The sequence below is a fragment of the Ruegeria sp. G2 genome (genome assembly GCF_056533505.1).
Window position 1 is genome coordinate 114,037 of the sequence record NZ_JBQFON010000004.1, and the last position, 57,671, is coordinate 171,707.

Annotated in this window: 50 protein-coding genes (2 of these 50 only partly in view); 19 read left to right on the forward strand and 31 right to left on the reverse strand. The window is 54.7% G+C overall.

The window, feature by feature from the left end; all coding sequences use genetic code 11:
- Positions 1–473, forward strand: partial view of a taurine ABC transporter ATP-binding protein gene (locus ACR0DU_RS09495; RefSeq protein ID WP_010441534.1) — the 3' portion only. 334 nt of this gene lie to the left of the window's left edge; only the last 473 of its 807 coding nucleotides appear in the window; its start codon lies off the left edge, out of view; the stop codon is at positions 471–473.
- Complete coding sequence (locus tag ACR0DU_RS09500; RefSeq protein WP_480873968.1) at positions 470–1,735, forward strand: ABC transporter permease; 1,266 nt, start codon at positions 470–472, stop codon at positions 1,733–1,735. The genes ACR0DU_RS09495 and ACR0DU_RS09500 overlap by 4 nt, the downstream gene beginning before the upstream one ends.
- A 616-nt stretch (positions 1,736–2,351) precedes the next feature.
- Here the strand turns inward: ACR0DU_RS09500 and ACR0DU_RS09505 are convergent.
- From ACR0DU_RS09505 to ACR0DU_RS09560, 12 genes are all read right to left on the reverse strand, one after another.
- The gene (locus ACR0DU_RS09505) at positions 2,352–3,278 is read right to left on the reverse strand and encodes a carbohydrate kinase family protein (protein WP_480873971.1); all 927 of its coding nucleotides are present in this window, start codon (positions 3,276–3,278) and stop codon (positions 2,352–2,354) included.
- A gap of 38 nt (positions 3,279–3,316) precedes the next feature.
- A complete protein-coding gene (locus tag ACR0DU_RS09510) occupies positions 3,317–5,173 on the reverse strand; it encodes a family 1 glycosylhydrolase (protein WP_480873973.1) in 1,857 nt (618 codons plus the stop codon).
- 67 nt (positions 5,174–5,240) lie between these two features.
- On the reverse strand, positions 5,241–7,154 hold the full coding sequence (locus ACR0DU_RS09515; RefSeq protein WP_480873975.1) for a beta-galactosidase: 1,914 nt from the start codon (positions 7,152–7,154) through the stop codon (positions 5,241–5,243).
- Complete coding sequence (locus tag ACR0DU_RS09520; protein ID WP_480873978.1) at positions 7,151–8,011, reverse strand: SMP-30/gluconolactonase/LRE family protein; 861 nt, start codon at positions 8,009–8,011, stop codon at positions 7,151–7,153. Before ACR0DU_RS09520 ends, ACR0DU_RS09515 begins: the two co-directional genes overlap by 4 nt.
- Positions 8,008–8,613, reverse strand: coding sequence for a 2-dehydro-3-deoxy-6-phosphogalactonate aldolase (locus ACR0DU_RS09525; RefSeq protein ID WP_480873981.1), 606 nt, complete (start codon positions 8,611–8,613; stop codon positions 8,008–8,010). Before ACR0DU_RS09525 ends, ACR0DU_RS09520 begins: the two co-directional genes overlap by 4 nt.
- Positions 8,610–9,503 carry a 2-dehydro-3-deoxygalactonokinase gene (locus ACR0DU_RS09530; RefSeq protein WP_010441526.1) on the reverse strand — a complete coding sequence of 298 codons (894 nt, stop codon included), beginning with the start codon at positions 9,501–9,503 and terminating at the stop codon, positions 8,610–8,612. Before ACR0DU_RS09530 ends, ACR0DU_RS09525 begins: the two co-directional genes overlap by 4 nt.
- A 4-nt stretch (positions 9,504–9,507) precedes the next feature.
- Positions 9,508–10,275, reverse strand: coding sequence for an SDR family NAD(P)-dependent oxidoreductase (locus tag ACR0DU_RS09535; protein WP_480873983.1), 768 nt, complete (start codon positions 10,273–10,275; stop codon positions 9,508–9,510).
- A complete protein-coding gene (locus ACR0DU_RS09540; RefSeq protein ID WP_480873986.1) occupies positions 10,275–11,984 on the reverse strand; it encodes an IlvD/Edd family dehydratase in 1,710 nt (569 codons plus the stop codon). Before ACR0DU_RS09540 ends, ACR0DU_RS09535 begins: the two co-directional genes overlap by 1 nt.
- Positions 11,985–12,042: 58 nt before the next feature.
- A complete protein-coding gene (gene melA, locus ACR0DU_RS09545; protein ID WP_480873989.1) occupies positions 12,043–13,383 on the reverse strand; it encodes an alpha-galactosidase in 1,341 nt (446 codons plus the stop codon).
- Positions 13,384–13,405: 22 nt separating this feature from the next.
- On the reverse strand, positions 13,406–14,254 hold the full coding sequence (locus ACR0DU_RS09550) for a carbohydrate ABC transporter permease (RefSeq protein WP_010441522.1): 849 nt from the start codon (positions 14,252–14,254) through the stop codon (positions 13,406–13,408).
- Between the two features lies 1 nt (position 14,255).
- Complete coding sequence (locus ACR0DU_RS09555) at positions 14,256–15,182, reverse strand: carbohydrate ABC transporter permease (protein ID WP_010441521.1); 927 nt, start codon at positions 15,180–15,182, stop codon at positions 14,256–14,258.
- 93 nt (positions 15,183–15,275) lie between these two features.
- On the reverse strand, positions 15,276–16,535 hold the full coding sequence (locus tag ACR0DU_RS09560; protein ID WP_170774315.1) for an ABC transporter substrate-binding protein: 1,260 nt from the start codon (positions 16,533–16,535) through the stop codon (positions 15,276–15,278).
- 140 nt (positions 16,536–16,675) lie between these two features.
- Between ACR0DU_RS09560 and ACR0DU_RS09565 the strand changes: the two genes are divergently transcribed.
- The 3 genes from ACR0DU_RS09565 to ACR0DU_RS09575 all read left to right on the forward strand — a co-directional run bounded on the left by ACR0DU_RS09565 (position 16,676) and on the right by ACR0DU_RS09575 (position 19,611).
- Positions 16,676–17,470, forward strand: coding sequence for an IclR family transcriptional regulator (locus ACR0DU_RS09565; protein WP_480873992.1), 795 nt, complete (start codon positions 16,676–16,678; stop codon positions 17,468–17,470).
- A complete protein-coding gene (locus ACR0DU_RS09570; RefSeq protein WP_480873995.1) occupies positions 17,467–18,525 on the forward strand; it encodes an ABC transporter ATP-binding protein in 1,059 nt (352 codons plus the stop codon). Before ACR0DU_RS09565 ends, ACR0DU_RS09570 begins: the two co-directional genes overlap by 4 nt.
- 63 nt (positions 18,526–18,588) lie before the next feature.
- A complete protein-coding gene (locus ACR0DU_RS09575; RefSeq protein WP_480873998.1) occupies positions 18,589–19,611 on the forward strand; it encodes a trans-3-hydroxy-L-proline dehydratase in 1,023 nt (340 codons plus the stop codon).
- Between the two features lie 37 nt (positions 19,612–19,648).
- On the opposite strand, the gene ACR0DU_RS09580 is transcribed toward ACR0DU_RS09575, so the two are convergent.
- Positions 19,649–20,230, reverse strand: coding sequence for a YceI family protein (locus tag ACR0DU_RS09580; RefSeq protein ID WP_480874000.1), 582 nt, complete (start codon positions 20,228–20,230; stop codon positions 19,649–19,651).
- 98 nt (positions 20,231–20,328) lie between these two features.
- On the opposite strand from ACR0DU_RS09580, the gene ACR0DU_RS09585 reads away from it, so the two are divergent.
- The 5 genes from ACR0DU_RS09585 (at position 20,329) to fcl (ending at position 24,936) form a co-directional block, all read left to right on the forward strand.
- A complete protein-coding gene (locus ACR0DU_RS09585; RefSeq protein ID WP_480874003.1) occupies positions 20,329–20,853 on the forward strand; it encodes an RNA polymerase sigma factor in 525 nt (174 codons plus the stop codon).
- Positions 20,850–21,587, forward strand: a complete 738-nt coding sequence (locus ACR0DU_RS09590) for a hypothetical protein (RefSeq protein ID WP_480715778.1) — start codon at positions 20,850–20,852, stop codon at positions 21,585–21,587. Before ACR0DU_RS09585 ends, ACR0DU_RS09590 begins: the two co-directional genes overlap by 4 nt.
- A gap of 59 nt (positions 21,588–21,646) precedes the next feature.
- A complete protein-coding gene (locus ACR0DU_RS09595) occupies positions 21,647–22,729 on the forward strand; it encodes a helix-turn-helix domain-containing protein (protein ID WP_480874006.1) in 1,083 nt (360 codons plus the stop codon).
- 94 nt (positions 22,730–22,823) lie between these two features.
- Entirely contained in the window at positions 22,824–23,948 is a 1,125-nt protein-coding gene (gene gmd, locus ACR0DU_RS09600; RefSeq protein ID WP_480874009.1) for a GDP-mannose 4,6-dehydratase, read from the forward strand.
- Position 23,949: 1 nt separating this feature from the next.
- Positions 23,950–24,936, forward strand: coding sequence for a GDP-L-fucose synthase (gene fcl / locus ACR0DU_RS09605; protein WP_480455398.1), 987 nt, complete (start codon positions 23,950–23,952; stop codon positions 24,934–24,936).
- A gap of 33 nt (positions 24,937–24,969) precedes the next feature.
- Here the strand turns inward: fcl and ACR0DU_RS09610 are convergent, their stop codons facing one another.
- The 8 genes from ACR0DU_RS09610 to ACR0DU_RS09645 all read right to left on the reverse strand — a co-directional run bounded on the left by ACR0DU_RS09610 (position 24,970) and on the right by ACR0DU_RS09645 (position 35,885).
- A complete protein-coding gene (locus ACR0DU_RS09610; protein ID WP_480874012.1) occupies positions 24,970–26,046 on the reverse strand; it encodes a DUF2793 domain-containing protein in 1,077 nt (358 codons plus the stop codon).
- A 193-nt stretch (positions 26,047–26,239) separates the two neighbouring features.
- The gene (locus ACR0DU_RS09615) at positions 26,240–27,676 is read right to left on the reverse strand and encodes a mannose-1-phosphate guanylyltransferase/mannose-6-phosphate isomerase (protein ID WP_480874015.1); all 1,437 of its coding nucleotides are present in this window, start codon (positions 27,674–27,676) and stop codon (positions 26,240–26,242) included.
- 70 nt (positions 27,677–27,746) lie between these two features.
- Complete coding sequence (gene galU, locus ACR0DU_RS09620; protein WP_480874017.1) at positions 27,747–28,640, reverse strand: UTP--glucose-1-phosphate uridylyltransferase GalU; 894 nt, start codon at positions 28,638–28,640, stop codon at positions 27,747–27,749.
- 253 nt (positions 28,641–28,893) lie between these two features.
- Complete coding sequence (locus ACR0DU_RS09625; protein ID WP_480874019.1) at positions 28,894–30,699, reverse strand: ABC transporter ATP-binding protein; 1,806 nt, start codon at positions 30,697–30,699, stop codon at positions 28,894–28,896.
- Position 30,700: 1 nt separating this feature from the next.
- Complete coding sequence (locus ACR0DU_RS09630) at positions 30,701–31,630, reverse strand: ABC transporter permease subunit (RefSeq protein WP_170475103.1); 930 nt, start codon at positions 31,628–31,630, stop codon at positions 30,701–30,703.
- Positions 31,631–31,641: 11 nt separating this feature from the next.
- Entirely contained in the window at positions 31,642–32,565 is a 924-nt protein-coding gene (gene oppB, locus ACR0DU_RS09635) for an oligopeptide ABC transporter permease OppB (protein ID WP_010441494.1), read from the reverse strand.
- A gap of 66 nt (positions 32,566–32,631) precedes the next feature.
- Complete coding sequence (locus ACR0DU_RS09640) at positions 32,632–34,260, reverse strand: peptide ABC transporter substrate-binding protein (RefSeq protein WP_480874023.1); 1,629 nt, start codon at positions 34,258–34,260, stop codon at positions 32,632–32,634.
- A gap of 389 nt (positions 34,261–34,649) precedes the next feature.
- Complete coding sequence (locus tag ACR0DU_RS09645) at positions 34,650–35,885, reverse strand: lytic murein transglycosylase (RefSeq protein WP_480874025.1); 1,236 nt, start codon at positions 35,883–35,885, stop codon at positions 34,650–34,652.
- 132 nt (positions 35,886–36,017) lie between these two features.
- Here ACR0DU_RS09645 and ACR0DU_RS09650 point away from each other — a divergent pair, with 132 nt between their 5' ends.
- From ACR0DU_RS09650 to ACR0DU_RS09665, 4 genes are read left to right on the forward strand one after another with little or no spacing between them, the layout of a single operon-like run.
- The gene (locus ACR0DU_RS09650; protein WP_480874028.1) at positions 36,018–36,980 is read left to right on the forward strand and encodes a cytochrome ubiquinol oxidase subunit II family protein; all 963 of its coding nucleotides are present in this window, start codon (positions 36,018–36,020) and stop codon (positions 36,978–36,980) included.
- Entirely contained in the window at positions 36,977–39,067 is a 2,091-nt protein-coding gene (locus tag ACR0DU_RS09655) for a cbb3-type cytochrome c oxidase subunit I (RefSeq protein WP_480874031.1), read from the forward strand. The genes ACR0DU_RS09650 and ACR0DU_RS09655 overlap by 4 nt, the downstream gene beginning before the upstream one ends.
- Entirely contained in the window at positions 39,064–39,696 is a 633-nt protein-coding gene (locus ACR0DU_RS09660; protein ID WP_480874034.1) for a cytochrome c oxidase subunit 3, read from the forward strand. The genes ACR0DU_RS09655 and ACR0DU_RS09660 overlap by 4 nt, the downstream gene beginning before the upstream one ends.
- Positions 39,689–40,015, forward strand: coding sequence for a cytochrome o ubiquinol oxidase subunit IV (locus tag ACR0DU_RS09665; protein ID WP_480874037.1), 327 nt, complete (start codon positions 39,689–39,691; stop codon positions 40,013–40,015). Before ACR0DU_RS09660 ends, ACR0DU_RS09665 begins: the two co-directional genes overlap by 8 nt.
- Before the next feature lie 87 nt (positions 40,016–40,102).
- On the opposite strand, the gene crcB is transcribed toward ACR0DU_RS09665, so the two are convergent.
- Positions 40,103–40,465 (reverse strand): fluoride efflux transporter CrcB, encoded by a 363-nt coding sequence (gene crcB / locus ACR0DU_RS09670; protein WP_010441479.1) that lies wholly within the window; start codon positions 40,463–40,465, stop codon positions 40,103–40,105.
- On the reverse strand, positions 40,462–40,830 hold the full coding sequence (locus tag ACR0DU_RS09675) for a FluC/FEX family fluoride channel (RefSeq protein WP_170780437.1): 369 nt from the start codon (positions 40,828–40,830) through the stop codon (positions 40,462–40,464). Before ACR0DU_RS09675 ends, crcB begins: the two co-directional genes overlap by 4 nt.
- A 256-nt stretch (positions 40,831–41,086) precedes the next feature.
- Between ACR0DU_RS09675 and ACR0DU_RS09680 the strand changes: the two genes are divergently transcribed.
- On the forward strand, positions 41,087–42,667 hold the full coding sequence (locus ACR0DU_RS09680) for an FMN-binding glutamate synthase family protein (RefSeq protein WP_480874040.1): 1,581 nt from the start codon (positions 41,087–41,089) through the stop codon (positions 42,665–42,667).
- Positions 42,668–42,672: 5 nt separating this feature from the next.
- Here ACR0DU_RS09680 and ACR0DU_RS09685 read toward each other — a convergent pair whose 3' ends face one another.
- From ACR0DU_RS09685 to ACR0DU_RS09700, 4 genes are read right to left on the reverse strand one after another with little or no spacing between them, the layout of a single operon-like run.
- Positions 42,673–43,329 carry an ABC-type transport auxiliary lipoprotein family protein gene (locus ACR0DU_RS09685; protein ID WP_480874042.1) on the reverse strand — a complete coding sequence of 219 codons (657 nt, stop codon included), beginning with the start codon at positions 43,327–43,329 and terminating at the stop codon, positions 42,673–42,675.
- Positions 43,326–44,642: an MlaD family protein gene (locus ACR0DU_RS09690; protein WP_480874045.1), complete on the reverse strand. Its 1,317-nt coding sequence runs from the start codon at positions 44,640–44,642 to the stop codon at positions 43,326–43,328. Before ACR0DU_RS09690 ends, ACR0DU_RS09685 begins: the two co-directional genes overlap by 4 nt.
- Positions 44,643–44,647: 5 nt before the next feature.
- Positions 44,648–45,463, reverse strand: coding sequence for an ABC transporter ATP-binding protein (locus ACR0DU_RS09695; protein WP_480874048.1), 816 nt, complete (start codon positions 45,461–45,463; stop codon positions 44,648–44,650).
- A 1-nt stretch (position 45,464) separates the two neighbouring features.
- A complete protein-coding gene (locus ACR0DU_RS09700) occupies positions 45,465–46,589 on the reverse strand; it encodes an ABC transporter permease (RefSeq protein ID WP_319544592.1) in 1,125 nt (374 codons plus the stop codon).
- Positions 46,590–46,988: 399 nt separating this feature from the next.
- On the opposite strand from ACR0DU_RS09700, the gene aspT reads away from it, so the two are divergent.
- The 4 genes from aspT to ACR0DU_RS09720 are packed head-to-tail and all read left to right on the forward strand — an operon-like array spanning position 46,989 to position 52,968.
- Entirely contained in the window at positions 46,989–48,674 is a 1,686-nt protein-coding gene (gene aspT, locus ACR0DU_RS09705; RefSeq protein WP_480874052.1) for an aspartate-alanine antiporter, read from the forward strand.
- Between the two features lie 18 nt (positions 48,675–48,692).
- Complete coding sequence (locus tag ACR0DU_RS09710; protein ID WP_480874054.1) at positions 48,693–50,309, forward strand: bifunctional aspartate transaminase/aspartate 4-decarboxylase; 1,617 nt, start codon at positions 48,693–48,695, stop codon at positions 50,307–50,309.
- 55 nt (positions 50,310–50,364) lie between these two features.
- Entirely contained in the window at positions 50,365–52,266 is a 1,902-nt protein-coding gene (locus ACR0DU_RS09715) for a PAS-domain containing protein (protein ID WP_480874057.1), read from the forward strand.
- Entirely contained in the window at positions 52,267–52,968 is a 702-nt protein-coding gene (locus ACR0DU_RS09720; protein WP_170544146.1) for a response regulator transcription factor, read from the forward strand.
- 68 nt (positions 52,969–53,036) lie between these two features.
- Here the strand turns inward: ACR0DU_RS09720 and ACR0DU_RS09725 are convergent, their stop codons facing one another.
- The 4 genes from ACR0DU_RS09725 to ACR0DU_RS09740 all read right to left on the reverse strand — a co-directional run.
- Positions 53,037–54,347 carry an HlyD family type I secretion periplasmic adaptor subunit gene (locus ACR0DU_RS09725; RefSeq protein WP_480874060.1) on the reverse strand — a complete coding sequence of 437 codons (1,311 nt, stop codon included), beginning with the start codon at positions 54,345–54,347 and terminating at the stop codon, positions 53,037–53,039.
- Positions 54,331–56,463 (reverse strand): type I secretion system permease/ATPase, encoded by a 2,133-nt coding sequence (locus ACR0DU_RS09730; protein WP_480874063.1) that lies wholly within the window; start codon positions 56,461–56,463, stop codon positions 54,331–54,333. Before ACR0DU_RS09730 ends, ACR0DU_RS09725 begins: the two co-directional genes overlap by 17 nt.
- A gap of 156 nt (positions 56,464–56,619) precedes the next feature.
- Entirely contained in the window at positions 56,620–57,438 is an 819-nt protein-coding gene (locus tag ACR0DU_RS09735) for a SapC family protein (protein ID WP_480874066.1), read from the reverse strand.
- A 65-nt stretch (positions 57,439–57,503) separates the two neighbouring features.
- Positions 57,504–57,671 carry the end of an Ig-like domain-containing protein gene (locus tag ACR0DU_RS09740; protein ID WP_480874068.1) on the reverse strand. 3,684 nt of this gene lie beyond the right edge of the window, so 168 of the gene's 3,852 nt are visible here — the last part of the coding sequence; the start codon falls outside the window, past its right edge; it ends in the stop codon at positions 57,504–57,506.

Here is a 57,671-nt window from a genome sequence, read left to right on the forward strand (position 1 = left end):
GAGACAAGATCTCGGATCATTTGCTTGAGGTGGTCGGTTTACAGGATTTCAAGGAAAAGGCTGTTTACGAATTGTCTGGGGGTATGCAGCAGCGCGTCGCGCTGGCGCGATGCCTGGCAAACGAGCCCGATGTGATCCTGATGGATGAACCGCTTGGTGCTTTGGACGCGTTGACCCGTGAAAAAATGCAGGGCCTGGTTCTGAAGCTATGGAAAGAAACTGGTAAGACAATCATTCTGATCACCCACTCGGTGGAAGAAGCCCTGTTGCTAGGTGAGCGGCTGATAGTTATGGCCCCGCGCCCTGGACGAATTCACAAGGAATATAATCTGCCATTTGCCGAGCGTGGTGTGAACGCTGATCTTCGTGACGTGAAAAAATCCGAGGGCTTTGCGGAAACGCGCGACGAAATCCTTTCGATGATTTGGGAAATGGAAGAGGAAATCATGGGCCGGACGGAGCAAGCATCATGATGGTACTTCTTTTTTATGTCGGCCTGTTCGGCGGTGCCTTTCTGATCGTACATCTGCTACGCAAGGGTTTGCAAAGCCGTCAGGACTTTACGAGCCTCAAAACTGTGACGTTTGGCGACGAAAGTGCTGTACGCGCAGACCGGGCAGCATCGATTATATCGATCCTTGTGATCTTTGTGATTTGGGCCGCGTTTACCGGTTCAAAACTGCTGCCCATCCATGTCCCTGGCCCCTTTGTCGGGGATTTGCAGTTTACGTACACAGTCGAAGACGCAAACGGCAACACAGATGATGCCACGATCTATGTAAAGGTTCCCCCTTTTGGAGAGGAGGCGGAGAGCTTTGAGGTTGAGCCTGGTGACGGCTTTGCCAAGGATGTTGCCTTTGTCGCGCCCAGCGGTCGTTCCTCGACCATCTTGTTCGACAAAAATGATGAGGTGAAGCGCAAAGATGGCGCGAAGATCATCGCCATCAATGGCACAGCGATTGGTGAGGATGGTTCTGTTAGCGTGGGCGACGGCACAGTATCACTGACCGGAAAAGGCGCGATCAGCTTCACTCCGGCGCAGGGTATGCAGATGAACCCGATCTGGTTGCCGGCACCCGAGACCGTTGTCGCGCGCTTCTTCGAGATCGCCAGCGAAGGCTATCAGAACTTCTCGCTTTGGCAGCATCTTGGTTGGTCGTTGTTGCGGGTTATCGCGGGCTTTGTCGCCGGGGCGCTCATCGGCATTCCGCTCGGATACGCAATGGGATTGTCTGGCTGGTTCCGGGGCTGGTTTGACCCAATCGTAGAGTTCATGCGCCCTGTGCCGCCATTAGCGCTGATCCCATTGGTCATCATCTGGTTTGGCATCTGGGAGACCGGTAAGATCGTCCTGCTGTTCCTAGCGGCGCTTTGGATCATGACTATTGCTGCACGTGCAGGTGTGTCTGGTGTGAACATCTCAAAAATCCACGCGGCATACTCGCTGGGGGCGTCGAAGTGGCAGATCATGCGCCATGTGATTGTGCCCAACTCGTTGCCCGAGATTTTCACCGGCGCACGCGTCGCCATGGGTGTATGCTGGGGTACTGTTGTGGCGGCCGAACTTGTCGCGGCACAGAAAGGGGCTGGTATGATGATCATCGCGGCCTCTAAATTCCAGCTGACGGATATTGTCATCATGGGCATCGTGCTGATCGGCATCATCGGCTATGGCATCGATATCCTGATGCGCAAGGCTGAAAACTGGCTGGTTCCGTGGAAAGGCCGGAGCTGACCTTCATCACCGAAGTCAGCTTTTGCTGAATTCACAACTAAGCTGCCTCCGAATAAATTTGGGGGCAGCTCTTTATTTGAAGCTGGTCTCTTGCCTCGTGCTGGCTGGCAGTAAAGCACTGATTTGTTTCCATATCTAAAGAAAATCCGATGATAGATAGCGTGAGGATCTAGCTGCGCGCTCTCAGGGGAGCAAAATGTTGCAAGCACTTCATGGCGTATTGCGGTATCGGTGTCGGGATTTTGGCGGACGCCGATGCACGGTTTCTGGATGATCTGTTTTCAAGGCTGAAGAGAGGCTTGACCAATTGGTTAACAGGTGAGGTCGCACCAATCATACTTCGCTGGATCATGTTGCTGCTCTGTCGCGTCAGCCGATCGGGTTCTCAGCGTCGCCAGCGTGCCTGCAGGCCACAATCTGTCTCGTCTCTTGTACCTCAAACCTAGCGCCAAGATATTTGTAGAAGAACTAAGTTGATCCGTAGAAAGCTATCTGCTTGGGTAAGACCTGACCGTGTTGCAGCCAAACTGCCAAATTCACTACGTTTGAAGGGGCATAATATTCGCTGAAGGGTGACTTCAAGATGTTTTCCATCACTTCCGGCGTCTGTCCAAAATCAGAGGTCCTGCGCCCAGGGTGGGTTTGCCCCGGCGCGCGATACGGTCACCGCGGCAACTTTTGCCCCAAACTCCAGCGCGTCGCGTAAACTGTTTGACGGCAAGGTGCGCAGGGATGGCTTATCTAATTGATCCGCGTGATTTAGTGCGGCCAGCACGCCCGCATTGAATGTATCTCCGGCACCGACGGTATCGACGACTTTAACCTTCTGAACTGGTACCGAGACCTCAGTTCCATCCGCTAGATAGCCGGATGCACCGTCGCCCCCTTTGGTCACGATCACGACAGCAGGACCTGCTTGTAGCAGCAGTGGGACTTTCTCGGCATGGCTTTCGGGACCGGGGATAATCCAATCAAGATCCTCGTCTGATACCTTAATTATGTCAGTCTTGGCGATCATGTGGTTCAGCCGGGTCCGGTATCGGGTCTGATCCTTGATGAATCCCGGACGAATGTTCGGGTCCAGCATTACCGCACGCTCTGCGCCATGGCGTTCAAGCAAGGCAGCGTAGGCATCGGCGCAGGGTTCGCAGGCCAAGCTGATCCCACCAAAATACAATGCCGAGATGCCCGGTAGTTTATCGGGCATATCTTCTGGCCTCAGCATTCGCCCAGCAGAATTCTCATCAACAAAACTGTAGGTGGCATGCCCGTCTTTCAACTGCACAAAAGCCAGAGTCGTTGGACGATCCGAGCGAACAGCATGTGTGGTTGTGACGTGGCTGATCTGTAGGGCGGCTATTAGTTGTTCCCCGAACATATCCGTCGACAAACCTGTCAATAGCCCCGTCGGGACACCCAAGCGCCCCAACGCGACCGCAGTATTGAAGATGGCTCCGCCGGAGTGAGGAACAAAACCTTTTGCACCCGAAACCGTTGGTTCTGCGATCATGTCGATCAGAGCTTCTCCGCAGCACAGGATCATCCTGCAGTCCTTCGTTGTTCAGAAAAGGCGTGGTTAGTTTAACGTGCGAGCGCATTCTTACAGAAATTGTTAGCGCCAACAATGCCAAATTCATCCTGTTCCGAAACATACAAGTTCATCGCTTTACGCAAATCATCGAAACGTCCGCCAGCGTTGAATGCACGTAGAAAATCCTGGCCGAACAACCAACGGTTCTTTTCAGCCACCCCTCCAACTAGAAACACCCCACCTGTAGGCGTCAAGGCGACGGCAAGGTCTCCCATAAGTGCACCCAGATGTTCAGTAAACATACGAGCGGCTTTTACTGCGCAGGCATCAGAACCATCTTGCGCATCCTGAAGAATGTCTTTTGCCGAACGCATGGCGACATTGAGCTGACCTTCAGTCAACCCAATCGCCTGATAAAGCACCGGCAGCCCGGTGCCGCTTAGAAACATCTCGGCTTCGATGGCCAGCGTATCACTGAAGAAACACTCTGGTACGATCTGACGTGCGGCGTTAAAAACCTCGACCTCATCCAGATGGCGCGGCGATAGACCCATATGGCCCCCCTCGCCAGACACAGTGTGAAAATGACCCTCGGAGTAGAGCAGGGCGCCTACGCCCAATCCTGTCCCCGGCCCGACGACCAAGCGCGTCCCTAGAGGCGGTGATGCCTCACCCTGCAGAACTTCGACATCATTCTGGGTAATTTCGGCAACTGACCAAGCGGCTGCTGTGAAATCGTTTATGACATAGGTGTGGTGCGCGCCTGTAGCTTTGGCCAGAGCGTCCTCGGAGAGATCGAGATTGGCGTTGGTCAGACGAATTGTGCCATTCTTAACGGGTCCTGCACCTGCGGCGACAACCGCGCGCGGCTGGGTGCCAATTTCGTCACATAATTCATGAAGCGCCTCCTGCAGATCGCTGACGGTCCCTGTGGGGTGCTTGCGCAGATCAGTCAGTTCCCCCTCAGTCACGACGCCAAGTCTTGTATTGGTGCCACCGATATCGGCAACAAGGTTCCAATGCGCGTGCAGCCCTCCTTTGGGGCGAACCCATGGCGCAGGCTGGCTGCCAACATTCAGGAGTAGCTGAAGCGCATCGGCTGTGCTGCTACTCTCGCATTCAAAGAAAGCCCCTTGAATCAAGCTGCCCTGTTTCAGAGCGATGTGTATCGCATCCAATCCATAGGTCAGGTCTGAAGCATCATTCGAAGCCAGATTGATGAAAACCGGCAATGGCTTTTTGTGTTCAGGAATTATGTTCAGCACGGTGTCAACATCGACGTCCTGACTTACTGTCACGCTGAGCCAGTCAATCGGTTCTGCGATGGTCGCTAAATCATCTGACCAGTTGTCAGGAAAGTAGTCCTTCAATCGATCCAGCAGAACCTCGGCGTACTTCGCGTGCAGAATTGGTTCGAGCAAGACTGGTTCAAGCTCTGCGCCTAGGTTGGTCAAACCATAGCTGCGCATTTCTTGACGAGCAGCGCCTTGAGCAAGCAGTTGATGGTGCAGACTGCGGGCTTCGATGCGTGGGCTGCCTTGGTTTTTTGTCCTCAGGCACGAGGTTGAGACCTTGAATAGGCGATCGCCCATCCGCGCCACGATTGTTTCAGCGAAATCCGAGAAATATGCGGCTATTTCTCGATTGCACCAGCCGCCAATGTCTTCCAGTGCTGGGGGTAACTCTGAATGATCTAGCACCACACATGGCCGGAGGTTCAGAGACAGAATTTGATCGATCCGCTGTTCGCACTGATCCAACGCATCAGTATCAGGTGTGCGACCATCTGGCAGGATATCAATCCAACTGATTGGGATGCGGTACATATCTAACCCTGTGGCCATTTCAGCAGGGGCATTCGCCCCAAATAGGAAGCCATCGGGAAAGTCTGAACGGGTGTAATTCATTGTCGCAACCTGTTGGAGCCATGTCCTGCGTCATGCCCTCTATCAGGTTATGTTAGCGGTATCTATATTAACGTTGATATGAGCCGTGTTTCCTAAACAGGACATCACAACCTTCGATCTGAAGGCCGTTCCACGAAACCGGATGCGCATTGTAATTGATCAATACCTCATGCGACTGCGTCTCGCGCCGCCTTAGTCCCGGTGGCATTGGGTGGAGCACAAGATTGGTGCCCTGAGCAGCCATCGTAATCACCCGATCCCAAAGCGCCTCATCCGGGAATCCGGCCAGATACCAAAGCCCCGCTTCACCGTGCAGGGCAGGGGTGCCATCGGTGAATGTTAGCAGAGTCTTGGCTTCACCCGACAAACGTTCAACCCAATGTTCCGACTCGCCACCCCCGTCGACGGTGCGGACCACGCTGGGTGGTAGCGTTTCGATCAGGTTAACATGAGTATCAAGATAGTTGAGGCCGGGAGGCCCTTCGCGAGGGATTTGAAAGTCTTCCGTGATTGCTCCGCTACGCGGACCCAGAATGGCCAGATCACAACCCTGTATCAGCCGCTGTTCCAGATCGTCCAGCACAGCTACGCCCGGTGCGAGGATCAGGTTGTAGTGGTTTTCGCCGACCATAGACGGAGAAAGAAAGTCCACTGACAATCCGGCGCGTCGCAATGCGCGGTAGGCTGAGAACACCAACTTGAAATAGTCGAACCCGGCACCCTGAGGCTGCGTGGACCATGCCCAGTCCGACGCATAGTCGAACACGATCGCTACAGGCGCGCGTGCCGGATGAACCTCGCCCAGTGTAGCCAGATCAATGGCAGTTTGGCGCGCCTCAGCCAATCCGGGTGCGTCGTGGCCATTTGGGGTCATCAGGCCGGCATGCATCTGTTCCTGACCGAACGGTGCTTGTCGCCAGCGGAAATAGCTAACAACTTCGGCCCCGTGTGCGACAGCCTCAAGCGACCACAGGCGCACCATGCCGGGCAGGGGGGCTGGGTTGTATGGGGCCCAATTTACCGGACCCGGTTGTTGCTCCATCACCCACCAGCGGCCATGACCCACAGCGCGGTAGAGGTCGTGGTGAAAGGCTTGCATGTCGGGATCGCCCTGCTGCAGAAACGCGGTTTTGTGCGCGTCATCCGCTTCCAGACGATCCGAAAGGAAGCCAATCGGATAGCTGTCCCATGCGGCGATATCGAGATCATTCCCGACATCGAAATGATCAAATTCCAGCACGCGACCCATATAATTGTGCAACAATGGTGCATCCGTCAGCGGGCGCAGCGCGTCGACCTGGGCTTTGTTGAACACCACCACCTGATCCGAACTGAACCTGCGAAACGCCAAGACATGCGCTGGGTTCGGCTCGGTCACGGTTTGGTTCGGCAACTCGATCTGATCGAAGCTATTATACTCCATCGACCAGAACACATTGCCCCATGCTGTGTTCAGTGCCTCGATCGAGCTGTAGCGATCCGCGAGCCAGCGGCGAAACGCCTTCAAAGCGGCGTCGCTGTAGCTGATTGTCGTATCGTGACAGCCATATTCGTTGTCGATCTGCCACGCCGCGATATGCGGGTTACGGCCATAACGCTGACCTATAATCTGCGCGATCCGCGTGCATTCGCTGATATAGCCTGCGTGACTAAAACAATAGTGTCGGCGCGAGCCAAATTTGCGCGGATCGTCATTGGCGTCCATGGCCAGCATGTCGGGATACTTGTCCAGCATCCAACGTGGCGGAGTTGCCGTCGGTGTGCCCAGCACAATCTTTAAGCCCGCAGCGTCCAGGGTTTCAATCGCGCGATCCAACCAGCCAAACTGTAGATCGCCCGGAGTGGGCTCCATCCGGCTCCAAGCAAATTCTCCGATCCTGACCCAGGTCAGGCCGGTCTCGATCATGCGTGCCGCATCTTTGGCCCAATTCTCTTCGGGCCAGTGTTCGGGGTAATAGCAGACGCCAAGTTCTGGCTTCATATGATAACTCTGTGCTCCGCTTGACCTTCGCCAACATTTGCGGCGGCGAGGGTCATGCCGTTTGTTGGTGTTTTTGTCAGTGTGTCGGCTTCAAGCCCTTGTCGGGCGGAGGTGCAAAACAACGTTGTCAGATCGTTGCCACCAAAACTCGGGCACGACGTGTGTTTGGCGTTGAAATGGACTGATTTCAAGAATTGACCGGCTGGCGTATAGGCCGCGACCCGGCTTGCACCCCATTGAGCGATCCAGATATTGCCGGTGCTATCGACAACAGCCCCATCCGGGTTCAAGCCGTCGCTTTGCAGGTCAAGGAACACGGCGGCTTCGCCGATGGGCCAGCCACTCTCCGCATCCAGTTCCCAGCGCATGACCTGTTTGGTCAAAGTATCGCTGTAATAGGCACAGGCGCGGTCAGGCGCGAAGCAGATCGCGTTCGAAATCGTCACATCCCGAACCAACGGTCTTAGCTCACCTTTCCAATACCGGTAAATCGATCCGGCGCCCGTTTCAGCATTCTTGCCCATGGTGCCAATCCAGAACCCGCCCCAAGGATCGGCGCGGCCGTCATTAGATCGAGTCACCGGGTTGTCGGCCTCAATCGGAACAATCAAATCCTTGGCGTGGCTACCCAGCTCAAATCGCCACAGACCTGTCTCTGATGCGATCAGCAGGGTTTCGTTGTCGGCCCAACCAGCGGCGGAGACATGTTCTTCAAATTCCCAGACCCGAGCTTGGTTGCCTTCTCTGGACATCAGGCGATTGCTAAGAATGTCAAACCAGAAAAGCTGTTTTCGCTCCGGATGCCACAATGGTCCTTCACCCAATTCGCAGGGGCGATCATCATAAACGTGGCTCATTTTGTTGACTCGTCATAGGCTGCCACGATCTGCCGGGCGTGGTCTGATACTTCAGCAACAGACATGCCTGGCTTGTAAAGCGCTGAGCCAATCCCGAAGCCATCGGCACTGGCCTTGATCCATTGATCAAAATTCTCTGGGCCCGCGCCACCGACGGCATATACCTGCGTGCCAGGTGGTAGTATGGCCCGCATTGCGGCCAAGCCTGAGGGGCCGGCCATAGACCCGGGGAACAATTTCAACCCGGTTGCCCCAGCTTGTAGGGCGGCGAAAGCTTCGGTCGGGGTGAAAATGCCCGGCCAGCTTTGCAATTCAAGCGCAACAGCACGCTGGATCACTTTTACATCGCAATTCGGCGAGACGATAAGTTTGCCGCCAGCGTCCGCTACCGCATCAACCTGATCAGGGGTAAGCACAGTTCCTGCGCCAATAAGTGCGCGATCACCGATATCCGAGGCGAGGATACGGATGCTTTCCAGAGGAACAGGTGAATTCAGCGGTACTTCGATCCGGTCAATACCCGCTTGCACCAACGCTTTCCCGACAGGCCCCGCCTCATCAGGTGTCAGCCCACGTAGGATGGCGATTATGGGACGGCTCATGCGGTTTGCCTCGTGAGTGTGCGGGCCTGTGCCAGCCCCGCAAGTGTTGTCGCGGTTGCGTCAACGGTTTCGACCAATGCGCCTTGTTGCTGTAGGGCGGTGGCATACGCCTTGGTTAGACTTTCTGATCCGATGACTGCCAATTGCTGACCCAGCCAATAGGGCCGCGATGCGGCAAGCTCTGCACCTATCAGGAAGCCCGAAAGACTGGCGTGCGCGATGTTCTTATTCTGACCATGCAGCAAGTCAGCCGCCCGCAACCCAAAGAGTCGCGCAGCAAGCTGTTCAGGTTTCGATAGTATATCCGCGACTGCGTCAATGAAGCTTGCTTCGTCCCATCCATCATCAATCGAATGCCGAAGAACGGATTGCCCGCACAGCAGGTCAAACATTTCGCCCGTCATGAATGTACGGAAACTGACAACTTCACCAGCACTGATCTGCGCCCATTTCGTATGCGTGCCGGGCAGGCAAATAACACCGTCCCAATTCTGATGCGCGCTGAGGAACCCTGAGATCTGCGTCTCTTCCCCGCGCATCACATCGGGGGGGCTGTTCTGCTTTAGTCCCGGAACAACGAAGGCCCGAATACGCGGATCGGTGTTTGGAACGCGGAAGGGTACGACCGGGATTGGCTCGGACGGCACGGCGGAATAGGGCGCCTCGACCCAGCCCTGCCGCGCACCAACCATTCCGCAGGCGATCACGTCTACTGGCTTCCCAGGCAGCCAGTCTTCGATCAGAGCCAACAGGGCTGCCTGAAAATCTCCCCCAGCCGTGCGCGACATACCATCCTGCGAAGCCGCCTGAGCGATCACTCTTTCTCCCTGCATGGCCCAGGCGCGCAGATGAGATGTACCCCAGTCAACAGCGATCCACTCAACATTCATAGCGTTACCCCGTTACCACAACGCCGCCGTCGACAACCATGCATTGACCCGTCATGGCGTGGCTTGCGCTTGAGGCCAGAAACAGGGTTGGTGCGATCATGTCTTCGGGCGTCAGATGTTCTTTCAGGCATTGGCGATCCAAATGCGCGGCCAGATCTTCGGGCGTTGCCCACATGTCCAGCTGTTTCTGCGTCAGAACCCATCCCGGCGCCAGTGCATTGACCCGGATTTTCTGAGGCCCAAGCTCGCGCGCCAAAGAGCGAGTCATACCGGTGATTGCCGCGTTTGAGCTGGTGTAGATCGGATAGCCTGCGTTCCCCATCATGTAACTGATTGAACTGAAATTGATGATCGACCCGCCGTTGTCTTTCATCTGCCGCGCGGCTTCCTGACAGGCAAAGTAATAAGCTTTTAGGTTCACCTCGATCATCCAGTCCCAGAAATCGGGAGTGGTTTCCTCAAGCGAGTGACGCTTGTCATTGGCTGCATTGTTGACCAGCACTTTCAGCGGGCCGTGGGCCTCGGCAGCTTTGGCCATGGTGGCATGTAACAGCTCGGTATCGGTCATGTCACCCTGCAGGAACAGGGGTGCGCGGCCATGTTTGTCACGCATATCTTCGACGAAAGCACTCGCATCGGAACGACCTATGAAGGCAACATTTGCACCTTGGCCCATGAAGCCATCGGTTAGTGCCGCGCCAACACCCGATCCACCGCCGGTAATGTATACGGATGCACCCCGCAGGTCTTGAAATGTAGCTGGTTGATCCATCAGTGGCTCTCTCTCGTCACAAGGCGCGTGTCTTTGCCCACAAGAAAATCAAGGTCCGCCCCCTGATCGGCTTGCAGCACATGATCGATATAGAGTTTCGCGTACCCGCGCGTGTAATGCGGATCGTCCGGTTGCCACAGGGCGCGACGGGCGTCCAGTTCCTTTTCGTCGACCAGCAGTTCCAGTTCGCCTTTGCTGGCGGACACTCGGATGCGGTCACCAGTTTTGACCAAGGCGAGTGTACCACCGGCCTGCGCCTCAGGGCTCACATGCAGGATCACCGTGCCGAAGGCTGTACCCGACATGCGCGCGTCCGAGATGCGGATCATGTCGCGTACGCCTTCTTTGACCAGCTTCGCCGGGATAGGCATGTTCCCAACCTCCGGCATGCCCGGATAGCCCTTGGGGCCACAGCCTTTGAGCACCAGAATGGTCTCGGGTGTGACAGGCAGTTCGTCGCGGTCGATATTTGCTTTCAGGTCTTCGATGCTCTCGAAAACATATGCTTCTGCCTCGGTTTCCAACAGTGCGTTTGTGGCCGCCGAAGGTTTCACGATCGCCCCGTTGGGCGCAAGATTTCCGCGCAGAACCCGCAGGCCAGCGGCGGGCTTTACCGGATCGCCAAAGGGGCGGATAACATCTGTGTTGAAACACTCCGCCCCTTCATAGTGCGCTGAGATGTCCTTGTTCAGAACGGTCGTTGCCGGGCGCAGGAAAGGTTTGAGTTCGCTCAGAACCACTGGCACGCCGCCCGCATAACAGAAATCCTCCATCAGGTATTTGCCTGAGGGCATGCAGTTGACTAGCAGTGGGATTTCTGACCCGATTTCAAAGTCTTTCAACGTCAGATCGACGCCCACGCGCCCTGCCAGCGCCAGAAGGTGGACCACTGCGTTGGTTGATCCTCCGACAGCGGCATTAGCGAGGATGGCGTTTTCAAACGCCTCCTTTGTTAGGATGTCCGAGGGCTTGAGGTCTTCGTCCACCATCTCGACAATTCGTTTGCCGGTCAGATGCGCCAGTGCCATTCGGCGGGCGTCGACGGCGGGCAGGGCGGCGTTGGTGGGCAGAGACATGCCCATCGCCTCAACCAGCGAGGCCATGGTACTAGCGGTGCCCATGGTCATGCACACACCTGCGCTGCGCGACATGCCGGATTCCGCGTTCATGAAATCCTGCAGGGTCATTTCTCCGGCACGAACGGCCTCGGAGAACTTCCACACATCCGTGCCCGAGCCGATATCCTGACCCCGGTACTTACCGTTCAGCATTGGGCCTGAGCTGACCACGATGGATGGCAAATCGACCGAGGCTGCCCCCATCAGCTGCCCGGGTGTAGTCTTATCACATCCGCCCAGCAGGACAACGCCGTCGATACCATAGGCGCGGATGGATTCCTCAACATCCATCGCCAGCAGATTGCGAAATAGCATGGCGGTGGGCTTCATCTGAGTCTCGCCCAGCGACATTACCGGGAATTCGACAGGGAAGCCGCCCGCCTCCCACACACCCCGTTTGACACCCTCGGCCAGGTCACGCAGACCCGAGTTGCATGGGGTCAACTCCGACCATGTATTACAAATGCCAATGATGGGGCGTCCGTCGAACGCATGGTCCGGAAAGCCCTGGTTTTTCATCCAGGACCGGTGAATGAACCCGTCCTTGTCGAGTTTTCCATACCAATGCTGTGAACGGCGTTTCTTTGTCATTATTGGCGGTACTTTTCTTGATTGGGGTCGGATTTGAGTATTTTCGAAAAGATGAAGATCAGGCCGCGCGGGCAGGTTGGCACCAATCGGGTAGCCAATCGCCATGAGCGGAAAGCAGATCGGTGACGAGGCTGCGAATTTGGCGCAGGTCTAACTCAGCTGCGGTATGCGGGTCCATCATGGCGGCGTGGTAGATATGTTCGGGGTTCTGCTCTGTCAGCGCCCGAACTGTCAGTTCCTGCACGTTGATCTGTGTCCGCATCAGCGCGATCAGCTGGGGCGGGATGTCGGTGACGACAGATGGCTGCACACCGTTGCTGTCCACAAGGCAAGGTGTTTCCACCGCAACGCCCAAAGGCAATTGCGGGATCTGGCCTGTATTGGGCAGATTGCCATAGGCTGTATAGGGTGTGTTGGTGACGATTGCGTTCATTAAATCGGCGGCGAATTCGTGGCTTCGGGTGACCTCGATGTTCCGACCATCGGTCAGTGTCTTGGCTTGGTCCTTCCAATTGGCTACCTGTTCGACACATCGGGTTGGGTATTCGTCCAGCGGAATGCTGAATTGTTCAATCAGATCATTGCGCCCATCCTTGATGAACCATGGAACGTATTCTGCAAAATGCTCGGAACTTTCGGTGCAGAAGTAACCGAGATGATCCATCACTTCGTACCGGACTTTGTTCGGACAACGAGGCATGAGAAGCGGAGGCTTGGGCAGGTGCCCAGCGTGATAGCCCTGTCGCAAAGCAGGATAGATATCGCGGCCCTCATGCTCGAGTTTGAGAAAGAAGGCGACGTGGTTGATGCCTGCGACCTTGTAGCGAATATCTGCCTTGGGCAGATCCAGATCATGAGCCAGTTCCTCAACTGTGTTCTGGACAGAGTGACACAGACCCACATGCTTAAGCGCGGGGAAATGCTCGGCCAAAGCCCAGGTGTTGATGGCCATCGGATTCACATATTGCAGCAGCGTAGCATTGGGGCAGAGTTGCATCATGTCCTGCGCGACACCCCACAGAACGGGCACAGTACGTAGGCCGCGCATGATACCGCCTACACCCAGCGTATCAGCGATGGTTTGGCGCAGGCCGTATTGTTTTGGAATCTCAAAATCTGTCACGGTACACGGCTCGTAACCGCCGACCTGAAAGGCAGTAATCACGAAATCCGCGCCGTCCAGCGCCGCGCGGCGATCCGTGTGGGTCGAGACGGTCGCACCTGTGCCGACTGATCGGATCATAGCCTTGGCCACAGCCTCGCTCTCGGCCAAGCGCACCGGATCAATATCCATCAACGCAAAATGACTGTCGGCGAGGGCAGGGGTGAGCAGGGCGTCGCCCACGATATTCTGCATGAAGATCGTGGAACCCGCACCTACAAAGGTGATCTTGATCATGAGGTAAACCTCTGGTTTGACGTTATTTTACAGCACCGAGGGTCAGGCCCGCGATAAAGTGTTTCTGCATCAGGAAGAACATAGCAACAGGTGGTAGGGCTGCCACAATTGAACCGGCACTCATCAGCTGATAGGCGGCGCGGAATTGGGCGTTGAAGCTGGTGATCCCGGCGGTCACGGGCTGACTTTCGGCGCCTTGGGTCAGGACAACCGCCCAGAAATAATCGTTCCAGATGAAGGTGAAGATCAGCACGCTGAGCGCGGCAATTGCGGGCTTCATTAGCGGTAGCACCACATACCAGAAAATCCGCCATTCGCTGATACCTTCGACCCGCGCGGCCTCGATGAGTTCGAAGGGTAGGGCGCGGATGAAGTTGCGCATGAAGAGTGTGCAGAAGCCGGTCTGGAAGGCGATATGGAACAGAACGAGCCCGGTTTTGGTGTTGTAGAGGCCTAGTTCCAAAGTCAGATCGCGCACGGGAACCATCAAAATCTGGAAGGGGACAAAGTTGCCCGCCACGAACATGAAGAAGATCCAAAGGTTCGATTTGAACTTGTAGATTCCAAGCGCAAATCCGGTCATGCAGCTGAGCGCCACGGCTCCGATCACGGTTGGAACAGTGATCAGGAATGAGTTCAGCAGGTAACGCGGCATGTCCGAGTTGAAGAAAACCTGCCCATAGTTGAAAGCGCCTTCAAAGCTGGACGGCATGCCCCAGTAGTTGGCGTTGGTGAAGTCTGCTGCCGGTTTGACCGAGAAAAGCGCGACGGCCAACAAAGGCCCCAGCCAAAGCAAGAGGGCAATGGGCAGCAAAGCCTGATAGCTGATCTGAGCGGCGCGGGGTTGTTTTTCGATGGGTTTGGGAAACATCTCAGTGCCCCTTTTCTTCGCGATACATCGACCACAGGAAATAGGCGATGAAGCAGAGCATGATGAGGAACAGGATTACCGCGATGGCGGCTCCATATCCCATGCGGAAGCCATATTCGGACAGGGCGACTTCGAACATGTAATAAGCCAGCACACGTGACGATCCAAAAGGCCCCCCCTGTGTCATGATTGAGATCAAGTCAAAGCTGCGCAACGCACCGATAATGGTTACGACAAAAGCGATGAACGTCGCGGGTCGCAGTTGCGGCAGGATGATGTGCCACAGCATCCGCCCACCTTTTGCACCGTCAAGCCGTCCGGCCTCGATTTGCTCGGGGTCAACGGCGTTCAGGCCAGTGAGGTACAGGATCATGCAATAGGCGGTTTGCGGCCAGAGCCCTGCGAAGATGATGCCATAGGTAACGAACCGTTCGTCGCCCAACACATTCAGCGGGCCCATACCGAACAAACCTAGGAATTCGTTCAACAATCCGAATGTCGGGTCGTAGAACCATGTGAAAACAAGACCAACAACAACCTGAGAGATGACGAACGGAAAGAAGAACAAAGACTTATAGAGCCGAATGCCCCAGACCGTCTGATTCAGGAACAGTGCGATGAACAGGCCTGCGGGAATTGCAGCAAGATACAGGACCAACCAGATCAGGTTGTTCTTGAGCGAAATGTAAAATGCGTCCCGGTCGACCCATTCCCAATACAGATCTTCGTAGTTGCGCATGCCTACATATTCGGCGGCTCCCAGCCCATCCCACTCGTAAAGAGACAGATTGAAGGACTGAAACACCGGGATGATCACATAGACCATGAAGAACAGCAGGCCCGGAGCCAGAAACAGCCAAGGCGCGATGCGCTGCTGGTTTCTGTGGAACCAGCTTTCCTGTTCTGGGGTGTCAACTACAGCGGTCATGGAACATCTCTGGTTAGGGGGTGAAGGCGGGCTGAAGCCCGCCCTACGATTTTGAATGGATCAAGGCCGAACTGAGTTCGGCCCTAATTACACTTAGTTGTCGTAGATGCGCTCACGCGCGCGTTCCAGCTTGGCCAGAATCTTGTCCGCGTTGTCGGGCTTGACCATGAATTCCTGGAAACCTTCCATCGAGACCTTGGCCATTTCTGCTGGTGCGTCACGGTCCCAGAACTGGGCAACACCGCCAGGGCTGTTCGACGACAGCATCGTGAAACCTTGCTGCAGGAACTTGTCGTCATCTACCGCAGATTGCGCGTTCACAGGCAATTGGCCGAGGTTTGCACCGTTGTTGATTTCGGTCTGCTCGTCCGCGGAAACCGCAAAACGCAGGAACTCACGCGCGGCTTCCTTGTTTGAGGCATTGGCCGGAATGTGGAACGTGTCCGTCGGCGCATCTTCGGCCAGTTCGACATCCGGGTTGATGGCAACGAACTGGTAGAAATCCAGCTGATCGTCCGTCAGACCCGCCTCACGCAGGGGCGCCACGGCGAAGTTGCCCATCAGATAGGCCGCCGCCTCGCCGTTGACCATGAAGGGCAGGGCTTCCTGCCAGCTATAAGTCTGGTGATTGTCGATGAACGCGCCCATGTCGATCAGCTGTTTCCAGTTGGCGAAGGTCTGCTTGACCCGGTCGTCTTCCCAGCTGATTTCACCATTTGCGAGCTGGTTGTGGAAATCGAACCCGTTGGTGCGCATATTCAAGTAGTCAAACCAGCCACCGGCGGTCCACAAGAACTTGGTTCCGATGGTGTAGCAGGCGCGGCCTGAATCAACTATCTTCTGGCAATTGGCCAACTCTTCTTCCCAAGTGGTTGGCTCGGTCAAGCCAAGTTCATCAAAGATGTCTTTGCGATAGTAAACCCCCCACTGATAGTATGTGTACGGGACACCCCATTGCTTTCCATCAATGGTCATCGCGCCTTTGGTGGATGCCAGATTGTCGGCGATTTCAGGCTCGGCCCACAGATCCGAGACGTCCTCGAACAGGCCCGCCTCGACATATGGTTTCATCCGGTTGGCAGCGTACCATGTGGCAACGTCAGGCGTGTCTGCCGTCAGGAAGTTGCGGATCTGGGTCTTGTAAGCCTCACGGTCGATCACGGTGGTCTCGATTTCCAGACCAGGATGTTCAGCCGCGAATCGCTCGATCATCGCTTCCATCGTCGCGCGCGGCGCCGGGTTGGATGTATCGAGGAAGATTCGCAGTTCGCCGGTCAGCTCAGCTGCGGCAGGCGCAGCAAGTGCCACACTGGCAGCCAAAGCAGCTGCTGTGCGCTTGAACATGGAATGCATAGTTTCCTCCCTTAAGCTTCCATATTGGTTCCAAATATTGAAACCTTGTTTTATATATTGAAAACTACACATCGACTCGGCTAGTCTTGTCAAGACCCTCGTGCCCATAGCCGAGGGAAAGTGGAGGAGAACAGGCACCCGTGGCAGGTGACGGAACAATAGGAAAAGCGTGTGACGTACTGGAGCAAGTTGCGGCGTTCGAGCGCCCAGTGCGCTTCGGTGAGCTGTTAGAAAGCAGCGAATTCCCCAAGGCGACGCTGTATCGCTTTCTGCAATCGCTGACCAATCAGGGCATGCTGCATTACGAACCGGAACGGCAAACATATTCTCCGGGGATGCGGTTGGTGCGGTTGGCTCATTCGGCATGGACCCAAAGCTCGCTTGCGCCCATTGCGCGGCCTTTCTTGGACGCCCTCAGCGCCGAGACAGGGGAAACGGTGCACCTGGCGCAGCTTGATTCCGGTCAGGTGCTTTACGTGGATAAACGCAATGCTCAGCGACCGATCGAAATGTATTCCGAGGCAGGCAAGGTCGGCCCGGCTTATTGTACCGGCGTCGGTAAGGCGATGATGGCTTATCTGGACGAGACTCAGTTGGAGAAGACGATCTCGCAACAAAGCTTTCACCGGTTCACCGACAAGACACTGGCCTCGGAAATGGCATTGCGAGCTGATCTCGAACTGATTCGCAGCCGGGGTTACGCAGTTGATGATGAAGAGCATGAGCCCGGCATCATCTGTATTGCCTGCCCGATTCTGACAACCGGGGGCCGCATGTTGGGGGCCCTATCGGTGACGGGATCGACCGGGAGGATGGATTTCGAACAATTACAATCTTGGGTGCCGCGTGTCCGGCGTGTCGCTGAACAGATCGGCACAGAAGCACAGGCGTGGCGGTTCCCCGAGGGCCAAAAGAATAGGATGCAAGCAACATGACAGGTGTAACCCTGAAAGGCGCGATTAAACGGTATGGCCAGACTCAGGTCATTCACGGGATTGATCTGCAGATTGAAGATGGTGAGTTTTGCGTGTTCGTGGGCCCTTCGGGCTGCGGCAAGTCTACGTTGTTGCGGATGATCGCGGGGCTTGAGGAAACCTCGGATGGTGAAATCCATATCGGCGCACGTGAAGTCACGCACGTCGACCCGGCCAAGCGGGGGGTGGCGATGGTTTTCCAGACCTATGCGCTCTATCCGCATATGACTGTGGCCGAGAATATGGGCTTTGGCCTGCGGATGAACGGTGTCGCCAAAACCGAGATTGACCAGAAGGTTCAGGAAGCGTCGAATATCCTGAAACTCGATCAATATCTAAAACGCAAACCCAAAGCGTTGTCCGGCGGTCAGCGTCAGCGGGTTGCGATTGGGCGCGCCATTGTGCGCGGCCCCGAGGTGTTCCTGTTCGACGAGCCGCTTTCGAACCTTGACGCAGAGCTACGCGTGGAGATGCGGGTCGAGATTGCACGACTTCATCAGGAAATCGGCGCAACGATGATTTATGTTACGCATGATCAGGTCGAGGCGATGACCATGGCCGATAAGATCGTTGTATTGCGCGACGGCCGGATCGAGCAGGTGGGTGCCCCTATGGACCTGTATCGTGACCCCGATAACAGATTCGTGGCGGGTTTCATTGGCTCTCCGGCCATGAACTTCTTAGAGTGCGATGTCGTGGATGGCACGGTGCAGCACCCTGCGCTGACTGATGCGATCCCGGTTACTGAAAGTGTGCCGAGTGGAGCTACTAAAGTTACACTGGGCATTCGCCCCGAACATATTCAGGTGGATCGAAACGGTGACACCTGCACGGTCGATCTGACCGAAGCGCTGGGTGGTGTATCCTATTCCTATCTGCTTACGCCCAATGGCGATAAGCTGATTGTGGAAGAGCGGGACGACCAGCGCAGTACGACCGGTGACCGTATCGGGCTTTCGATCCGGCCCGAACGCGCGATGCTGTTCGATCCCGAGTCGGGTCAGCGGCTGCGATAGGGCTTGCCAGACCGAAGCTGTTTTGCATGACTGCGCATTAATCATCGGCTTTCAGGAGGCCATATGCGCAGTTCCAAAACCATCCATGTGATCTCAGCCCATGCCGAAGGCGAGGTGGGCGATGTAATCGTTGGAGGTGTTACCCCACCTCCCGGGGAAACGGTTTGGGATCAGAGAACCCATATCGCCGAAGATCAGACCCTAAGGGATTTCATGCTGAATGAACCCCGCGGCGGTGTCTTTCGCCATGTGAACCTGCTGGTTCCACCAAAAAACCCCGAGGCCGCTGCCGCTTTCATCATCATGGAGCCGGAAGACACGCCGCCGATGTCCGGTTCGAATTCCATCTGCGTTTCTACGGTTTTGCTGGATAGCGGCATCCTTCCAATGCATGAACCAGAAACTCGTTTGACGTTAGAAGCTCCCGGAGGGCTGGTCCGCGTCCGCGCCGAATGCCGCAATGGCAAGGCCGAACGCATCTATGTGCAGAACGTGCCAAGTTTCGTCGACAAGCTGGATGCCCGGATCGAGGTTGAGGGCATCGGAACGCTGCGCGCAGATACCGCGTTTGGTGGCGACAGTTTTGTAATTGTCGATGCAGCTGAACTGGGTTTTGACCTGACGCCTGATGAAGGCGCTGATCTTGCCAGAACCGGCGCGCGTATCACCGATGCCGCCAATGAGCAGCTTGGCTTCAATCATCCCACCAAAGACTGGAATCACATTTCATTCTGCCAGATCGCAGGCCCGCTGGATCGGCAGGGTGATATCCTCACCGGTCGCAATACTGTCGCCATCAAACCCGGCAAGCTGGATCGTTCACCCTGCGGCACCGGAGCTTCGGCCCGAATGGCTGTTTTGCTTGCCAAAGGGCAGATGTCGATGAATGACCGCTATCACGCGCGCTCGGTTATCGACAGCGAGTTTCGCTGCCGCATCGTGGATCAGCTCGATCTGAATGGGCGCGTGGCGATCACCCCGGAAATCTCAGGGCGGAGTTGGATTACGGGCACGCACCAGCACATGCTGGACCCGGAAGACCCTTGGCCCGGTGGCTACCGCTTGAGTGATACTTGGGGTGCATAAGTCGGGGCCAAAATTGACCCCGTACTTTGGTTGATCTTCAGCTATCGAGGTTGAACATCAGTCTTGCAGTCACTGGTACGGTACGGGTGATGCTGGGAAGTTGCGCCAGCTCCATTAGCTTGTCGACACCTGCTGAGACGCCCGCATCCTCGGTGCTGATGAAGACCATATCGTTGGTTGACACCATGACAGTGTCTTCGGCCACGCGCAAAATGAACATATCGGTGTAGAACTCAACCTCGGTCCCGGCCAGAGCCAGTTTGGCATCCACTTCAACCGTGTTGCTGGAACCCACATCCAACTTGGACACCACATCCAAATCAATCTCTGCGGTCAGCGTGGCTGTTGCCACCTTGCGGAACACATGTTCGATCATCCGCTCGTTGCGGATATCGATATTCGTTTCGACCGAGGACAAGTCGATATCAATCTCAACTTTGCCATCCTCGCTGACATGGCCCGATATATTGGTGAAGGAATTGACCTCGCCCACATCGTCGATCTTAACCGTGCCATAGGCCAGATGAGAGGCGCTGGGATTTAGTGTCCAATCAGCGGCCAGCGCGGGACCTGCAACAAAAGCCGACGCAATCGTGATTGTTTTGAACAGAAGTTTCATTTCATTCCTCCAGAGTCTATGACAGTTCAGACCAAGCGGGCCCGGTCCCGTGACAAAGCAAACACACACAGGTCGCGATTTATTCGATGAGTGTTGAGATGAGCACCGAGCAAGCCGTGCGCGGCGCGATCCAGACCCATTCAAAACGGGTCTGGAGGTTTGGATTGGCGCTGTCGGGGGCGTCGGATGTTGCGGACGATCTGCTGCAGGCAACAGCCTTGCGGGCGTTAGAAAAGCACCATCAGGTAACTTCATATGATCGGTTGGACAGCTGGCTGATGACGATCTGCCGCTCGATCTGGTTGAACGAGATACGGGCACGGTCTGTGCGCAAGGCGCAAGCATTGTCGGTTACACCTGAGGCGGAATTGGTTGCACACGGACCCGACTCAGAAACGAATATTTTCGCCGCTCAGGTGTTTACTCAAGTGATGCAACTGCCAGAGGCGCAGCGCGAAACGGTGGTGCTTGTATTTGTAGAAGGGTACAGTTACCGCGAAGCTGCGGCCATGCTGGATGTTCCCATCGGCACGATCATGAGCCGGTTGTCCAACGCCCGGCAGAAACTGAAAACCGTAATGCAGCACGAAGCGGGCGACGCGGTGCAACGGAGTGGCAAATGAAGTTTTCCGACGAAACACTTCTGGCCTATCTGGAAGGCAGCCTTGATGGGGCCGAAGTCCACGCCATCGAAGTGGCCGTGGCAGAGGATACGGGTCTTGAAGCCCGCTTGATGGCGTTGGATCCGTTTGCCCCTGTTGTACAGCAGGTTTTTGATGACGTCCCGGCTGAGGTTCCTGAAATTGATCTGCCTGCGCCCACTCCGCAGCAATACAAATCAGGACCTCTTCGATTGCTGGCGGTTGCGGCTTCGGTTGCCGTTATCGCAGTATCCGCAACCTTCTGGGTGACGCGTCCGAAGGCTTTGGGCTGGGCAGAGCAAGCCGCAATTTATCAATCACTCTATTCAGCCGAAACGATTGCTGATCTGGATAACTCTCCGCAAAAACTGGACGCGCAATTTGCTCAGGCTGAGGCTCAGCTCGGCCGACCCTTAAATCGGGAGGTGCTGGAAAATCTTCCCGGCCTCGACCTGAAACGCACACAGGTTTTATCATTCAAAGGTAAGCCATTGGTTCAGGTTGTCTTTGCTGATGCACAAGGAAATCCATTTGCGTTCTGCGTGATCCGGCAAGGTCCAAATGCCCCATCGAAGGCAGTTAATCTTGCAGTGCTGAGCGGCCTATCAACCGCGACATGGGCAAAAGATGGGTATGGTTATATGCTGTTGGGTGGCGATCGCGAGACAGATCTGAGTGGAGAGCTGCATGCTCTGACCGCAGCCTTTGCGGGTTGATTATCGGGATTTCGGGAAACCCCTTGTGAACTTCGGCAAATGCTCGAAGAATGCCAGATATGAAGCCGATCCCTCAAGAACCGGACCCAGACGATGATGAGGCCCTGGACGCAGGGCCGCGCAGCATCTATGACACCGATCCACCGGATGAAGAGGATCTATGGTTTCTCCCTCTAGCGGATGAAGAAGATCCTGAAGAATTTCTTCCGTCTGTCCCAAGGCCTGATCAAAGCCTCCTTTTTGATCCAAGGGATTGGCGCACGGCTCAATCTGAACTGTCCGCTGAACTTGCTGATCTGGCCGTGACTTTCGGAGCGCTGGATGAACGTTTGCGCGCAGGGCCGAAAGGATGGGGTCACCGTCTGGCCTTAATGGAAGTGTCGGATTTGGGCTGGTGGACCGGAGACCGGATCAGCGTCGATCGTCTTGCGCTATGGACCGGATTGCGGATCGGTGCGACGAGTGATGACGTTCAGGCGTTGTACCGGGCAGGCTGGGCGGTGCGGCGACTATCCTCGGGTGCTGGGCCATCAGAGGGCGGATGGGACGCTGGGCTGACCGCTTTTCTGGATCGTCAGGCCCAGGGCATCGAGGACGCCCCAGAGACCGTGATAGATCTGGCCGAAGTGATGCGGAATGTGGCTGCGTTGCACCCGGTGACTCAGGCTGCAATCGGGTTCCACGCGTGGCGCGCGCTCTCTCCGGGCATTGGACAGGATACCGAAGCTGCCGTTATTGCAGCCCGCCATGCGGCATCGATGGGGCGAGGAGGCGCATTGTTCATGCCGCTTTCCTTGTCGGGACCGGGTGCGTTGCGCGGTGCAGGCTCATTGGATGAAAAGCTATCCGCCTGGATAGGTGGGGCAGGTCAGGCCTCGCTTGCAGCTCTGCTGCATCTGGACCGGATCAGCGCTTGGGAAGAACGTGCCCGTGAGGCTGTATCAGATCTGAGTGGGCGAACTCCACCAGTGTTGATCGATGCGCTGACAGCTTGGCCGATGGTATCGGCACCATTGGCCGAAGAGCTGACCCAAGCCTCGCGCGCGGCCATACAGCGAAATCTGGACAAATTCAGCGACAGAGGATTGATCCGCGAGGTGACAGGGCAGGGCCGTTATCGAGTCTGGACCGCGGCATTATAACCGATCTTTCGAATTCCCCGTTTGCTTGCATTTGGCCGAGTCTTGCTGTTTCTGGAAGAACAAACAGGCGAAGTAGAACCATCGGGGCGCAATCATGAGCAAATCAGCACTGATAACCGGTATTACGGGTCAGGATGGCTCTTACCTGGCTGAGCTGTTGCTTGCCAAAGGCTATGACGTTCACGGTATCAAACGACGCGCATCGTCTTTCAATACGCAGCGGATTGATCATATCTATCAGGATCCGCATGAACCAGATCCCAGACTGCATCTGCATTATGGTGATCTAAGCGACACCTCGAACCTGACCCGGATCATTCAGGAAGTGCAGCCCGACGAGGTCTATAACCTTGGTGCGCAATCCCATGTCGCGGTGAGTTTTGAATCGCCTGAATACACGGCGGATGTGGATGGGTTGGGTACGCTACGCCTGCTCGAAGCGATCCGGTTTCTGGGACTGGAGGGCAAGACCCGGTTTTATCAGGCCTCTACCTCAGAGCTCTTTGGTTTGGTGCAGGAAACACCGCAACGCGAGACAACGCCTTTTCACCCGCGCTCACCCTATGGGGTCGCCAAGCTGTATTCCTATTGGATAACAGTAAATTATCGAGAGGCTTACGGGATGTACGCCTGCAACGGTATTTTGTTCAATCACGAAAGCCCCCGGCGTGGTGAGACCTTTGTGACTCGTAAGATCACTCGTGGCCTTGCAAACATCGCGCAAGGTTTGGATGACTGTTTGCATATGGGTAATATCGATAGTTTGCGCGATTGGGGGCACGCGCGGGACTATGTGAAGATGCAGTGGCTGATGCTGCAACAGGAGACGCCCGAGGACTTTGTAATCGCCACCGGCAAGCAGTATTCCGTGCGCCAGTTCATCGAATGGTCTGCCAGCGAGCTAGGATTGGTGCTGGAGTTTTCAGGGGAGGGTGTCGAGGAATTTGCGATTGTTCGCGAAGTAGTGGGTGATAAGGCGCCTGCCCTGAAAGCTGGCGATATCGTGATGCGGATCAACCCGCGTTACTTCCGACCGGCCGAGGTTGATACGCTGTTGGGAGACCCGTCCAAGGCCAAGCAAAAACTAGGTTGGGAACCCGAGACCTCTGTGCAAGATCTATGCGTCGAAATGGTTGCCGAAGATTTGGAAATCGCACGGCGCAATGCCCTGCTCAAAGAACACGGGATGGCTGCGCCAGTCACACGGGAAAACGGCTGAAATGGGCAGTTCGCGCAGAATATATGTAGCGGGTCATCGCGGCATGGTCGGAAGCGCGATTCTGCGAAGGCTGCAGCAGCGCCAACAGGCAGGTGAAAAACTCGAGCTAATCACGCGGACGCGGAGCGAATTGGATCTGACCGATCAGGTTCAGGTTCAGAATTTCATGCGCTCAGAACGTCCGGACATCGTGATTTTGGCCGCCGCCCGTGTTGGCGGTATCTATGCGAACAACACATATCCGGCGGATTTCATCTACGAGAACCTGATGATCGAATGCAATGTGATCCATCAGGCGTTTTCGGCAGGTATAAAACAGCTGCTGCAACTTGGAAGTTCCTGCATTTATCCGCGCTCAACACACCAGCCTATGCGCGAAGACGCGCTTTTGACCGGGCCGCTGGAGCCGACAAATGAACCTTACGCCATCGCCAAGATTGCCGGGATCAAGCTTTGTGAAAGCTATAACAGGCAGCACGGCGTAGACTACCGGTCCGTCATGCCGACGAACCTTTATGGCCCCGGAGACAACTTTCACCCTGAAAACAGTCACGTGCTCCCGGCACTGATCCGACGTTTTCACGAGGCACAGCGTGATGGGCTAGATGAAGTTGTCATATGGGGAACCGGAAATCCGCGACGCGAGTTCTTGCATGTTGATGATATGGCCGAGGCGTCGGTGTTTGTTTTGGACCTGCCGCGCGAAATATATGAGGCAAATACTGATCCAATGTTAAGCCACATTAATGTGGGTACGGGCAGCGATACATCGATCGCAGACCTCGCAACGATCATTGCGGGTGTCGTCGGTTTCACTGGCCGGATCACGTATGATCCAGACAAACCGGATGGCACGATGCAAAAACTGATGGATGTATCGCGCCTCGCAGGTATGGGCTGGAGTGCTGGCATCAGTCTTAGCGATGGAATTCGCCAGACCTATGCGTGGTTTCTAGATCAATCAGAAACCGATCTGCGCGAAAGGTGACCGCCCGCGCAATGGCCTGGACGGTCTGAGCTGTCAGAACCAGCGGCCGATGGCGATCATTGATGGTTCAATATTTGTGGCATCCGAAATTGCCGCCAGCACCTGGAATGTCGCTTGTGTTTCCGATGGCGTGTCAAATCCTATAAACCGACCGAGCCCGCCACCATTCCCGCTAAGGGCTGGTTTGCTGCCAGCGGCAAAAGCGATGGGAAAATCCCAGTTGGCGGAACCGCTGGTAAACAAGGCACCGGTTGCGGTCGTACACCCGACAGCATCAAGAGTTGTTGTACAAATTTGGCTGCCGTCAGCAAATCGCGTGTAGTCTCCATTTGTATTACTGCCATGCTCGATCACAGCCCCGGAAGGTACACCACTGTTTTGTGATACTGTGCCCAGTACGTTACCCGGTCCGTACCCATAATCCGCCCGCATCAGGCGACCAGGCGTGGTGTCGTTGGCGCTGCTCTGTATGGCCGCTCCACCCGCGATACCAGATGAGGCGTCAAACCGTAGTGCTTCAACCCAACTCCCGCCATCTGGCGAGACTTTGATCGAGAACTCCGTGTTGCCAGAAAGGCCCATCTCGGCGTGACCGGTCCAGTTGGATTGAAACAAAAGCGAGGCCGTGTCGCCGTCGCTGGCTTTGTTGACCTTCAACTGATGACCACCACCTTCATGGGTTAGCAACGTCGCAGGGCTACACACCGCCAGCCGGTTGGTGCTGTCGGATCCGGTTGCGACGCCAATTCCTGGCAGATTCTGCAAATCGACAGGCGGGTCGATCCAGGCGGATCCGTTCCAGATTTTCAACTGCTCCGAGCTTTGGTCCCAGGCCCGCCAGCCCAAATCCGGCGCAATGAAATGCCATCCGTTGTCCAGCCACGCCGCCAATTGGCCGTCGTGACCAGCCCATGCCCCCGTGGGCGCCGTGCCAAGCGCGTGCGTCTCCCCCTGATCGGGCGCAGCGGGCGGTATTGTCGCGTCGATGGAGACTACGCTCAGTTGGACCACAAGATCGAGTGTACGCAGCGCCTCGTTATGGGTCACGTGTTTCTGGGCCTGAGACGGTTGAATAAAGGGCAGGTTCAAACGGGGTGAGTTCTGTGGCACGGGCGTCCTCCTGAGATGTCGCTTTGACAATGATCGCGCGCCACCCTGCCGCAATATTAGTGAAACCCACCTGACGAACCCGAACGTTGGGTTTTTGATTTGTTAGGATTTGAGAAATGTCGAAAAGCCATCTGCATTGCAGATGGCGGGATTTAATCAGAGATGAACGGCTACTAGCGCCTACTGACCTAAGTCAATTACGCGCATAAACATCTTCATAGCGAATAATGTCGTCTTCACCCAGATAGGTCCCGGTTTGTACTTCGATCAGGACCATCGGGACTTTGCCGGGGTTCACCATCCGGTGAACCGCACCCAAAGGCACATAGACCGACTGGTTTTCTGACACCAGCTGAACATCGTCATTTATCGTCACTTCGGCGGTGCCCTCCACGACGATCCAGTGCTCGGACCGATGATGGTGAGATTGCAGACTCAGCGAAGCACCGGGATGGACATGGATACGCTTGACCTGGAACCGGTCTCCGATAACGAGGCTTTCGAACCACCCCCAGGGTCGGTGATCGACCGGCAGCGATTCCGCCTGCTTGGCACCCTTTGCTTTCAAGGCTGTGACGGCCTGTTTGACATCCTGCGCGCGGTCCATGCTGGCCACCAGAACCGCATCGGGCATCGCGACTGTAATCACGTTTTCCAGCCCCATCGCCACGACCTCCTGTGCAGGAGATTCTGAGCGCACCAGCACATTGTGGCAATCAATGGCAGTGACTTCACCGGCGGTAGCGACCCCATTTGCATCAGGGTTGCTGAGCTCCTGCACCGCCGACCAACTGCCTACATCTGACCACCCGGCTGCATAAGGAACAACGCTGAGGTTGCTGGCCTTTTCCATAACCGCATAGTCGATCGATATGTCCTGAACTGAGTTCCAAGCGATGGATTCAAGCCGCAGAAAGCCCAGGTCAGACTGCGCCTGATCAACAGCGTTCTGAACCGGAGCTACAAGATCCGGCGCATGTTGGTCATAGGCCGCAAGGATCTCGCGGACCGCAAACAGAAAGATGCCGGAATTCCAAAGGTAACTACCTTCGGACACCATCGTTTCGGCGCTCTTCAGGTCGGGCTTTTCAACAAATCGATCGAGAGGAATCGACGCACCCGACGCGTCGGGAATTTGCCGAAGTTTGAGATAACCATATCCAGTCTCTGGCCGGTCAGGCGTGATTCCGAATGTAACAAGGTCTCCGCGCTCATCAATCGTACGGATACCTTCCGCAACTGCCTCGTGAAAGGCCTGAGCATCCGGAATGACGTGATCGGACGCCGCCACCAGCATCAATGCATCGGGATCGCTGGACGAAAGGTGCAGAGCTGCCGCCAGGACAGCCGGAGCGGTGTTGCGCCCTTCAGGTTCAATAAGGATCGGGCCTGGGTCAATTCCAACGGCCATCAACTGCTCAGGTACAACGAAACGAAATGCTTCATTGGTTAACAGCAACGGCTTTGCGTAAGGCGCTTCGACGGGTCCTTTAAGACGCTTTGCACATTGCTGCAAAAGGCTGGTTTCACCAATCAGCGGCACGAATTGTTTTGGGTAGCTTTTGCGCGACAGGGGCCATAACCGTGTTCCGGAGCCACCACATAAAATTACCGGATAGACGGTCCTCATGCTGCCCTCGCTCTCTGCGTTCTTGGGGTCGAGCTATTGCAATGAATGCCAACTGGTTGAAGCATCTTACCTATTGCGCGGCCTGGTCCGACGAAACGATATCATGCAGATACTGACTTAAATCTTGACGCAGATCCTCGCGGGCCAGCGCAAACGATACCGTGGCCTGAAGGAAACCGGCCTTTGAGCCACAATCAAATCGTTGGCCTTCGAATTTGTAACCAAATACAGGAACGCCATTTCCGATATCCTCGGCGATCGCGTCAGTCAGCTGGATTTCGCCTCCGCTGCCTTTCTTCTTCTGGTTCAAATTGTACAGTACCGAGGGGCCCAAAATATAACGACCAATGACGGCGAGATTTGATGGTGCCTCCTCAGGTTTTGGCTTTTCTACCATACCTTTGACTCGGACAACCGTACCGACGTTTTGGCCTGTATCCAAAATACCGTAAGAGCTTGTCTTTTCGTTTGGAACTTCCATCGCAGCAACCATATTGCCGCCGGTTTCCTCATAGGCCTCAACCATTTGCTGCAAGCAGGGTTTGTCTGCAGCAATAACATCATCGGGCAGCATTACCGCAAAAGGCTCATCTCCGATCAGTCGCCGTGCACACCAAACTGCATGTCCAAGCCCCAGCGCCTTGTGCTGGCGAATATAGGCGATCGCGCCGCTTTCCATATTGGTCGCGTTCAATGTCTCAAGCAAATCGTCTTTGCCCTTGGATTTCAAGTCCTGCTCCAACACAAGGTTGTGGTCAAAGTAATCCTCAAGCGCTGACTTCCCGCGTGACGTCACGAAGATAAACTCGGTGATCCCGGCTGCCCGCGCTTCGTCAATTGCATATTGAACCAGCGGTCTATCGACCAAAGTCATGATCTCTTTTGGCACCGATTTGGTCGCCGGTAAAAAGCGCGTCCCCATACCCGCGACGGGGAAAATAGCCTTTGTGACTTTGCGTGCCATGTTACCTCATGATTTCCATAGTCTGCCCGTGCGCTTTGTAGGCGCTGGGGTCCTCACATATAACTTAAATTCGTATCAATCAATCTCACCCGACAGTAGTGCAGCGGGCACGATGGAATCTGCCATTATCCTGCACACAGAGTCAAAACGAAACATACCCAAACGTGGTTCTAGCCAAGGTACACAAAGCACTTGGTGCGCTGAAACATAGAATTCGCGCCCCTGAAACCTTCAAGCTTCGGGGCGCGAATAGTCAGGAGTTAGCCATAATCGCATCAAGCGGATCATGTTCGGCAACGAAATGGTCAGGAGCAATTTCGCTAAGCCGCGGAACATAGTCCGTCTCGCCCGAGGATAACTTGCTGGGCAAGAAACGCAATGTGGCCTTGGGATCCATCGGGGACGGTAATTCACCCGGTAATTTAAGCCTTTGACGGTTACGCTCAACATCCGGATCGGGAATCGGAACCGCCGATATCAGGGATTTGGTGTAGGGGTGTATTGGTTCAGAACATATCACTTCACCATCGCCCAATTCGACAATGCGACCCAAGTACAAAACCATAATTCGGTTAGACACTGCGCGTACAACTGACAGGTCATGACTAATGAAAATCATCGACAAACCGAATTCTTGTTGCAATTCTCGCAACAATTCCACGATCTGGGCCTGAATGGACACGTCCAGTGCCGAAACGGCTTCATCGCAAATGATCAACTTTGGCTTGTTGATCATTGCCCGAGCGATTCCGACGCGCTGATTTTGCCCACCTGACAGTTCATGTGGATAACGGTTGATCATATTGGTTGGCAGGCCAACACGTTCCATCATCTCGGCGACCAGGTCCTTGCGCTCGCGTTCCGTCAGGTCTGGGCGATAGGTTTTTAATGGTTCCGCGATTGAGGCCGAGATTGTCATCCGTGGATCAAGGCTGGCGAGTGGATCCTGGAATACAATCTGCAGATCCTTGCGGTATTTGTTCAACTCGGACCGTTTCAACCCGACGATCGGATGGCCCAGCCAGCTGACGTTGCCCGCACTGGGTTCGATCAATTGCAGAACCGCCCGCGCCAGCGTGGACTTGCCGCAACCTGATTCACCCACAACACCCAGCGTTTCGCCCTTGCGAATATCAAAGCTGACACCATCCACGGCCTTGAGAGGCACCTTGTGGCCGAATAATCCGCCCGGAACATGGATTGGGAAATGAACCTTGACGTCGTCAACGCGCAGCAGCGGCTCTTCGGTCTTGCCCAAGGCTTTGGGCGCGTCACCGGCGTCGATGCGAGGCATCGCCTCAAGCAGGGTGCGAGTGTACTCGTGTTGCGGTGCGCGAAAGACTTCACGGGTTTCCCCGGCCTCGACAAATTGACCAAGGCGCATGACCTGTATGCGGTCGCACATCCGCGCGACGACGCCCATGTCATGGGTGATCAAAGCAATGGCTGTGCCTTCGTCTTTTTGCAGTCGCACCATCAGGTCCAGAATGTCGGCCTGTACGGTGACGTCCAGCGCCGTTGTGGGTTCATCCGCGATCAGCAATTTCGGGCTGCACAGCATCGACATGGCAATCATGACTCGCTGACGCATCCCGCCCGACAGCTCGTGCGGGTACTGATCCAATCGCCGTTTCGCCTCGGGGATGCGGACGCGGTCCAGCCATTCAAGGCATCGCGCTTTGGCAGCCGAACCCTGCAAACCCTCATGAACCTGCAACACTTCGCGCATCTGTTGACCGACCCGCAAATGCGGGGTCAGGGCGGTGAGCGGGTCCTGAAAGATCATACCGACATCATCGCCGCGGATGCGGTTCAGCTTGTTCACTGGCAAGTTCAGTATTTCCTGACCGTTCAGCATGGCAGACCCCGTTGCGCGGCCAGCCGTAGGCAATAGCCCCATCGCTGCCATGAAGGTCTGGCTTTTGCCCGACCCGCTTTCGCCGACGATGCCCAGACACTCGCCTGGATTGATGTCGAAACTGATGCCCTTGACGGCTTCGACGATGCCATCCGGGGTGTCGAACTGCACGCTCAGGTCTTTGATGGAAAATAGACTCATATCAGCGATCCTTCGGGTCCAGCGCGTCACGCAAACCATCACCGATGAAAAACATGGTGATGATGATGGCGACGTAGAATGTCAGGGGATAAAGAAGCTGCCACAAAGTGCCATAGCCCATAGTCCCGGCACCTTCGGCAATAAGGCGGCCCAAAGAGGTGTAGGGTTCAGAGATCCCGAGACCTAAAAACGAAATGAAACTTTCAGTCAGGATCATTTCGGGGACCAACAGCGAGGCGTACACGATCACAACGCCCAACAGGTTGGGCAGAATGTGGCGATACATGATGGTAAACTCACTGACACCGGCGGCACGAGCGGCTTCGATGAATTCGCGGTTCTTCAGCGTCAGGGTTTGCCCCCGAACGATCCGCGCCATGGTCAACCAACCGACTGCACCCAACGCGATGAACAGCATGAAAAAGGACCGCCCCGCCACGACCAGCAGAAGGATGATGATCAGAGTTGCCGGGATCGCCAGAAGTATGTCGACAAAGCGCATCATGGCGCTGTCGGTACGCCCTCCGATATAACCAGCGGCAATGCCATAGCAAGTGCCAACGATCAACGCAGTTGCAGCCCCAATCAGACCAACCAGTAGCGATGTGGTGGTCGCCTGAATGACACGGCTGTAAAGGTCGCGCCCCAGATCATCGACACCGAAATAGTGACCAGTCTCGATCGAGGGCATTCCCATGCCGCGTACGTCACCCATTACGTTCCAGTCGATCTCTTCGTTGGACCAGGCTGCAAAATATGGTCCGATAATCGTGAACAGCACGATCAGACCCAAAACAAAAACACTGGCCATTGCGGCCTTGTTGCGGACAAAACGCATACGTGCGTCCTGCCAGAGCGAGCGCCCCTGAATGACCGTGTAATCTGTGATTTCTTCGGCCAGATGGGCGGCTTTTTGAGATTTTCCTAGCATGAGCCTGCCCCTCAGTAACGAATTTTCGGATCAAACCAGGCATAAGCCAGGTCGGTCAGAAGGTTCACGACAACGGTCAATGCGCCATAGAGAATGGTAACCCCCAGGAGCACCGCATAGTCACGAGACAGTGCAGAGCCAACGTAGGCCTGACCCAGACCACCGGTCGAGAAATAGATATCGACAAAGACTGAACCCGTAAGCACGTAGACGAACACCGGCCCGAGATATGAGACAACCGGCAACAACGTAGGTTTCAACGCATGACGCCAAATTACGGTTCTGGTCGGCAAGCCCTTGGCGCGCGCAGTACGGATGAAGTTCGAGTTCAGAACCTCGAGCATCGACGAACGCGTGATCCGTGCAATCGAACCCATATAGGATGTTGCCAGCGCAATCACCGGCATGACCAGATATTGCCATTGGCCTCCGTTCCAGCCGCCTCCCGGCAACCAGCCCAGCCACAGGGTGAAGGTAAGGATCAGGATCGGCCCCATGATGAAGTTTGGCAGAGCTTGCGCTGCGATACCAAGACCAACAGCAAAATAATCAATCCAGCTATTGTGTTTGATCGCGGCGGCGATCCCAAGGCTTACACCAACGGCTGTTGCGACAAGAAATGAAAGCGAGCCATAGGTCAGAGAAATCGGAAACCCTTGAGCGATAATGTCGTTGACGTCCCTGTCCTTGAACTTGAAGGACGGGCCGAAATCAAAATGCACGACGATGTTGTACAGGTAGTCCCAGAGCTGTTTCCACAACGGTTGGTCCAACCCATAGCGCGCCTCAATATTGGCCAGAACCTGCGGCGGCAGCGGCCGTTCTGAGGTAAATGGCCCACCGGGTGCTACGTGCATCAGGAAAAAACAGGCGACGATCAGCAACAAGATCGTCGGAATGGCGATCAGCAGTCGCCGCAGACTGTAGGCAAGCATTTCATGCCCCCATGTTTATTGGCCCTGCCCCGGAAACCTCCGGGACAGGGCGTGGTTCTATGACAATTATTCGGCGACCTTGTACAGGTTCTTCGAATACCAGTTCTGCTCGACGTTGTTGACGGGCCAGTTCCCTACATCGCTGTCCATCATGTAAACGCCTGCATAGTGATAGATCGGGATTACAGGAGTTTCCTGTGCAATAATCCGCTCTACTTCGGTATAAAGCGGTGCCGGATCGTCCGAAGTTTTGGCTTCGGCCAGCAGCTCATCAACGCGTGCGTTGTTGTACTTACCGTCGTTGTAACCGGAATCCGATTGCAGCAGATCAAGGAAGGTCGAGGCTTCGTTATAGTCGCCACACCATGCGCCGCGAGCCAGTTCGAAGTTCTGGTTACCGCGCTCTTCCAGGAATACTTTCCACTCCATGTTTGCCAGTTCGGCATTGACGCCCAGCTTCTGCTTCCACATCTGGCTGAGTGCCACGGCCACTTTCTTGTGCGCCTCTGAGGTGTTGTAAACCATCTCGAAGCTCAGCGGATTATCCGGACCATAGCCCGCTCCCGCTAGCAACTCTTTTGCAAGCTCATCGCGCTCAGCCTGGCTCATCGAAGCCATCTCCACGTCCGGAACCGTAAAGTTGGCAGTGGCGGCGGGTGCGAACGTGTAAGCCTGGGGCTGACCACCGGCCATCACTTTTTCAGTGATGATCGCGCGATCCACGGCCAGCGACAGGGCCTGACGGACGTTGGGGTCCTTGAACGCTTCGGGACCGCTGTCAGAGACATTGAAGGTATAGTAATAGTTGCACAAACGAGGGAAGCTGATGGCTTCATCCGGATGCTCCTGCTGCAGGCGCGGGAACTGACCAGCAGGAACTTCGGTGCGATCCAACTCGCCCGCAAGGTAGCGGGTCAGGGCGACATTCTCGTCATTGATGACCAATGCCACAACTTTTTCGATGATGGTGTTGTCATTGTCCCAGTACATCTCGTTGCGCTCACGCACCGAACGTTCCTGTGGCAGATGCTCGGTCAGGACATAGGCGCCGTTCGATACGATGTTTTCCGGCTTGGTCCATGCATCACCAAATTCTTCGATCACTTTCTGCGGCGCAGGGAAGGTTGTCGAATGCGTGGTCATCTGAGGGAAATAGGGGAGGGGCGTGCTCAGTGTGACTTCTAGAGTGTGGTCGTCAATGGCTTTGACACCCAGATCATCCACTGATTTTTCACCCGCAATGATCTCAGCCGCGTTTTCAATCGACATCAGTTCCATGAACCACGCGTAGGGCGATGACAGCTCAGGATCGACAGCACGTTTCCATGCAAAAACGAAGTCACCTGCGGTAACCGAATCTCCGTTTGACCATTTCGCGTTATCGCGGAGGGTAAACGTATACACATCCTTGGTGTCATTGACCGAGTATTCGGTGGCAACGCCGGGGACCAGATTACCATCTTCGTCCTGGTTCATGAGACCTTCGAACAAGTCGCGCACGATTTCGGCGCCCGACACATCTTCAACCACTTGCGGGTCGACCGAGCTGTGCTCATCCAGAATGCGATAGATAAACGTCTGATCATCCGCCAGCGCTTCGCCGGTTTCGGGGTGGGTTCCTGCGGCGATTGCTGCGCCAGTTATGATGGTCGAGGACAACAGCCCCGCCAATGAAGTACGGACAATTTTGTGCATGTGATTACTCCCATTATTATGTGGCGTTGGGCTATCCTGCTATTGCAGCGGATACCCATCTACCTGTGTGTCTCCGACAATTGCCGTGCGTTCACCTTGATCTAGATCGCGGCAGAGTCCAAATTTCAGACCATTTCCATTGGGCAGTGTCGGAAAGCCGATTGCGAAAGTTCTCTTTCACTGCTGCAAAATCTGCTGGTTTTTGGAGAAAGGTAAAGGGTTTTAAGTCGAATTGCAGGCTCAAAGATCGATTGAAACCGTAACGTAAGGGAGCATCGAAAGATTATTCTGAAACGCTTTGCTTTGGTGACATATTCGTGAAGTCATACAAATTGCAAAGGGCGAATGGGTTTTCGTCAACACGCGCAAATGGCGAATCAGGGCAAATTTCAGGGCTTCAGCGCTGCCTTCAAACGGTCATTTGGAAAACATGTCGGCGCACGGCCTGATGCGGCTTGCCAGCGACCGATCGAACGCCGGGTTTTATATCCAGGCAGACCATCGATGCCGCCTACATCATGACCCTGTTCAACAAGCACTTGCTGCATTGTTGCGATATCCGACCGATAGAGGTTGCCGACGTCACCCCAGCGCCCGCGAAAATCGCCAACACCGTATTGAATGCGATCGCCGACATGGCCCACAAACAAAGCATAGAGGTCACTGGTATTATAGTCTTTGAGGACATAGAAATTGGGCGTGACGATGAAAGCCGGACCGCTGCGACCTGCGGGCATCATCAGATAACCTTCGGCAGCCAGTTCGTGCGCTGGAAAAGGTTTGCCAGCAACACGGCTGACTCCCATTGCTGCCCAATCCCGGATAAGACGCCCTTGATCAGGTCCTTCTAACGCGCATGAAACGGTTTTTGGCAGATTAACCTCAAATCCCCAATCGCGATCCGCAATCCATCCGTGCTCTTCAAGATAGGCTCCAATCGACGCAATAGTATCTGCGGCTGAGCCCCAGATATCCGCCCTGCCATCGCCATCGCCATCGCGCGCATAGGTCAGAAAATTTGTAGGCATGAATTGTGGCTGACCCAATGCTCCTGCCCAACTGCTCTTTAGTTCTCTTCCTTGCGCATGACCCGCTTCGACAATTTGCAGCGCGGCGATCAGTTCTGCAGTGAAATAGTCAGCCCGCGTGCTCATGAACCCTTTCGTACCAAGAACCTGAAATGCATCGTGGCGGATTGGTACCTGACCATATCCACTCTCGCGCCCCCAAATGGCCAGAATGATGCGTGCAGGTACACCGGTTTCAGCTTCAACGCGTGCCAGGGTTTCTGCGTGACGCCTGGCCATTTTACGGCCGACCGACGTGGCGCCCTGTACGGATCCGGCATTAAAATACCGACCCGGCGAGCCAAACTCGGCTTGACGCTGCACCTTTGGTGTTTTTTGAGGGCTGCCCGGTGGCACCAGATCCGGCAGATCCCAATTTAGTTTCACCCCATCAAAAGCTTGACGAAAAGTTTGCTTGGAAACACCCTTTGCCTTTGCTTGTGGCCAGACGGTTTGTTGCAGCCAGCTCTGAAACTGACGTTCAACCAAAACACGATCCTGCGCCAACAAAGGAGCTGCCAGAACAACCAGGAAGAGAACAGTGAAAACGAAACGCATGGAACCGATCTTGCGCGCCCGTGACGTGGTGTCAACAATCGCCTTTAGGAGCAAAATCGCAAAAGCCCTTGAGAAAATCCGTGACTCTGCCAATAGTTGCCGGGAACCCCCGCCGCAAGAGGATCATCAGGCGTGACCTTTTCCCGGATGTCTTCAATCGCAGTGCCCGCTCTGGTGACGCTAGTTGCGCTGTTGCTGACAGTGCAGGCCGCTGGGGCAAGTGATAGCTTCATGGACCCACAGGGGCCAATCGCCGAAATCCAAAAAAAGCACCTTCTGCGAGCGACCGCTCTGATCCTGATTGCGGTGATCCCGGTTTTGGTCTTGGTGCCGCTGGTCGCTTATAGGTATCGCCGACGTAAAGGTGGAAACGCATATTACAAACCGCACTGGGATTTCTCGGCAAAGCTTGAGGTATTGATGTGGGGTGTACCGGTGCTGATTGTGGTGATCCTGTCATTCTACCTTTGGAAAACCACATACCGTCTTGATCCCTATGCAGCCCCGTTCGGGGAGGAGCCTGCCTTGCGGGTGCAGGTGGTTGGCCTCGATTGGAAATGGCTGTTCATCTACCCCGATCTTGGAATCGCCACAGTCGGAGAGTTTGGCATCCCGATCAAAAAGCAGGTCGCGATTACGCTGACGACCGACACAGTGATGCAATCGTTTATGATCCCTGCATTGGCTGGGCAAATCTACGCCATGCCTGGCATGACAACGCAACTGCATGTGGTGGCCGACACGCCCAATACGATGCAGGGTGAGAACACGCAGTATAATGGTCGCGGGTTCACCAAGCAGAAGTTTCTAACGCAGGCTATGCAACCCGTGGAATTCGAGGCCTGGGTAGCCAGCGTCCGGGCGCATGGTATTCCGTTGGCAAAAGACACGTATCAGACACTGGCCATGCGCACGGATCGGGACGAAGTTCAGGCGGCATTAGGAACCGAACTCATGCCGCTGAACGCGCTTTATTTTACACTGGAAGAAGGTGATTTGTTCCGCTCAATCCTGCATCGTTACCACAGCGGTGAGCCTCTTACCCTTGGCCGGCAACCCGGCACCACTGCGTTCGGGTCGGAGGCAAAACAATGACTTCAGTCGAGACTGGCATTTTGGGTCGCCTGAGTTGGGATGCGTTGCCGATCACCGGGCTCATCCGGACGCCCGATGCCAATGAAATCATCGCCAACGCTGCGGCTGGTATAGTGATAGTGGGCGCTTTGACGGTGCTGTTCCTGCTAACGTGGTTTCGTCTTTGGAGCCCTCTCTGGCGGGATTGGTTGACCAGCGCTGATCACAAGAAAATCGGCATCATGTATATCGTCTTTGCCATCGTCATGCTGGCACGGGGCGTGTTGGAAGGTGTTGTGATGCGGGCTCAACAGGCGGCAGGGCCGGGAGACGGATTTCTGGAGCCCGAACATTTCGCCGAGCTATTCAGTACCCACGGCACCATAATGATCTTCTTCGTTGCCGTCCCCTTTGTCTTTGGAGTGGCAAACTATCTGGTTCCGTTGATGATCGGCGCGCGGGACGTTGCATTTCCGGTTATGAACCAAATCAGCCTTGGCCTGACGGTGTCGTCCGGCATGATGTTGATGGTTTCGCTGGTAGTTGGCGAGTTTTCGACCGGAGGTTGGACCGCATATCCGCCTTACACAGGCGCCGCGTTCAATCCCGGCGTCGGGCCGGATTATTGGATTTGGGCCATTGTTGTCTCGGGCGTAGGCACCACTCTCACTGGTATCAATTTTGCCGTTACAATTTACAAGCTGCGTGCACCTGGGATGAAATTCATGCGGCTGCCGATGTATTGCTGGACGATCATCTGTAGCTCAATCCTGATCGTCTTTGCCATGCCGCCCCTTGGCGTGGCTGCGCTGTTGCTGGCCGCTGATCGTTATCTAGATTTCCATTTCTTCACCAATGATCTTGGTGGAAACATGATGAACTATGCCAACCTGTTTTGGCTGTTCGGTCACCCAGAGGTCTATCTGCTGGTCCTGCCTGCTTATGGCATCTATTCCGAAGTCTTTGCCACTTTTTCGGCCAAGCGTCTCTATGGCTATAACTCGCTGGTCATTGCCACGATGTCGATTGCAGTATTGTCTTTCACAGTATGGCTGCATCATTTCTTCACCATGGGCCAAAGCGCGCTGATCAACGCGGTATTCGGCATTGCGACGATGCTGATCGCGATCCCAACCGGTGTGAAAGTCTATGACTGGATGGCCACGCTCTATCGCGGGCGGATACGGTTTTCCGTTCCGATGCTCTATGGTCTAGCCTTTTTGATGCTGTTCGTGATTGGTGGCCTTAGCGGGGTAATCCTGGCCAATCCGACGATTGACTATCAGGTCCACAACACGTTGTTCCTTGTGGCGCATTTCCACAACGTCCTTCTGCCCGGAGTACTGTTTGCGCTGCTCGCGGGCTATAATTACTGGTTCCCGAAAGCCTTCGGTTTTCGCCTCAACGAATTCTGGGGACGCGTCTCGGTCGTTTGCTGGACCGTGGGTTTCTTGCTGACTTTTATGCCGCTTTACTTTGTTGGTTTGATGGGAATGCCGCGCCGGTCCTACAGTTGGGAGGACCCGAGCTTTCACCCCTACATGATCATTGCCGTAGTTGGTGCATTGGTCATCACCTGCGGGTTGTTCTCGATCCTCATTCAACTTTGGGTCAGTATCCGCAATCGTGAAAAAACCCGTGCTCCGATAGGTGATCCGTGGGACGGGCGTACACTGGAATGGTCGATTCCGTCTCCGCCACCGCCCTACAACTTTGCCATCATCCCGGAGGTCACCGACCGCGACAACTTTGCCGCCGCCAAAGAGCGCGCTGCAGCTTATCCCAAACCTGAAGCCTATGAAGATATCGAGATGCCGCGCAATACCGGCATCGGGTTCATCCTCTGCGTGCTCAGCGGTGTCTGGATGTTCGCGCTGGTTTGGTGGATTTGGTGGCTGGCGCTCCTGATGACGATTGCTATCATCCTGGCGATTATCATCTGGAGCTTTGATACAAGCACCGAAATCATCATTCCTGCCGAGGAGGTCCGCAAAGACCATGAAGCTTGGCTAGACCTTGTCCATAGCACTGCAGCAGTGGATCGCGATTATGAAATCGCCCCAGAAAATCGCGGTCTCGCACGCCCGGATATGGAGGCCGTGACATGAGGCGCGCACCCACGCAAAGCTATCCGGGCATCAACCTTGGCGAAGGCCATGCAAGCGCCCACAAAGCCACTGAAGTTGTCACTTTTGGCTTCTGGGTCTTTCTTATGAGCGATCTGGTCTATTTCGGCCTGATGTTCGCGATCTACATCACAATGATTGATGCACAGGCCGGTGGGCCCGGACCGCATGAATTGTTTGATCTGAAAAGCATCTTTGCTCAAACCCTGATATTGTTGACCAGCAGTCTGACCGTAGGGCTGGCGATGCTGGCGTTGAAATACAACTTGCCGCGGGCTCGGATCGTTGTGTGGTTTGGGGTAACACTGGTGCTGGGGCTTAGCTTTTTGGTTCTGGAGATCCGCGATTTTCTGAACATGGCAGCCCAGGGCGGTATCCCTCAGCGCAGCGGATTTTTGTCGGCTTTCTATGGCCTTGTGCCACTGCACGGTCTGCATGTCGCGTCGGGGTGTCTGTGGCTGATCGTCTTGGGCATTCAACTAAGAATGTTCGGACTAACTGACTTGCTGATGTCCCGTATGGTGCGACTGGCATTGTTCTGGCACTTCCTTGATCTGATCTGGGTCGGCATCATCACAATTGTGTATTTCGGAGGGTTGACCTATGGATAGACGCGCTGACCTGCACAAGCGAGAGCGTCGCCGATATATTATCGGATATGGTGGGTCTCTTCTGCTGACGCTGGCGGTCTTCTTAATCGCTCACCGATACGGGATTGAAACCAAAGGGGTCTATCTTAGCATCGGCCTACTGGGCTTGGCACAGTTGGTCGTACAGTTGGTGTACTTTCTTCATATCGACAGGCGGCGCAGCAGCCGAGAGGATCTGGACCTGATCCTATTCTCAACGATGGTCCTATTGATTATCATCGGCGGGACGGTCTGGATTCTAGGCAATTTGGCCATTCGGATGCACCTGCAGATGATGTGATCCGCCAAGCCCTGACCCGCTTGTAGCCGCATCAGGAATGGTTCTTCGCACCACCATCATTCGTTCCATAACCGGTGACTCGATTGGTCAGGCCATCAGGACCAATCCTAACCAAAGCGCGATCCAGCACAGAACCAGACTGAGAATTATGTTACCAGCTGCGAACGCGATGGTTCTTTCACGGTTCAACTGCAGTGACTGATAAGCAAAGCTGGAAAACGTTGTGAAGCCACCGCAAAAGCCGAATACCAATCGGTTCTGTTGCTCGCTCATTTCGATTTCCCCGCCGAGATAACCAACCCACAGACCAAGCAACAGGCTGCCTGCCACATTCACTATCAGTGTAGCGTAAGGCAGATCGTGGGTCACCTGAAGCGTCAACCAGTGGCGCAGTACGGCACCTGCTCCTCCTCCCAGCGCAAACATGACGTGCAGATGCAGGTCGTTCATTCTGGATGCCTCCAAGGCAGGTACTTTCGACCCAACGCTTCACCCAAAGCCGCTGCGGTTAAGCCAATTGCGATTTCTGCCCCGAAGGCGGTAATGACGTACCAACCGGTGGTTTCGGCCAAACGCTCCAACTCGGCTACAAATGAAGAAAAAGTAGAAAGGCCGCCACAAAACCCAACAGCACCCAAGTGCAGCACATGTGCGTGAACTTTGTGGCGGATAGAATAAAGCCAGCCAAGGATTAAGCAGGCCACAATGTTAATACCGAATGTCTCTGTCAGGAATGGAGCACCGGGTATCGGCACCGTGAACAGTTCGCGCAGCAGCGAACCCGCAGCGCCACCAACAAAGACGGCTGCGTACATCTGGGCACTACGCCTGAGGGCAGGTGCAGTTTGTGACACCTAGATTGATCCCGCTCTTACCTGTGTCTTATCCCGCATATAGATTGCGAATGGACCGATCAACTGCACTTGCTAACTCAACCGTTACTAACGACAGATTAGCAAGGTCTTGCAAATTCAGTTGAATCTGGTTCACGTTTGAAAACATCTGCCGGGCTTCGAGCCCACGATCCAGCCGAGGATACACAGCTCTTTAAGCCACCCAGGGAGGTCAGGGATGATTGTTCGCAGACTATATTATGTGCTCAGCTTTGTGGTCCTGCCACTTACCCTATTGTCGGGGTATTTCTGGTCCCCTGCGAATTGGCTGTTGGTCATTCTGATCCCGTACGCGATTGTAGGAATGTACGATATGCTGACGACCAAGCATAACGTATTGAACAACTATCCCGTTCTCGGCCACTTCCGCTATATGCTGGAATTTGTCAGCCCCGAAATCCGGCAGTATTTTGTGGAAACCAACGAAAGTGGTCGACCTTTCAATCGGATTATCCGCAGTCTGGTCTATTCCCGCGCCAAAGGGCAGGTGGATACGCAGGCATTCGGGACCCAGTACGACATATTGAGTGTCGGTTATCATCGTTCAAACCATTCACTTTCGCCAAAACATGTCGATGAAAGTGAGGAGCGGATTATGCTTGGCGGGCCTCAGTGCGACAAACCCTATAACGCTTCGCGCCTGAATGTTTCAGCGATGAGCTTTGGTGCACTCAGCGCAAATGCGATCCGGGCACTGAACGGTGGTGCTAAGGATGGCGGGTTTGCACATAATACCGGCGAAGGAGGGCTATCCCCGCACCATCTGGCCGAAGGTGGTGACATCATCTGGCAAATCGGAACAGGGTATTTTGGATGTCGCACCGCCGATGGGGGGTTCGACAAGGACAAATTCGCCGAAAAAGCCAAATTGGATGTGGTGAAGGCAATCGAGATTAAGCTCTCACAAGGGGCAAAACCGTCTCATGGAGGGGTATTGCCGGCCGCAAAGGTGGACGAGGAAATCGCGGAAATCCGAGGCGTTCCTGTGCATCAGGATGTAATTTCACCCCCTATACACTCGGCGTTCGATGGGCCGACAGGGTTGATGCAATTTGTTCAGCATCTGCGGGAAATGTCTGGCGGTAAGCCGATTGGCTTCAAACTGTGCATCGGCCAACCTTCGGAATTCATGGCGATCTGTAAAGCCATGTTGGAAACCGGCATACTGCCCGATTTTATCACCGTTGATGGTGCCGAAGGAGGGACCGGCGCGGCGCCGGTTGAATTTACCAACCGTCTGGGGATGCCCCTGAACGAAGGGTTGATCTTTGTAAACAATTGCCTGCGTGGGATTGGAGTGCGCGACAAAGTGCGCGTGATTTGCTCGGGCAAGGTTGCGACGGGTTTCGACATGGTCGAGAAAATGGCCTTGGGTGCTGATATGTGCAACGCGGCGCGGGCGATGATGTTTGCCGTTGGGTGCATTCAAGCACTGCACTGCAATACCAATCGGTGCCCTTCGGGCGTGGCGACGCAGGATCCGATCCGGGGCCGAGCGGTAAACGTGCCGCAGAAACGTCAGCGTGTGCACCGGTTCCATGACGCGACATTGGAAAGCTTCCGCGAGATCTTGGGTGCTATGGGCAAAGCCAAGGTTTCTGAATTGCGACCCAGCGATATCCTCCGTCGCATGGCAGATGAGGGAGAACGATCTTACGCTGAGCTTTACAGCTTCCTGGAAGAAGACGCTTTGCTGGGCAAAACCGTGCCGCAGGAATATGCTGCGGACTGGCAGGCAGCTTCGGCCAACCAGTTCTGACAACCCTAGCTTGGGCTTGAACGTGGGTTGTTCTGCACGTGAGTATTAATTTTGCGGATACTCCATTCGACCGCATCCCGCATGGTCCGGCCCAAGGCCACATCAAACGCTTCGACTAGATCAGGGGTCTGATCAGTTGTGGCCATTACGTTTTCTGTGAACGAGCTGGAGGCGATAATCTTGTCCTCGTACTCATCGATGATCTTGATGTTGATGCGCACTTCCACGCGCACCGTTTTTGAGTCTTCCGTTTCGCTGACGACTATGCCCTGAAACTCGCGCAAATCGGGTGCAATCACATAATCAGCCCGCAAACCAACCGTCGATCGCCCCACGGCCGCAACCTTGCCGGAGTTTTCATAGCTTTCGACCATCAGCGCCTGAACGATCAATGGCGCGCGATCCACCCAACGGGCCCGAGGTAGGTATTGAACTTGCAGCAAAGTTGGCTGAACGGCGATCTGATCGGTGTTTACCGCTGCCGTCGCTGTGGGTTCCTCAACAACGATCTGTTTCTGTATGCGCGGCAGCGAAGACGAGAACGTGCTCTTTGGGGTTAGCAAATAAAGATCGTTGGGCTTTGAGGCTTGCCGCAGCGTTCCCAGGCCAGTGCAACCCGTCATTGCGGCCAGTATCAGAGACAGTGTTAAGGGCCGTATCATTGACGAAACTCCGATGCTTGGGTGCCTAACAAAAAGCGGGCGGGGTCGCGTTCGACCTTGTCGACCAGTCGATCGAGACTAATCACCAGACGCTGCGATTCCTCGATGAAGCGGATAAACTGAGGCAAGCCAACACGCAAGAAATCCGAGACCTGACGGCGGTTATCCTGAACGACGCCATCGATCGTACCCAACAGATCTGACGCCGATTTAGAAGCGCTCAGGACGTCGTCTGATATTTCGTCGATTTTTTCGGTTATGTTCGAAACGGTTTCCGCGACTTGATTGGCGGCCTTACTTACATCGGCTGCGACCGGAGAGATATCCTCGTCCATCACGCGATTGGCCGAGTCGAATGCTCGCTCGGCCGAGTCTAGCGCCCCTTTGGCCGAGTTCATCGTGGATGTAACCGATTCAAGGGTCGTGTTTGCGTTCAGAACAGTTTCACTTATCACGCCAAGTGTCAGGCTGCCCTCATCTGACAGTTGGGTCAGCCTTTCGGCAAGGATTGAACCCCGCTCGATAAAGGGTCGAATCTCCTCCTGAATTACGTTTTCAGCGCTGGCAATGGCGGTGTTTGCAGTCTCGAGAGTTGTTTTGGCAGTTTCTGACGTCTCTTTGATGCTCTTGAGCGTATCGGTTCCTGTACTCAACGTTGTTTCGGCCGTGTTCGCCAACGTATCCAATCTCTTTGTGAATTCGCCAACATCTTTAGCGGCACCGCCCAGATCCGACGAAAGCGACTGGAAATCCGTCAGTGTTTTATCCAGTTTGCCCGACGCTTCTGCCAGATTGTTCAGGATATCAGACACCGCCTTGCGATTGTTCTCATCTACAACGGAATTAAGGTTCTCCAGCAGGGTGACCGCCTTTTCCAGAACCTCTGGTGCGCCTTCGAGTAAGGACTGGATCGAGCTGCGCTTGCTTGTGATGACGCTGTTCTGGGGCAATTTCTGTGCGGTTGGTGATCCACCGGACAACTCAACATATGCCACGCCGGTGACGCCCAGAGACTGCAATTGCGCGATAGTTTCCTTGGTGACGGGGATGCCAGCATCAATCTCAAGCCGAACCCTTACTTTCGAGGGGTCATCTTTGTCCAGATCCAGGGAAATCACCTGTCCCACAGGCAAGCCGTTATAGTTCACACCACCGGCGGCAGACAGGCCCGAGACATTGTCGAACAACACATCATAGTAAGCGTATTGACGGGTTACTTCGAATTTGGCGAGCCATAGGAAGAACCCGAAGGCACCAAGAATGCCCGCCAAGGTGAACGCACCAATCAGGATATAATTCGCTCGGGTCTCCATTGCCTCTACCTGTCCTGCCCCTTCTGTTGTGCCGCACGGGCGCGGGGGCCTGTGAAATATTCCTGAACCCAAGGATGGTCGACCTTGGTCATCTCTTCTATCGGACCTTCAACCAGCACACGCTTTTCCGCAAGTACAGCGATGCGGTCACAAATGGCGTATAAACTGTCCAGATCATGCGTTACCATGAAAACAGTCAGACCAAGCGCGTGCTGAAGTTCACCAATCAAATCATCATAAGCGGCAGCCCCGATCGGGTCCAACCCAGCAGTTGGTTCGTCCAGAAACACGATTTCGGGATCCAACGACAGGGCGCGGGCCAACGCGGCGCGTTTGCGCATACCCCCGGACAGTTCCGAGGGGAACTTGCTGCAACTTAGCTGAGGTAGTCCGACCAGACTGATCTTAAGTCCCCCAAGCGCGGCCATCAGTTTTTCACTTATGCCGGTATGTTCACGCAGAGGCGCCATCACGTTTTGCAGCACGGTCAGCGAGGAAAACAGCGCTCCGTCCTGAAAGGCGACACCCCAGCTTTTTTCGATGCGCTGACGCTCTTCTTCGGGGCCGTTCAGGACATCAACACCCAGAACTTCGATGCTGCCCGACTTAGGCTTGTTCAACCCAACGATCGTGCGCAATAGCACCGACTTACCGGTGCCCGAGCCGCCGACCACACCCAGAACTTCACCACGCCAGACATCCAGATCAAGATTGTCATGGACCACTTGTTCTCCAAATTGATTGGTCAGATGGCGCACACGAATAACGGCTTCGCGTTTCGTATCGGATTGGGTTTTGTTTTGCAGCGCGGCCCCATCCATCTCATATCCCCATTTCTGAGAAAAAGATCGAGAACAGCGCGTCTATCGCAATTACCATGAAGATCGATTGCACGACCGAGGCTGTCGTCCGCTGACCAACACTTTCGGATGAGCCTTTGACCTGCATGGCTTGCCAGCAGGCAATAACTCCGATCACCAACGCGAAGAAAGGAGCTTTGATCATTCCAACGGCAAGTTGTGCCACCCCAGTATTTTCCTTCAACCGGGTCAGGAACATGCCAGGGCTCACTCCAAGGTCGATCCAACTCATCAAAGCGCCACCGATTAAACCTGCCATGTCGGCCACAAAGCCCAGGATTGGCAGCATGATAAGCAAGGCTACGACACGCGGGATGACGAGAACTTCGATCGGGTCAAGCCCGAGTGTCCGCATCGCATCAATTTCTTCCTGCACCTTCATGGAGCCGATTGAGGCGGTAAAGGCCGATCCAGAACGGCCTGCGACTATAATCGCGGTTAGCAGGATACCCAGCTCTCGCAGGATAGAGATTGAGATCAGCTCCACTACAAAGATCTCGGCCCCAAACTGTTTTAACTGAGTCGCGCCCTGGAACGCTAAGACAACCCCAATCAAAAAGCCCATCAAGGAAACGATCGGCAGAGCTTTGAAGCCGACCTGCTCCATCTGCGAGAACAAAGCAGCACGCCGCAACCGCCAGGGCATGATCAAAGTTCGAACCAAGCGATGCAGGGTAAGGCCCAGGAAGCCGACGATCGACAACGTGTCCTGCCAGGCACCAAAAGTCTTTTGACCGACCCGAGCAACCCAGTTCACAAAACCCTGCGGCGGCAGCTCCTCTCCGGCCGCATCGGGTATGTTGTGCGATACCGTCTCGATCAACGAAGAATGCGCTGGGGCCACCCCTTCAAGCCGAACCTGGGCCCCATTGGAACTCATCCGTCGTACGAGGTTGGCAACAAGCCATGCCCCTCCGGTATCCAAAGACTCGACTTGTGACATGTCTATCGTAGCATCTTGCCCGTTGGGCGTAAGAACCGCAAAATCCCCTTCAACACGATCCAACGATTGCGTGCGCAAGTCCCCCGATATCCGTATGCAAACGCCGGTTGCGCTCGTCTCAGAATTTATCGTCGGCCGTGTCATAGCCGTATGTGATGGCAAACACTGGGGACCTGCAATGGATTTGTTCAATCAAGCTAAGATTTTACCCTCACGCATGGCGAGTGTGCGACAGTGAAATTCGGGGCGAAGATTGCTACAGAAACAGTGCAATTGGTCAAAACCCGTCATTTGATTACCAAGATTCTGCTGGCCAAACCTCAAAGGATATTGATAGGCGCGCGGGAGCAAAACAGGTTAATACTCAGATAATTATGGACAAATATCCTTCTTGAGGTATCGTGTGCTGGAAATTTCAAGTTGTGGTTGAGTTTGTCGAACGTGCGGCTTGGTCGGCAAATAGATTAGCTTGCAGGGCGCATTTCTGCCTCGCCACCGACGCTTGCACCACATGCCTATTGCGCACGAACTGAGAGGTGGATGATGGTCGATTGGTTGGTGAATATTCTACAGAATTATCCTGAGTTGGCGGTATTTTTGTCGATCGGTATCGGTTTCTTAGTCGGCCCGTGGAAGGTGATGGGATTCAGCCTGGGCACAGTCACCGCAACGTTGCTGGCGGCTGTGGTGATTGGGCAAGCCCAGATTGACATCGACTCGGCCGTTAAATCGACATTCTTCATTATGTTTATATTTGCCGTGGGCTACGGTGTCGGACCGCAGTTCATTCGCGGTTTGAAGGCAGACGGCGCGCGCGAGGTGCTCTTTGCGCTCAGCGTGCTCGCGCTTTGCCTTGTTATTCCGATCATCGCAGCCAAGGTGGCGGGGCTGGAGCTTGGCTATGCAGCAGGGCTTTATGCCGGATCGCAGACGATTTCGGCGGCGATTGGAGTTGCCACTGACCAGATCGGTCAGCTGGGCCTGTCTGCGGAACAGGCCAAGACCTATGCTAACCAGATTCCGATCGCCTATGCGGTGACCTACATCTACGGCACTATCGGGTCGGCCATCATTCTGGCCAAGATCGGCCCGCGCCTGATCGGCGTCGATCTGGTCGCGGCCTGCAAGGAGTATGAGGCCAAGCTGGGTGGCACGACATCGGTGGAAACCGGTGATGGCATCGTCTCAGCTTATCGCGCGATCGAGGCGCGGGCCTTCGAGATCCCAGAAGGTAGCGATCTGCTGGGGCAACCGGTCAAAAACCTGATGCCCGGTATCCGCATCTATGCCGAACGCCTTAGACGCGACGGGAAGATCATTGAGGTAGACGATAACACCGTATTGCAGGTCGGAGATATCGTGATGTTCTCAGGCCGCCGCGCTGATCTGGTGGGGTTGCTTGAGACCAACCTCACAGAAGCTGATGCGCCTGATCTACTGAATATTCCATCGGAAAAGCTGGATGTGCTGATCACCAGCAAAGAGGTGCATAACAAGACGCTTGAAGAACTAAGCAAATTGTCGATCGCGCGGGGCATTTATGTCTCGAAACTGATGCGCAACATGCAGGATTTGCCGCTGCTGCCAGGCACCGTTGTGCATCGAGGTGACATCGTCACAATTCAGGGCAGCAAACGGCACGTTGAGGCCGCAATTGCCCAGATCGGCTATGCAGACCGCCCGGTAGACACCACGGATCTGGCCTTTGTAGGTTGGGGCATATTCATCGGTGGGATCATCGGAACTCTGTCAGTCATAATGGGTGGTTTTCCGATCAGCCTTTCCACCACCGGAGGCGCGCTACTGGCCGGGCTGGTGCTGGGCTGGCTGCGCACTGTCCATCCGACATTTGGCCGAATACCTGGCCCGGCGCTCTGGTTGATGAACACGCTGGGTCTGAACGTCTTTATCGCGGTGATCGGGATCACCGCAGGGCCGGGATTTGTCGCGGGGCTGCAACAGGCTGGTATTGCGCTGTTGCTGTGGGGGATCGTCGCAACTTCGCTGCCGATGATTTTTGCGGTCTATGTCGGACATTACGTGTTCAAGTTTCACCCTGCGATCCTGTTCGGCGCCTGCGCCGGCGCTCGGACCACCACAGCTGCATTGGGTATGATCCAAGAAGCTGCGCAAAGTCGCATCCCGGCGCTGGGTTACGGAATGCCGTATGCGATAGGGAACACATTGCTGACCATCTTCGGTATGGTCGTCGTTTTGATCTTAAGCTGATTTGGAGAGGTTCACGGTATGGATAGAGTAACGCTGCACGACTACGAAGCACTCAGCCCGTTTCAGATCAAAGATGAGCTGATCAAACTGGCATCGGCTGAGGCGCACAAGGCCAACAGCGCCTTTCTGAATGCGGGACGAGGCAATCCCAACTGGGTCGCCACCCGCCCACGCGAAGCGTTCTTTGCCCTTGGTCATTTTGCAATAACTGAATCCAAACGCGTGATGGACCATCCTGCTGGTTTAGGCGGAATGCCTGCGCAGAAAGGCTGCCATGAACGGCTACAGAGTTGGGCGTCTGATCATTCTGAAACACCGGGCGTCGACACGCTGCTTGAGGTCGTGGCGCATGCCATTTCCGCATTTGAATTCGATGCGGATGAGTTTGTGCATGAGCTGACGGATTCGATCATCGGTGACAACTATCCGGTCCCCGACCGCATTCTAAAACACAATGCCGCCATCGCCCATGAGTACCTGATGTGGTCCATGTGCCGGGGTCACCGGCCTGACGCTCAGTTCGATCTGTTTGCAGTCGAAGGCGGTACGGCGGCGATGTGCTACATCTTCAAGTCGCTGAAAGCCAATCGGCTGCTGAACCTCGGCGACACGATTGCACTGTGCACACCGATATTCACCCCCTATCTGGAAATGCCAGAGCTGGAGGACTACAGCCTTGAATCTGTCCATGTGGAGACCGACGAGGAAGACGGGTTCCAACTGACCGACGACGCTGTGGAAAAGTTGAAAGATCCCAAAGTAAAGGCGTTCTTTCTGGTCAATCCCGGTAATCCGTCTTCAGTTGCGCTCAACACCGCTTCGTTGCGCAAGTTGGCGGATTTAGTGGAAAATCAACGTCCTGACTTAATCGTGCTGACAGATGATGTCTACGGCACCTTTGTGCATGATTTTACCTCGGTCATGGGCCATCTGCCGCGCAATACGATCGGAGTATATTCCTATTCGAAGTATTTTGGCTGCACCGGCTGGCGGCTTGGTGTGATTGCCGTAGCGCAAGACAATATCTTCGATCTGAAACTGGCAGATCATCCGGACGAGATCAAACAGGCCTTGGACAAGCGCTATGGCACACTCAGCCTGACGCCACGGGATATCCGCTTTATTGACCGGTTAGTGGCCGATAGTCGCGATGTCGCTCTAAACCACACAGCGGGTCTATCACTGCCGCAGCAGGTTATGATGACTCTGTTTTCGCTGTGCGAATTGGTCGATAGCAAGAAAATCTATCAGACCGCCTGCATGGAACTGGTTCATCGCCGTTTTAAACTCCTGACCGAAGCGATAGGGATCGAGGTGCAGGCAGGTGAGCACTACGACGCATATTACGGCATCATCGATTTTGAATACTGGCTGCGAAAATATGTCGGCGAAGATGTCGTGGCATGGATTAAACAGAATGTTCACCCGTTGGATATCGCGTTCAAGCTGGCCGAAGACTATGGCATCGTTTTGCTGAACGGCAGCGGATTTGATGCACCCGGATGGTCGGCCCGCGTTTCCTTCGCCAACCTGCCGGATGAAGCCTATTCGCAGATCGGAACAGCCGTTCGATCAGTTGCGCGGGGCTACGTGCAGGCCTACCGTGCCGCGAACAATTTGCCGCTGCATGGCTAGATCAAATTCCCTACACCTGTGCCTGAACTGGTGTTACCCATAGGCGCAGGGGAGGATGAATTTGGAGATATCCGAACAACGCATTAAGGCGATGACAACGGCTGGCCTAAACTTGATCGGGCAAGCGCTGTCGATCTATGACAGTCAGTTGCGCCTTGTAGTCAGCAATCTGAGATTTCAGGAAATGTTCGGATTGCCGGATGAACTTGTCGAACCAGGTGCATTGTTCCATGACACCATTCACTTTCTTGCCAGCCGTGGCGAGTACGGCCCGGACGGTGATGTCGCCGAAATGGTTGAGACCCGCGTTGCTCAGGCGTTGGCGTTCGAGCCACACTACATGGAGCGTACTCGACCCAATGGCCAAGTGATCTCGGTCGAAGGTGCGCCCTTGCCGAATGGTGGTTGGGTGGCTGTTTACACAGACATTACGCGCACAAAGCGGGTGGAAGATTTGCTGCGAGCCCGCTCAGAAGAACTGTCCGGCCAACTTTTAGGACACGCCGAAGAGCTTTCGGCAACAAACCGGAAACTGGCTGCAACGATTACGGCGCTTGAAGAGGCTAAGCGCCAGTTGACCGAGATCGAGGCGCGCACGCGGATGACAACCGAGATGATGCCGGCTCATATCGCGCATCTGGATACTGATGGACGATACGATTACTCAAACCGCCGCCTCAGTTCGGTTATGCCCGGCCGCCCGTCTGACATTCTGGGCCTTCACATATCAAAGGCCTTGGGGCAATCGGCCTATGATCGGGTAAAACCGCATCTGGAACAGGCGTATGGCGGCCAACCATCGGTTTTTGAGTTTACCGAGGATCAGGATTCGCGCCGCATTCGCGTGTCCTTCACGCCAGACGAAGCTGGTGGCGTTTATGTCATGTCGGTGGATATTACCGAAGAGACACAAGCTCGTGTCGCCCTTCAGCAAACACGACGCAGAGCGATGGCGGCGCAAATGACAAGTGGGCTCGCGCACGATTTTTCGAACTTATTGACCATAATACTTGGCATGCAGGCGCGTCTGGAGAAGATGGATTTGCCTAAAGAAGCTGACCAACTGATCGCCGCCACGCAGCAGACCGCACGGCGAGGCGGGCAATTGTTGAACCGCATCGCAGACATGACTGGCAATCGCACACCACAACCACAGGCGACGGATATGCGCGGGCTACTCGAGGATTTGCGCATTCTGGCCACACCTTCCTTACCGCGTGGAATGGGACTGTCGGTCGTAAATACTCTGCCCAACAAGCCGTTGATGCTTGATCCAGGTATGGTGCAGGATGCTCTGCTAAATCTCGTGCTGAATGCCCGAGACGCCTGTGGTACGTCCGGTCAAATTACCATCAGTGTGCATGCGATCGGAACCATTTGGATCGAGATTACGGTCTCGGACACGGGGTCAGGCTTTACTCCGGAGGCGCTGGAGCAAGCATTAAATCCGTTCTTTACCACCAAAGGCAGCGATGGATCGGGGCTGGGGCTTCCGATGGTTTATGACACGGTAAAGCTCGCCGGGGGCGATCTGAATTTACGGAACACTCCTTCTGGTGCATCGGTCGTAATTCGCCTGCCTTTCCGACCAGCGCCGCCCTCTCAGGCGGGTCTTGTACTTTTGGTTGAGGACAACGATGAATTGCGCAGCCAATTTCGGGAAATTCTGATTGGATTGGGCTGTTCCGTCATCGAAGCGAGCTCGGTTGAAGAAGCACTTACTTTGACGTCCGATATTGAAGATATCACGCTGGTGCTATCAGACATCCGGCTTGAGGGTGAAGGCACCGGTATCGATATCGTCGACCATCTGAGTGGTGCTTTGCCTTGCATCTTGATGACATCCCTACCGATTTCCGATCCGTTGCATCATCAAGCGCTGAAACGCGCGCCTGTCCTGAGCAAACCTTTCACACCAGAGCAGCTCTCCGCTCTGATCCGTACCGAGGCCGCGTAGATGACACAACCATTGGTGACCATTCTTGATGATGAACCCGAAATACGTCACATTTTGACAGGCGCTCTCGAAGATGCGGGTTTTCGAACCCAAAGCTTTGCGCGCGCGCGCGAATTCGAAGCGTCTTTGAAGCGGGTCACGCCAGATGTCTGCCTTGTAGATTTGTCGCTCCCTGATACTGATGGACTGGCACTGGTACATCGCCTTGCGCTCGAGCAGGGGGCCGCTGTCATTATCATCTCGGGCCGGGCACAGGTGCAGGATCGAGTGACAGGGCTCGAACTTGGGGCGGACGACTACATAACCAAACCTTTCGACCCCGCAGAGGTCATCGCGCGTGTTCGCGCCCGCTTACGGTCTACTGGTCCTGCCGTGCAAAACTCAGATGCCGCCGAATTCAACGGATGGACCGCGCATTTTGACCGATATGTTCTGATTGATGAAAATGGTGCGGAAACACCATTCAGCCACGCCGAAGGTGAGGTTCTGCGCCTCTTCCTCGAAAGTCCCAAACGCCTTATCAGTCGGGCCCGTATGCAAGAGATTTTAGGTGGTGGCGCTGGTGACAGCTTTGATAGAGCGATGGATGTACGTATCTCGCGGTTGCGGACAAAATTGGGAGAGGACCCCAAAAATCCGCGCCTGATCAAAACTATCTACGGGGCAGGGTACATCTTTCTAGGCGACGTTGCCTGGCGATGAGCATCCCTTTCAAACAATTGTCAATTTACCGCCACGACGAATGAGCCAGCATTTCTTGAGACGAGAGCTCATTCGCGAAGGGCCCGGTCCTTGATCTTCAATACCGGTTGGATCAGGTAATCCAGCACCGTTTTTCGTCCCGCAAGGATATCAACTTCCGCGATCATTCCGGGTATAATCTCGACCGCCATACCAGATCCGTCCAGCATGGTGTCTGAGGTCTGAATTTCAACTGCAAAGACCTCTTCTTCACTCCGTTCAGTACGCGTTATTGCGTCAGCTCCAATGCGAATGATCTCACCGTCTAAGCTGCCGTATCGAGAATAATCGTAGGCCGTAATCTTTATCTTAACCTGTTGTCCTGCATGCAAAAATGCGATGTCGTCGGGGCGAATGTAAGCTTCCACCAACAATCCGTCGTCCAATGGCACGATTTCGATCAATTCTTCACCGCTGCGCGCCAAACCTCCGATTGTCTTACTGTGGATGCGATTTACAATGCCTCGAACCGGAGCACGAATCTGCGCGCGCGACACCCGATCACGTAGCGAGGGCAGGGCAGGTTGCAACGCCGACAGCTCCGCCGTAACCAATGCCAAATCCGTAAGTGCAGCGCTGCGAAATCTGCTGCGCGTTGCGCTTACTTTTTCATCTATTTCGTTAAGACCGGCCTTAAGGCGGCTTATCACCGCCTTAGCCCTGGTCTTTCGGCCAGTCCATTCTGCCTCACTCCGACGCAATGCAAGCAATGTAGTGACAGGTTCCATGCGTTGCTCAACCAGAGGCTCCATCATTGCGCGCTCTTCAGCCAGAACATTCAATGTTTCCATTGTTGTAATCTGATCCACCAAACCCTCTTCGTACTCTCGCTGTCTTTGTTCGTGTTGTCTCGTCAGAATTGCAATCTCGGAGGCAAGTTCAGCTTGCCTCCCCCGATACAGCGCTGTTTCTGATCGTACGACGCTTGGAGCTTCGCTCAACAAGGGTTCGCCAAACTGCAGATCACTCCCGTCTATTTCCGCCTGCAGTCGCTGGGCACGCGCCATTAAAGCATATGCGCGTTGTTGTTCCTGAACTAACTCACGTTCAATCTGGTTACTGTCGAGTTCCATCAACAACGCTCCGGCTTCGACCAGCTGCCCTTCATATGCATGCAGAGATTGCAGAACCCCCGGCTCGGTGGCTTCAATAACCTGAATGTCTCCGGAGGGTACTATGCGGCCATCGGCGCGTACAACATCGTCCAACTCTGTAAAATTTGCCCACGCAACCGCGGTGATGATGCATCCCACTATCAGGAACAGTAATACCGATCCCCGGAGCGGTGCCTGCCCCTGCATTTCGCGCGCGAGCTGTTTAAGTTCAGGATGCCGCGACATTCAGATGCCTCCCGGGATTGCGAACATGTTGCGCAAGAACGCCTTTGGGTCCATCCATGCCGACCTTGCCATCCTCAATCACGATGACGCGGTCCACCAGTTCCAACAAACTTGTACGATGTGTCACGATCACCATCGTGGTGTGTTGCGTTGCAGATTTTAACCTTTTGATTGTCTCCGCCTCTGATTTGATATCCATGGCACTTGTCGGTTCATCCAACACCAACACCGGGGGGCGGCCGATGAGCGCCCGAGCCAGAGCAACTGATTGTCTCTGACCGCCTGACAGGCCTTCACCACGCTCGGCGATTTGTTGGTCGTAACCGAGCGGGTGCTTGGCGGTGAAATCCTCAACCCCCGCTACCTGACCAGCGCGGATTACATCGCTATCGTGCGGACGCATCATACCGCTGGCAATATTGTCCCTGATTGAACCGGAGAACAGCCAAATATCTTGCAAGATCGAGCCAACGTTGTGACGCAATTCTCCGGGATCGATTTGGCGGATGTCCAGCCCATCGAGCATTACAGATCCCACGCGCGGCTGATATATACCCAGCAGCAATCGCGCAATCGTACTCTTGCCCGATCCAATTTGGCCAAGGATCGCTACCTTTTCACCCGGTTCGATGGTGAAGGAAACACCCTTTAGCGTATCGTCTGTTTGCTCGGGGTAAGTAAAATGGACATTATTAAACGCGATGCGCCCGGAAATCTCGGGTCGGCTCACCCATGAGCGGCCCTGCGGCCGTTCGTTATCTGCCTGCATAAGCTTATCGAGATTGCGAAAAGCACTACGCGCATGATTGATGCGCGTAAGTGTCTGAGCCAACTGGCCCAATGGCGCCAAAGCCCGTCCAGTCAGCATAACTGATGCCACAAGCGCACCCATGCTGGTTTGGCCATCTGCAATAAGAAATACGCCGTAGAACACAATCAACACTTGCGCGGCTTGTTGAGTAAGCCCGGTCAGGTTCAGTGCGAACTGGGTAATGGCGCGACTACGCGCCCCATGCTCCGACTGGCGCACGATTGCATTCTCCCAGCGCGTTCGCATTTTCCGACCTGCAGCTGTGGTCTTGATCGTCTCAAGACCAGTTGCTGTCTCGACCAGTACAGATTGCTTTGACTGTCCATCGGCAAAGCTATTTTCCGCCAGCCGTGACAACATTGGTTGGACAGCTAATCCGCTCAGCAAAACAACCGGTACGGCAAGTGCTGGAACCAGCGCCAATGGCCCCCCGACGAGGTAGATGGTAAGGATAAAGACGGCGATGAACGGCAAGTCCACAACTGCGACCAAAGTGGCCGAAGTAAAGAACTCACGCAGGGTTTCGAATTCTCTTATCGTGCTGGCCATTTCACCGACTGAACCTGGCCGTGCGGTCATGCGGATATTCAGCATCTGGTCGAAGATGCGCCGCCCCATGAACATGTCGGCTTGTTGTCCGGCGCGATCAATGAAACCGGCGCGCAAGAGCTTAAGCACAAAGTCGAATATCAATGCCAAGCACACGCCGAAAGTTAGAGCTAGAAGAGACTCCGTTGCTTCGTTCGGCAACACCCGGTCGTAGACAATCATTATGAAAACTGAAGTCGTCAGCCCCAGAATATTCGCCATCGCAGCCGCCAACGCGACCTGAAAGTAGGACCAGCGATTCACCGCAAGCGCGGACCAGAACCAGTGCCCTTCGTGCCTCGCATCAGAGGTTCCAACCTCGTCGTCGTGCGACCGTCGAAAAAGTAAGGCATAGCCTGTATATGCTTCCTGAAAATCTCCCTCAGAAATCTCTCCGACGCCATCGCCTAACGCTGGATCAAAAAGTAAGAGATCACCCGATTGCGAGCGGCCATGATAAACGACGGCACGATCATCACTCAACAACAGGATCGCTGGCGCCAGTGTTGCGTCAAATGCGTTGATTTTTTGTGCTCCAAAACCAACTTGCATCCCGGCATTTTGCGCCAAAGTTATCGCGTCGCGAACGGTTAGATCATCCGCCTCACCCGACCGTGCGGCCGACAGTGTCGATATTGTCAAAGTGCGTTCGAGCGTAGCTGCTACATTTAACAAGCAAGATTCTAGCTGCGTTAAAGAACCATGAGTAACTTTCATGTGAGCCTACCCCAATAGTTTAGTTTGACGATCAACAGATCAATCGAATTTACGGATCGGCTCGCAGTTGTTACCCGCTTTTCACAAATTAGGTTTGGCGCTACTTTCTGTGTAGAAAAAAGCACGGTCGCCAGAAACGGTAGATTTGATAGATAGTTAGCCCATCTCATTGATCGGCTCTGCGCATGTATGATCATGGGCTACATCATTGGCCATCGCGGTTAAGAACCCGTTTAGTGTGTCGCTCGAAGTCGAATGATTGTATTCTGAGCCTCTCTGCGCTTGTGCCAGCCATGCACATTGCGACAACGAAATCTGATGAGCGTGGATAAGTTCAAACGCATCATTTTTTATCAGCGTCAGATTGAAACCATCCGAAACGCGATTTAGTTTTTTTCTATCGATGCCCCAACATGCTGGGGGCAGAGCGATCCCTTCAAAATCCTGAAGGGGAATAAAAAGCTCCATTTCTGCAAGCAATGTGCAAAGGCGGTGGGTTGTGATTGCTGCGGCTTCACGATGTTGCAAAAACAGCAGCACGTCCTGGAGGTCCTGAGACAGTTTATTTTGGTCGGTAAAAAACGGATTATCTTGTGGATCGCGCGTCAACAATCCAGAGTTTTCATCTACGTACAGGCACAACTTTTGCACCGCAGGAACGTCGGAATTTCTACAAGGCCCTGCGTAAAACGGGTAGGAACGAAGCGCTGACGGTACGTACGGCGCACGCCAATGCCCTTTTGGATCGACAAAGGGTGACGCTATGCCAGCAGCGACTGAAAACAGCGCCGTCGGTATGAAATCATCCCCCCGCAGCTGAAACACAATGGGGAACGCAGACGCGATCCGAGATATTTCTGAAATAACGATCGGACATCCGGCCATGCCTTGGGCAAATCTGAAAGACGTGAAACGACGCCAGAAAAAGTTGCGATGACGCCGAACATGTACGGGGACAAGACCATTCTCTGTCATACAAACCTCTTGTAAGGATACGGCGAGATCACCTCAGGTAATCTAGCCAAATGCCTATCGGCGATTTAAGCAGAAGCGCCGGTCGGGTCGGTCAACAGGACGTTGTCTGATGTCAACGCACTTAGGTCCGCAAGCCCTTCAAATTGCGCCAGTGTTTCCACCGACGCTGAACCTGGGCTTGAATAATCGACTTTGACAACAAGGCTGTCAGAGCCATCTGTTGCAAGAAGATA

Coding starts and splice junctions, on each gene's coding strand:
- fcl (WP_480455398.1), top strand. CDS start 23,950: ATGGGCAGTTCGCGCAGAATATATGTAGCGGGTCATCGCGGCATGGTC.
- gmd (WP_480874009.1), top strand. CDS start 22,824: ATGAGCAAATCAGCACTGATAACCGGTATTACGGGTCAGGATGGCTCT.
- galU (WP_480874017.1), bottom strand. CDS start 28,640: ATGGCACGCAAAGTCACAAAGGCTATTTTCCCCGTCGCGGGTATGGGG.
- crcB (WP_010441479.1), bottom strand. CDS start 40,465: ATGAACGACCTGCATCTGCACGTCATGTTTGCGCTGGGAGGAGGAGCA.
- ACR0DU_RS09640 (WP_480874023.1), bottom strand. CDS start 34,260: ATGCACAAAATTGTCCGTACTTCATTGGCGGGGCTGTTGTCCTCGACC.
- ACR0DU_RS09625 (WP_480874019.1), bottom strand. CDS start 30,699: ATGAGTCTATTTTCCATCAAAGACCTGAGCGTGCAGTTCGACACCCCG.
- ACR0DU_RS09735 (WP_480874066.1), bottom strand. CDS start 57,438: ATGACAGAGAATGGTCTTGTCCCCGTACATGTTCGGCGTCATCGCAAC.
- ACR0DU_RS09510 (WP_480873973.1), bottom strand. CDS start 5,173: ATGAATTACACCCGTTCAGACTTTCCCGATGGCTTCCTATTTGGGGCG.
- ACR0DU_RS09505 (WP_480873971.1), bottom strand. CDS start 3,278: ATGATCCTGTGCTGCGGAGAAGCTCTGATCGACATGATCGCAGAACCA.
- ACR0DU_RS09515 (WP_480873975.1), bottom strand. CDS start 7,154: ATGAAGCCAGAACTTGGCGTCTGCTATTACCCCGAACACTGGCCCGAA.
- ACR0DU_RS09730 (WP_480874063.1), bottom strand. CDS start 56,463: ATGAAAGTTACTCATGGTTCTTTAACGCAGCTAGAATCTTGCTTGTTA.
- ACR0DU_RS09520 (WP_480873978.1), bottom strand. CDS start 8,011: ATGAGCCACGTTTATGATGATCGCCCCTGCGAATTGGGTGAAGGACCA.
- ACR0DU_RS09715 (WP_480874057.1), top strand. CDS start 50,365: ATGAATTTGGAGATATCCGAACAACGCATTAAGGCGATGACAACGGCT.
- ACR0DU_RS09710 (WP_480874054.1), top strand. CDS start 48,693: ATGGATAGAGTAACGCTGCACGACTACGAAGCACTCAGCCCGTTTCAG.
- melA (WP_480873989.1), bottom strand. CDS start 13,383: ATGATCAAGATCACCTTTGTAGGTGCGGGTTCCACGATCTTCATGCAG.
- oppB (WP_010441494.1), bottom strand. CDS start 32,565: ATGCTTGCCTACAGTCTGCGGCGACTGCTGATCGCCATTCCGACGATC.
- ACR0DU_RS09690 (WP_480874045.1), bottom strand. CDS start 44,642: ATGGAGACCCGAGCGAATTATATCCTGATTGGTGCGTTCACCTTGGCG.
- ACR0DU_RS09500 (WP_480873968.1), top strand. CDS start 470: ATGATGGTACTTCTTTTTTATGTCGGCCTGTTCGGCGGTGCCTTTCTG.
- ACR0DU_RS09700 (WP_319544592.1), bottom strand. CDS start 46,589: ATGACACGGCCGACGATAAATTCTGAGACGAGCGCAACCGGCGTTTGC.
- ACR0DU_RS09585 (WP_480874003.1), top strand. CDS start 20,329: ATGAGCACCGAGCAAGCCGTGCGCGGCGCGATCCAGACCCATTCAAAA.
- ACR0DU_RS09665 (WP_480874037.1), top strand. CDS start 39,689: ATGGATAGACGCGCTGACCTGCACAAGCGAGAGCGTCGCCGATATATT.
- ACR0DU_RS09660 (WP_480874034.1), top strand. CDS start 39,064: ATGAGGCGCGCACCCACGCAAAGCTATCCGGGCATCAACCTTGGCGAA.
- ACR0DU_RS09530 (WP_010441526.1), bottom strand. CDS start 9,503: ATGAATGTTGAGTGGATCGCTGTTGACTGGGGTACATCTCATCTGCGC.
- ACR0DU_RS09680 (WP_480874040.1), top strand. CDS start 41,087: ATGATTGTTCGCAGACTATATTATGTGCTCAGCTTTGTGGTCCTGCCA.
- ACR0DU_RS09555 (WP_010441521.1), bottom strand. CDS start 15,182: ATGACCGCTGTAGTTGACACCCCAGAACAGGAAAGCTGGTTCCACAGA.
- ACR0DU_RS09655 (WP_480874031.1), top strand. CDS start 36,977: ATGACTTCAGTCGAGACTGGCATTTTGGGTCGCCTGAGTTGGGATGCG.
- ACR0DU_RS09570 (WP_480873995.1), top strand. CDS start 17,467: ATGACAGGTGTAACCCTGAAAGGCGCGATTAAACGGTATGGCCAGACT.
- ACR0DU_RS09525 (WP_480873981.1), bottom strand. CDS start 8,613: ATGAGCCGTCCCATAATCGCCATCCTACGTGGGCTGACACCTGATGAG.
- ACR0DU_RS09645 (WP_480874025.1), bottom strand. CDS start 35,885: ATGCGTTTCGTTTTCACTGTTCTCTTCCTGGTTGTTCTGGCAGCTCCT.
- ACR0DU_RS09595 (WP_480874006.1), top strand. CDS start 21,647: ATGAAGCCGATCCCTCAAGAACCGGACCCAGACGATGATGAGGCCCTG.
- ACR0DU_RS09685 (WP_480874042.1), bottom strand. CDS start 43,329: ATGATACGGCCCTTAACACTGTCTCTGATACTGGCCGCAATGACGGGT.
- ACR0DU_RS09615 (WP_480874015.1), bottom strand. CDS start 27,676: ATGAGGACCGTCTATCCGGTAATTTTATGTGGTGGCTCCGGAACACGG.
- ACR0DU_RS09580 (WP_480874000.1), bottom strand. CDS start 20,230: ATGAAACTTCTGTTCAAAACAATCACGATTGCGTCGGCTTTTGTTGCA.
- ACR0DU_RS09535 (WP_480873983.1), bottom strand. CDS start 10,275: ATGGATCAACCAGCTACATTTCAAGACCTGCGGGGTGCATCCGTATAC.
- ACR0DU_RS09725 (WP_480874060.1), bottom strand. CDS start 54,347: ATGTCGCGGCATCCTGAACTTAAACAGCTCGCGCGCGAAATGCAGGGG.
- ACR0DU_RS09675 (WP_170780437.1), bottom strand. CDS start 40,830: ATGTACGCAGCCGTCTTTGTTGGTGGCGCTGCGGGTTCGCTGCTGCGC.
- ACR0DU_RS09630 (WP_170475103.1), bottom strand. CDS start 31,630: ATGCTAGGAAAATCTCAAAAAGCCGCCCATCTGGCCGAAGAAATCACA.
- ACR0DU_RS09540 (WP_480873986.1), bottom strand. CDS start 11,984: ATGACAAAGAAACGCCGTTCACAGCATTGGTATGGAAAACTCGACAAG.
- ACR0DU_RS09550 (WP_010441522.1), bottom strand. CDS start 14,254: ATGTTTCCCAAACCCATCGAAAAACAACCCCGCGCCGCTCAGATCAGC.
- ACR0DU_RS09720 (WP_170544146.1), top strand. CDS start 52,267: ATGACACAACCATTGGTGACCATTCTTGATGATGAACCCGAAATACGT.
- ACR0DU_RS09575 (WP_480873998.1), top strand. CDS start 18,589: ATGCGCAGTTCCAAAACCATCCATGTGATCTCAGCCCATGCCGAAGGC.
- ACR0DU_RS09590 (WP_480715778.1), top strand. CDS start 20,850: ATGAAGTTTTCCGACGAAACACTTCTGGCCTATCTGGAAGGCAGCCTT.
- aspT (WP_480874052.1), top strand. CDS start 46,989: ATGGTCGATTGGTTGGTGAATATTCTACAGAATTATCCTGAGTTGGCG.
- ACR0DU_RS09560 (WP_170774315.1), bottom strand. CDS start 16,535: ATGCATTCCATGTTCAAGCGCACAGCAGCTGCTTTGGCTGCCAGTGTG.
- ACR0DU_RS09695 (WP_480874048.1), bottom strand. CDS start 45,463: ATGGATGGGGCCGCGCTGCAAAACAAAACCCAATCCGATACGAAACGC.